Origin of the sequence: Nocardia aurantia, from assembly GCF_009604425.1 — a bacterium.
GTDB classification, from domain to species: Bacteria; Actinomycetota; Actinomycetes; order Mycobacteriales; family Mycobacteriaceae; genus Nocardia; species Nocardia aurantia.
On record NZ_WEGI01000018.1, the window covers coordinates 1 to 56,527 of the forward strand.

59 protein-coding genes (1 of these 59 cut by a window edge) are annotated in these 56,527 nt (G+C 69.0%); 19 read left to right on the forward strand and 40 right to left on the reverse strand.

The features are described from left to right. Positions 1–4,829: non-ribosomal peptide synthetase (locus NRB56_RS34180; RefSeq protein ID WP_153348509.1), on the forward strand; the 4,829-nt coding region annotated here is incomplete at its 5' end. Positions 4,830–4,885: 56 nt separating this feature from the next. Here the strand turns inward: NRB56_RS34180 and NRB56_RS34185 are convergent. The 6 genes from NRB56_RS34185 to NRB56_RS34210 form a co-directional block, all read right to left on the reverse strand. Continuing rightward, positions 4,886–5,395: a hypothetical protein gene (locus tag NRB56_RS34185; RefSeq protein WP_227838578.1), complete on the reverse strand. Its 510-nt coding sequence runs from the start codon at positions 5,393–5,395 to the stop codon at positions 4,886–4,888. Then, positions 5,392–6,009 (reverse strand): TetR/AcrR family transcriptional regulator, encoded by a 618-nt coding sequence (locus NRB56_RS34190; protein WP_319943945.1) that lies wholly within the window; start codon positions 6,007–6,009, stop codon positions 5,392–5,394. The genes NRB56_RS34185 and NRB56_RS34190 overlap by 4 nt, the downstream gene beginning before the upstream one ends. Positions 6,010–6,120: 111 nt before the next feature. Beyond that, a complete protein-coding gene (locus tag NRB56_RS34195) occupies positions 6,121–6,876 on the reverse strand; it encodes an SDR family oxidoreductase (RefSeq protein ID WP_153348511.1) in 756 nt (251 codons plus the stop codon). Then, positions 6,873–7,223 carry a DUF4286 family protein gene (locus NRB56_RS34200; RefSeq protein WP_153348512.1) on the reverse strand — a complete coding sequence of 117 codons (351 nt, stop codon included), beginning with the start codon at positions 7,221–7,223 and terminating at the stop codon, positions 6,873–6,875. The genes NRB56_RS34195 and NRB56_RS34200 overlap by 4 nt, the downstream gene beginning before the upstream one ends. A 4-nt stretch (positions 7,224–7,227) precedes the next feature. Then, positions 7,228–8,004 (reverse strand): SDR family NAD(P)-dependent oxidoreductase, encoded by a 777-nt coding sequence (locus NRB56_RS34205; protein WP_153348513.1) that lies wholly within the window; start codon positions 8,002–8,004, stop codon positions 7,228–7,230. Between the two features lie 28 nt (positions 8,005–8,032). Then, the gene (locus NRB56_RS34210) at positions 8,033–9,271 is read right to left on the reverse strand and encodes an amidohydrolase family protein (RefSeq protein WP_153348514.1); all 1,239 of its coding nucleotides are present in this window, start codon (positions 9,269–9,271) and stop codon (positions 8,033–8,035) included. Between the two features lie 154 nt (positions 9,272–9,425). On the opposite strand from NRB56_RS34210, the gene NRB56_RS34215 reads away from it, so the two are divergent. Further along, the gene (locus NRB56_RS34215) at positions 9,426–10,112 is read left to right on the forward strand and encodes a TetR/AcrR family transcriptional regulator (protein WP_153348515.1); all 687 of its coding nucleotides are present in this window, start codon (positions 9,426–9,428) and stop codon (positions 10,110–10,112) included. Between the two features lie 8 nt (positions 10,113–10,120). Here NRB56_RS34215 and NRB56_RS34220 read toward each other — a convergent pair whose 3' ends face one another. From NRB56_RS34220 to NRB56_RS38520, 3 genes are all read right to left on the reverse strand, one after another. Further along, complete coding sequence (locus NRB56_RS34220; protein ID WP_153348516.1) at positions 10,121–11,476, reverse strand: cytochrome P450; 1,356 nt, start codon at positions 11,474–11,476, stop codon at positions 10,121–10,123. A 48-nt stretch (positions 11,477–11,524) separates the two neighbouring features. Then, complete coding sequence (locus tag NRB56_RS34225) at positions 11,525–12,367, reverse strand: SDR family NAD(P)-dependent oxidoreductase (protein ID WP_153348517.1); 843 nt, start codon at positions 12,365–12,367, stop codon at positions 11,525–11,527. Between the two features lie 76 nt (positions 12,368–12,443). Then, positions 12,444–12,668: a hypothetical protein gene (locus tag NRB56_RS38520; RefSeq protein WP_194291105.1), complete on the reverse strand. Its 225-nt coding sequence runs from the start codon at positions 12,666–12,668 to the stop codon at positions 12,444–12,446. Between NRB56_RS38520 and NRB56_RS34230 the strand changes: the two genes are divergently transcribed. After that, the gene (locus NRB56_RS34230) at positions 12,658–14,202 is read left to right on the forward strand and encodes a FadR/GntR family transcriptional regulator (protein ID WP_319943946.1); all 1,545 of its coding nucleotides are present in this window, start codon (positions 12,658–12,660) and stop codon (positions 14,200–14,202) included. The two genes, NRB56_RS38520 and NRB56_RS34230, sit on opposite strands and share 11 nt — an antisense overlap. 12 nt (positions 14,203–14,214) lie before the next feature. On the opposite strand, the gene NRB56_RS34235 is transcribed toward NRB56_RS34230, so the two are convergent. Next, a complete protein-coding gene (locus NRB56_RS34235) occupies positions 14,215–15,033 on the reverse strand; it encodes an SDR family NAD(P)-dependent oxidoreductase (protein ID WP_153348518.1) in 819 nt (272 codons plus the stop codon). A 178-nt stretch (positions 15,034–15,211) separates the two neighbouring features. Between NRB56_RS34235 and NRB56_RS34240 the strand changes: the two genes are divergently transcribed. The 3 genes from NRB56_RS34240 to NRB56_RS34250 are packed head-to-tail and all read left to right on the forward strand — an operon-like array spanning position 15,212 to position 16,514. Further along, positions 15,212–15,550 (forward strand): ArsR/SmtB family transcription factor, encoded by a 339-nt coding sequence (locus NRB56_RS34240; RefSeq protein WP_153348519.1) that lies wholly within the window; start codon positions 15,212–15,214, stop codon positions 15,548–15,550. After that, positions 15,547–16,047, forward strand: coding sequence for a pyridoxamine 5'-phosphate oxidase family protein (locus tag NRB56_RS34245; protein WP_153348520.1), 501 nt, complete (start codon positions 15,547–15,549; stop codon positions 16,045–16,047). The genes NRB56_RS34240 and NRB56_RS34245 overlap by 4 nt, the downstream gene beginning before the upstream one ends. Before the next feature lie 23 nt (positions 16,048–16,070). Further along, positions 16,071–16,514 carry an SRPBCC family protein gene (locus tag NRB56_RS34250; RefSeq protein WP_319943947.1) on the forward strand — a complete coding sequence of 148 codons (444 nt, stop codon included), beginning with the start codon at positions 16,071–16,073 and terminating at the stop codon, positions 16,512–16,514. 2 nt (positions 16,515–16,516) lie between these two features. Here NRB56_RS34250 and NRB56_RS34255 read toward each other — a convergent pair whose 3' ends face one another. Next, positions 16,517–18,043 carry a fatty acyl-CoA synthetase gene (locus tag NRB56_RS34255; RefSeq protein ID WP_319943948.1) on the reverse strand — a complete coding sequence of 509 codons (1,527 nt, stop codon included), beginning with the start codon at positions 18,041–18,043 and terminating at the stop codon, positions 16,517–16,519. A gap of 152 nt (positions 18,044–18,195) precedes the next feature. After that, positions 18,196–19,149, reverse strand: coding sequence for a GlxA family transcriptional regulator (locus NRB56_RS34260; protein WP_153348521.1), 954 nt, complete (start codon positions 19,147–19,149; stop codon positions 18,196–18,198). 190 nt (positions 19,150–19,339) lie between these two features. Here NRB56_RS34260 and NRB56_RS34265 point away from each other — a divergent pair, with 190 nt between their 5' ends. Together NRB56_RS34265 and NRB56_RS34270 are read left to right on the forward strand one after the other, a co-directional pair. Then, on the forward strand, positions 19,340–20,008 hold the full coding sequence (locus tag NRB56_RS34265) for a DJ-1/PfpI family protein (RefSeq protein WP_319943949.1): 669 nt from the start codon (positions 19,340–19,342) through the stop codon (positions 20,006–20,008). 37 nt (positions 20,009–20,045) lie between these two features. Next, positions 20,046–20,510 carry a hypothetical protein gene (locus tag NRB56_RS34270; RefSeq protein WP_319943950.1) on the forward strand — a complete coding sequence of 155 codons (465 nt, stop codon included), beginning with the start codon at positions 20,046–20,048 and terminating at the stop codon, positions 20,508–20,510. 533 nt (positions 20,511–21,043) lie between these two features. On the opposite strand, the gene NRB56_RS34275 is transcribed toward NRB56_RS34270, so the two are convergent. Further along, the gene (locus tag NRB56_RS34275) at positions 21,044–21,592 is read right to left on the reverse strand and encodes a hypothetical protein (RefSeq protein WP_153348522.1); all 549 of its coding nucleotides are present in this window, start codon (positions 21,590–21,592) and stop codon (positions 21,044–21,046) included. A 172-nt stretch (positions 21,593–21,764) separates the two neighbouring features. After that, positions 21,765–21,950 (reverse strand): hypothetical protein, encoded by a 186-nt coding sequence (locus NRB56_RS34280; protein WP_153348523.1) that lies wholly within the window; start codon positions 21,948–21,950, stop codon positions 21,765–21,767. Between the two features lie 135 nt (positions 21,951–22,085). Between NRB56_RS34280 and NRB56_RS38525 the strand changes: the two genes are divergently transcribed. Genes NRB56_RS38525 through NRB56_RS34290 form a run of 3 tightly spaced genes read left to right on the forward strand, consistent with a single transcriptional unit; the run spans position 22,086 to position 23,822 of the window. Beyond that, positions 22,086–22,493 (forward strand): hypothetical protein, encoded by a 408-nt coding sequence (locus NRB56_RS38525; protein WP_227838571.1) that lies wholly within the window; start codon positions 22,086–22,088, stop codon positions 22,491–22,493. Further along, positions 22,474–22,992 carry a DUF6879 family protein gene (locus NRB56_RS34285; protein WP_153348524.1) on the forward strand — a complete coding sequence of 173 codons (519 nt, stop codon included), beginning with the start codon at positions 22,474–22,476 and terminating at the stop codon, positions 22,990–22,992. Before NRB56_RS38525 ends, NRB56_RS34285 begins: the two co-directional genes overlap by 20 nt. Beyond that, positions 22,989–23,822: a helix-turn-helix domain-containing protein gene (locus NRB56_RS34290; protein WP_319943951.1), complete on the forward strand. Its 834-nt coding sequence runs from the start codon at positions 22,989–22,991 to the stop codon at positions 23,820–23,822. Before NRB56_RS34285 ends, NRB56_RS34290 begins: the two co-directional genes overlap by 4 nt. 104 nt (positions 23,823–23,926) lie before the next feature. Here NRB56_RS34290 and NRB56_RS34295 read toward each other — a convergent pair whose 3' ends face one another. From NRB56_RS34295 to NRB56_RS34305, 3 genes are all read right to left on the reverse strand, one after another. Next, positions 23,927–25,375 (reverse strand): hypothetical protein, encoded by a 1,449-nt coding sequence (locus NRB56_RS34295; RefSeq protein ID WP_153348525.1) that lies wholly within the window; start codon positions 25,373–25,375, stop codon positions 23,927–23,929. Between the two features lie 14 nt (positions 25,376–25,389). After that, positions 25,390–25,986, reverse strand: coding sequence for a hypothetical protein (locus NRB56_RS34300; RefSeq protein WP_153348526.1), 597 nt, complete (start codon positions 25,984–25,986; stop codon positions 25,390–25,392). 223 nt (positions 25,987–26,209) lie between these two features. Beyond that, positions 26,210–26,671, reverse strand: a complete 462-nt coding sequence (locus NRB56_RS34305; protein ID WP_153348527.1) for a hypothetical protein — start codon at positions 26,669–26,671, stop codon at positions 26,210–26,212. Between the two features lie 103 nt (positions 26,672–26,774). Here NRB56_RS34305 and NRB56_RS34310 point away from each other — a divergent pair, with 103 nt between their 5' ends. Next, on the forward strand, positions 26,775–27,230 hold the full coding sequence (locus tag NRB56_RS34310; protein WP_153348528.1) for a pyridoxamine 5'-phosphate oxidase family protein: 456 nt from the start codon (positions 26,775–26,777) through the stop codon (positions 27,228–27,230). Positions 27,231–27,233: 3 nt separating this feature from the next. Here NRB56_RS34310 and NRB56_RS34315 read toward each other — a convergent pair whose 3' ends face one another. Then, positions 27,234–28,286, reverse strand: coding sequence for a hypothetical protein (locus NRB56_RS34315; RefSeq protein WP_153348529.1), 1,053 nt, complete (start codon positions 28,284–28,286; stop codon positions 27,234–27,236). Positions 28,287–28,359: 73 nt separating this feature from the next. On the opposite strand from NRB56_RS34315, the gene NRB56_RS40340 reads away from it, so the two are divergent. Beyond that, complete coding sequence (locus NRB56_RS40340; RefSeq protein WP_319943952.1) at positions 28,360–29,124, forward strand: group II truncated hemoglobin; 765 nt, start codon at positions 28,360–28,362, stop codon at positions 29,122–29,124. A 54-nt stretch (positions 29,125–29,178) separates the two neighbouring features. Here the strand turns inward: NRB56_RS40340 and NRB56_RS34325 are convergent, their stop codons facing one another. The 12 genes from NRB56_RS34325 to NRB56_RS39485 form a co-directional block, all read right to left on the reverse strand. Next, positions 29,179–29,682 (reverse strand): flavin reductase family protein, encoded by a 504-nt coding sequence (locus NRB56_RS34325; protein WP_153348530.1) that lies wholly within the window; start codon positions 29,680–29,682, stop codon positions 29,179–29,181. Beyond that, positions 29,682–30,182, reverse strand: a complete 501-nt coding sequence (locus NRB56_RS34330) for an NADPH-dependent FMN reductase (RefSeq protein WP_153348531.1) — start codon at positions 30,180–30,182, stop codon at positions 29,682–29,684. The genes NRB56_RS34325 and NRB56_RS34330 overlap by 1 nt, the downstream gene beginning before the upstream one ends. 22 nt (positions 30,183–30,204) lie before the next feature. After that, complete coding sequence (locus tag NRB56_RS34335; protein WP_153348532.1) at positions 30,205–31,245, reverse strand: ABC transporter permease; 1,041 nt, start codon at positions 31,243–31,245, stop codon at positions 30,205–30,207. Next, positions 31,245–32,771 carry a sugar ABC transporter ATP-binding protein gene (locus NRB56_RS34340; RefSeq protein ID WP_153348533.1) on the reverse strand — a complete coding sequence of 509 codons (1,527 nt, stop codon included), beginning with the start codon at positions 32,769–32,771 and terminating at the stop codon, positions 31,245–31,247. The genes NRB56_RS34335 and NRB56_RS34340 overlap by 1 nt, the downstream gene beginning before the upstream one ends. Beyond that, on the reverse strand, positions 32,768–33,943 hold the full coding sequence (locus NRB56_RS34345) for a sugar ABC transporter substrate-binding protein (RefSeq protein WP_153348534.1): 1,176 nt from the start codon (positions 33,941–33,943) through the stop codon (positions 32,768–32,770). Before NRB56_RS34345 ends, NRB56_RS34340 begins: the two co-directional genes overlap by 4 nt. A 166-nt stretch (positions 33,944–34,109) precedes the next feature. After that, positions 34,110–34,757 (reverse strand): isochorismatase family protein, encoded by a 648-nt coding sequence (locus tag NRB56_RS34350; protein ID WP_153348535.1) that lies wholly within the window; start codon positions 34,755–34,757, stop codon positions 34,110–34,112. An 11-nt stretch (positions 34,758–34,768) separates the two neighbouring features. Next, on the reverse strand, positions 34,769–36,253 hold the full coding sequence (locus NRB56_RS34355) for an MFS transporter (protein WP_153348536.1): 1,485 nt from the start codon (positions 36,251–36,253) through the stop codon (positions 34,769–34,771). After that, positions 36,250–38,103: an amidase gene (locus NRB56_RS34360; RefSeq protein ID WP_319943953.1), complete on the reverse strand. Its 1,854-nt coding sequence runs from the start codon at positions 38,101–38,103 to the stop codon at positions 36,250–36,252. Before NRB56_RS34360 ends, NRB56_RS34355 begins: the two co-directional genes overlap by 4 nt. Continuing rightward, the gene (locus NRB56_RS34365) at positions 38,100–39,125 is read right to left on the reverse strand and encodes a carbon-nitrogen hydrolase family protein (RefSeq protein ID WP_153348537.1); all 1,026 of its coding nucleotides are present in this window, start codon (positions 39,123–39,125) and stop codon (positions 38,100–38,102) included. Before NRB56_RS34365 ends, NRB56_RS34360 begins: the two co-directional genes overlap by 4 nt. An 81-nt stretch (positions 39,126–39,206) precedes the next feature. Beyond that, complete coding sequence (rutA, locus tag NRB56_RS34370; protein ID WP_153348538.1) at positions 39,207–40,289, reverse strand: pyrimidine utilization protein A; 1,083 nt, start codon at positions 40,287–40,289, stop codon at positions 39,207–39,209. Positions 40,290–40,408: 119 nt separating this feature from the next. Further along, positions 40,409–41,434, reverse strand: coding sequence for a LacI family DNA-binding transcriptional regulator (locus NRB56_RS34375; RefSeq protein WP_319943954.1), 1,026 nt, complete (start codon positions 41,432–41,434; stop codon positions 40,409–40,411). After that, positions 41,427–41,780, reverse strand: coding sequence for a Rossmann-fold NAD(P)-binding domain-containing protein (locus NRB56_RS39485; protein WP_227838572.1), 354 nt, complete (start codon positions 41,778–41,780; stop codon positions 41,427–41,429). The genes NRB56_RS34375 and NRB56_RS39485 overlap by 8 nt, the downstream gene beginning before the upstream one ends. Positions 41,781–41,942: 162 nt before the next feature. On the opposite strand from NRB56_RS39485, the gene NRB56_RS34385 reads away from it, so the two are divergent. Continuing rightward, a complete protein-coding gene (locus NRB56_RS34385; RefSeq protein WP_153348539.1) occupies positions 41,943–42,977 on the forward strand; it encodes an SMI1/KNR4 family protein in 1,035 nt (344 codons plus the stop codon). A gap of 42 nt (positions 42,978–43,019) precedes the next feature. Here NRB56_RS34385 and NRB56_RS34390 read toward each other — a convergent pair whose 3' ends face one another. The 4 genes from NRB56_RS34390 to NRB56_RS34405 form a co-directional block, all read right to left on the reverse strand. After that, complete coding sequence (locus tag NRB56_RS34390) at positions 43,020–43,805, reverse strand: SDR family NAD(P)-dependent oxidoreductase (RefSeq protein WP_153348540.1); 786 nt, start codon at positions 43,803–43,805, stop codon at positions 43,020–43,022. Beyond that, on the reverse strand, positions 43,802–44,713 hold the full coding sequence (locus NRB56_RS34395; RefSeq protein WP_319943955.1) for a fumarylacetoacetate hydrolase family protein: 912 nt from the start codon (positions 44,711–44,713) through the stop codon (positions 43,802–43,804). Before NRB56_RS34395 ends, NRB56_RS34390 begins: the two co-directional genes overlap by 4 nt. Further along, positions 44,710–45,582 carry a fumarylacetoacetate hydrolase family protein gene (locus tag NRB56_RS34400; RefSeq protein ID WP_153348542.1) on the reverse strand — a complete coding sequence of 291 codons (873 nt, stop codon included), beginning with the start codon at positions 45,580–45,582 and terminating at the stop codon, positions 44,710–44,712. Before NRB56_RS34400 ends, NRB56_RS34395 begins: the two co-directional genes overlap by 4 nt. Before the next feature lie 110 nt (positions 45,583–45,692). Beyond that, complete coding sequence (locus NRB56_RS34405; RefSeq protein ID WP_319943956.1) at positions 45,693–46,265, reverse strand: carboxymuconolactone decarboxylase family protein; 573 nt, start codon at positions 46,263–46,265, stop codon at positions 45,693–45,695. A 104-nt stretch (positions 46,266–46,369) separates the two neighbouring features. Here NRB56_RS34405 and NRB56_RS34410 point away from each other — a divergent pair, with 104 nt between their 5' ends. Then, on the forward strand, positions 46,370–47,188 hold the full coding sequence (locus tag NRB56_RS34410; RefSeq protein ID WP_153348544.1) for an IclR family transcriptional regulator: 819 nt from the start codon (positions 46,370–46,372) through the stop codon (positions 47,186–47,188). A gap of 145 nt (positions 47,189–47,333) precedes the next feature. Here NRB56_RS34410 and NRB56_RS34415 read toward each other — a convergent pair whose 3' ends face one another. From NRB56_RS34415 to NRB56_RS34430, 4 genes are all read right to left on the reverse strand, one after another. Beyond that, positions 47,334–48,089, reverse strand: a complete 756-nt coding sequence (locus tag NRB56_RS34415; protein WP_153348545.1) for an SDR family NAD(P)-dependent oxidoreductase — start codon at positions 48,087–48,089, stop codon at positions 47,334–47,336. Positions 48,090–48,177: 88 nt separating this feature from the next. After that, complete coding sequence (locus tag NRB56_RS34420) at positions 48,178–49,578, reverse strand: MFS transporter (RefSeq protein ID WP_153348546.1); 1,401 nt, start codon at positions 49,576–49,578, stop codon at positions 48,178–48,180. A gap of 138 nt (positions 49,579–49,716) precedes the next feature. Further along, entirely contained in the window at positions 49,717–50,556 is an 840-nt protein-coding gene (locus NRB56_RS34425; protein ID WP_194291096.1) for an alpha/beta hydrolase fold domain-containing protein, read from the reverse strand. A 5-nt stretch (positions 50,557–50,561) separates the two neighbouring features. Beyond that, positions 50,562–51,875, reverse strand: coding sequence for an amidohydrolase family protein (locus tag NRB56_RS34430; protein WP_319943957.1), 1,314 nt, complete (start codon positions 51,873–51,875; stop codon positions 50,562–50,564). 137 nt (positions 51,876–52,012) lie between these two features. Here NRB56_RS34430 and NRB56_RS34435 point away from each other — a divergent pair, with 137 nt between their 5' ends. After that, positions 52,013–52,906, forward strand: a complete 894-nt coding sequence (locus tag NRB56_RS34435; RefSeq protein WP_153348549.1) for a LysR family transcriptional regulator — start codon at positions 52,013–52,015, stop codon at positions 52,904–52,906. Positions 52,907–53,211: 305 nt separating this feature from the next. Beyond that, positions 53,212–53,565: a hypothetical protein gene (locus tag NRB56_RS34440; protein ID WP_153348550.1), complete on the forward strand. Its 354-nt coding sequence runs from the start codon at positions 53,212–53,214 to the stop codon at positions 53,563–53,565. A 34-nt stretch (positions 53,566–53,599) separates the two neighbouring features. Here NRB56_RS34440 and NRB56_RS34445 read toward each other — a convergent pair whose 3' ends face one another. Continuing rightward, on the reverse strand, positions 53,600–54,328 hold the full coding sequence (locus tag NRB56_RS34445; protein ID WP_153348551.1) for a TetR/AcrR family transcriptional regulator: 729 nt from the start codon (positions 54,326–54,328) through the stop codon (positions 53,600–53,602). A gap of 95 nt (positions 54,329–54,423) precedes the next feature. On the opposite strand from NRB56_RS34445, the gene NRB56_RS34450 reads away from it, so the two are divergent. Next, entirely contained in the window at positions 54,424–55,125 is a 702-nt protein-coding gene (locus tag NRB56_RS34450; protein ID WP_319943958.1) for an NAD(P)-dependent oxidoreductase, read from the forward strand. Positions 55,126–55,264: 139 nt separating this feature from the next. Here the strand turns inward: NRB56_RS34450 and NRB56_RS34455 are convergent, their stop codons facing one another. After that, positions 55,265–56,056 carry an SDR family NAD(P)-dependent oxidoreductase gene (locus tag NRB56_RS34455; RefSeq protein ID WP_153348552.1) on the reverse strand — a complete coding sequence of 264 codons (792 nt, stop codon included), beginning with the start codon at positions 56,054–56,056 and terminating at the stop codon, positions 55,265–55,267. A 127-nt stretch (positions 56,057–56,183) separates the two neighbouring features. Here NRB56_RS34455 and NRB56_RS34460 point away from each other — a divergent pair, with 127 nt between their 5' ends. Beyond that, on the forward strand, positions 56,184–56,527 hold the 5' portion of the coding sequence (locus NRB56_RS34460) for a winged helix-turn-helix transcriptional regulator (protein ID WP_153348553.1). Its footprint extends 112 nt past the window's final position; only the first 344 of its 456 coding nucleotides appear in the window; it begins with the start codon at positions 56,184–56,186; the stop codon falls past the right edge of the window.

Consider the following 56,527-nt stretch of genomic DNA (forward strand, 5'->3'; position numbering starts at 1 on the left):
TCCTCGGCGCCGACCGCGTCGGACTCGACGACGACTTCTTCGCCCTCGGCGGCAACTCCCTCATCGCCACCCAGGTCGCCGCCCGCCTGTCCGCGGCCCTGCACACCCGCGTCGGCGTCCGCGACCTCTTCGACGCACCCACCGTCGCCGCCCTCGCCGCCCGCACCGAAACCCGCACCGACACCGGCAACCGCATCCCCCTCGAACCACGACAGCGGCCCCCGCTGGTCCCGCTCTCGCCGGCGCAGCAACGCATGTGGTTCCTCAACCGGTTCGAGGCCGGCCCGGACGGCGCGCAATCCGGCTCGGCGGCAGCGGCGTACAACATCCACGCGGCGGTACGCCTGTCCGGCCTGCTGGACCGGCAGGCCCTCCAGATCGCGGTCGGCGACGTCCTCGACCGGCACGAGTCGCTGCGGACCCGGTTCCCCGCGATCGCCGCCTGGACCCTGGATCCCGCACTGGGCCCGGCCTTTCAGGAGATCCTGCCCACCGTCCGGGTGCTGCCCGATCTCACCCCGGTCGCGGTCACGGAACACGATCTGTCACAGCGACTCTCGGAACTGGTCGGCGTCGCGTTCGATGTGACCGCCGAAGCCCCGTTCCGCGCCGGGCTGTTCGAGATCAGCCCTACCGAACACGTCCTCGCCCTCGTGGTGCACCATATCTGCGCCGACGGGTTCTCGATGGGCCCGCTGACCCGGGACGTGATGGCCGCGTACGGCGCCCGCGTCGACGGCGGCGAACCGGCCTGGCAGCCCCTGCCGGTGCAGTACGCCGACTACGCGCTGTGGCAGCGCGAGCTGCTCGGCGACGAGGCCGACCCGGATTCGGTCATCGCACAACAGATCTCGTTCTGGCGCGACACCCTGCGCGGGCTGCCCGAGCAACTGGACCTGCCCGCCGACCGGCCGCGGCCCGCCGTGCGCAGCTTCGCCGGTGACACGGTGGACCTCACCATCCCGGCGGAAACCCATCGGGCACTGGCGGATCTGGCCCGGACGCGAGGCGCCACGCTGTTCATGGTCGTGCACGCGGCGCTGGCGGTGCTGCTGGCGCGGCTGTCCGGCACCGACGACATTGCGATCGGCACCCCGGTCGCCGGTCGCGGGGAACGCGAACTCGACGACCTGGTCGGCATGTTCGTCAACACCCTGGTGTTCCGGACCCGCCTCACCGCCGACGAGCCGTTCACGCGGCTGCTGGCCCGGCAGCGCGAGACCGACCTGCGGGCGCTCGCGCACGCGGACCTTCCGTTCGAGCGGCTGGTGGAGGTGCTCGACCCGGTCCGTTCCACGGCCCGGCATCCGTTGTTCCAGGTCGGGCTGGCCTTCCAGAACCTGAGCCGCACCGGCCTGGAGCTGCCCGGCCTCACCGTCGCCGGCCTGGCGGTCGACAGCGGGCTCTCGCAGTTCGATCTGAATCTGACCCTCGCCGACAGTTACGGCCCGGCGGATGTCCCCGAGGGCATCACCGGATCGTTCACCTACGCCACCGATCTGTTCGATCGGGCAACGGTGCAGGGCTTCGCGCAACGGTTCCTGCATCTGCTCGACGGCATCGCCGCCGCGCCGGACACCGCCGTCGGCGACCTCGAACTGCTGCTCGGCACCGCAGAGCGGGAGCGGATCCTGCGGCGCTGGAACGACACCCGGTATCCGCTGGTCCCGCGCACGCTGCTGGACGACTACCGGCACGCGGTGGCCGCGTATCCGGAGCGGATCGCGGTGATCTTCGAGGACACGATCCTGACCTACCGGGAATTCGACGTCCGGGTGAATCGCCTGGCGCGGCTGCTGATCTCGCGCGGCATCGGCCCGGAGTCGCTGGTGGCGCTGGCGATTCGCCGATCGCCGGAGCTGGTGATCGGCATGTACGCGATCGTGGCCGCGGGTGGCGCCTGGGTGCCACTGGACCCCGACCATCCGGCGGAACGCATCGGGCACGTCCTGGACACCGCCCGCCCGGCCTGCCTGCTCACCACCACCCGGGACGGTTTCGGCACCGACCGGGACGTACCGGCGATCGCGATCGACACGGCCGACCTGTCCGGCTTCGCCCCGGAACCGGTGGCGGCGACGGAACTCCGGGCGCCGTTGCGCCCGCAGCACCCGGCGTACGCCATCTTCACCTCCGGCTCGACGGGACGGCCGAAGGGTGTCGTGGTGTCGCACGGCGCGATCCACAATCAGATCGCCTGGCTGCTGGACCATTACCGGCTCGGCGCCGACGACGTGTACCTGCAGAAGACCGCGACCACCTTCGATGTCTCGCTGTGGGGCTGGTTCGCTCCGCTGCGGGTCGGCGCCACCCTGGTGGTCGCCACTCCCGAGGGCCATCGGGATCCGGCCTATCTCGCGGAAACCATTGCGGCGCATCGGGTGACGGTCACCGATTTCGTACCGTCGATGCTGACCGTGTTCGCCGGGCACGCCCCGGCCGCCGCGTTGTCGACGCTGCGGCACATCTTCGTGATCGGCGAGGCGTTGCCGCCGCAGACCGTGACGGCGATGCGCGCGGTGTCACCGGCCCGGATCCACAACCTGTACGGCCCGACCGAGGCCGCGGTGTCGATCACCTCCTGGCCCGCCACCGGCGCGGACCGGACCAGCGTGCCGATCGGCGCGCCGCAATGGAATTCGCAAGTGTACGTGCTGGATTCGCGACTGCGACCGGTGCCGCCGGGCGTGGTGGGCGACCTGTATCTGGCCGGTGACCAGCTCGCCCGCGGCTATGTGGCGCGGCCGGACCTGACCGCGGACCGGTTCGTCGCCGACCCGTTCGACGCCCCCGGCGCCCGGATGTATCGCACCGGCGACCTGGTGCTGTGGCGGCGGCGCGAGGGCCGGGCGGTGCTGGATTACGTGGGCCGCAGCGACTTCCAGGTGAAGTTCCGTGGTCAGCGCATCGAACTCGGTGACATCGAGTCGGCGTTGCTGACGCACCCGCGGGTCGCACAGGCGGTGGCCGTGGTGCAGCCGTCGGATCTCGGCGACCGCCTGGTCGCCTATGTGGTGCCGGCGCCGAACACGCCGCTGGACACCGCCGAGGTGCTGGGCACGCTCGCCCGCTCCCTGCCCGCGTACATGGTGCCCGCCGCGGTGGTCGAACTGGCGGAACTGCCGCTGAACAGCTCCGGCAAACTGGATCGGCGGGCGCTGCCGCAGCCGGCGTTCACCCGGCAGCGGTTCCGGGTGCCCGTGACACCGGTCGAGCAGATCCTCGCCGAGGTGTTCGCGGAGATCCTCGGCCTCGAACCGGCCGGTGGCGGAATCGGTTTGGACGACGACTTCTTCGAGCTCGGGGGCAACAGCATCCTGTCGGTGCAACTGGTCTCCCGCGCGGCCGCCGCCGGTATCCGGATCGGCGTCCGCGAGGTGTTCGAGTACCGCACCCTCGCCGCGCTGGCCGCGAACGTGGTCCTCGACGACCGGCCGGCGCCGCTGTTGCCCGCCGGTCCGCTGCTGCCGATCGATCCCGCCGACCGGGCGACCTGGAGGCAACGTCACCCGAACCTGTCCGAGGTGTGGCCGGTGACCCCGGCACAAGCGGATCTGTTGCACCGCAACCGATCCGGTGGCACCGGTCCGGTGCGGCAGGCGATCCTGACGCTGCACGCCGTCGACGCCGGCCGGCTGCACGCCGCGGCCGGGGCGCTGCTGGACCGCTACGCGAACCTGCGGGTGGTGTTCGCCACCGACATCGCGGGCAGGCCGGTGCAATTGGTCCTCGATCGGGTCGACGTGCCGTGGCAGACGATCGATCCCACCGCGCCGACCCATCTGGCCCAACTGCTGGCCGACGAGCGGACCGCCGCCTTCTCCCCCGCCGCGCCACCCATCCGGTTCACGCTGTACCGCCTGCCGGAGAACGAGTGGACCCTGACCGTCACCGTGCACGACCTGCTGGCCGACGACTGGTCGATGCCGCTGCTGCTGCGCGACCTCATGGTGCTGTACGCGGCGCACGGTGATCCGACGGCCCTGCCGCCGCTGCCGTCGTTCCGCGACCATCTCGCGCTGCTGACGACCGCGGACCACGAGTCGGCGAAACATGCCTGGGCACAAGCGATGTCGGGCCGTCCGCACCGCACCCGCCTCGTGCCGCCGGGCGCGCGGCGCGAGGCGGCGGCGGGCACGAGGCACCTGGCCATCGAACTCGGCGCCGGACACGCGCGCCGGCTGACGGCCGTCGCCGCCGAACTCGGTGTCACGACCGGCACGCTGCTGGAGGCCGCCTGGGGCATCGTGCTCGCCCGCGGCACCGGCAGCAACGATGTGGTCTTCGGCCGCACGATGCCCGGCCGTCCCGACGAGCTTCCCGGCAGCGAATCGATGGTGGGCGCGTTCGCCGAAACCGTGCCCGCGCGGATTCGGGTGGACGACCGGGCGACGGTATCCGATCTGCTCGGCGCCCTGGACCGGGAGCGGAGAGAGCTGGCGCGGTGGCGATCCCCGGGCCTCGCCGGAATCCGGGCCGCGGCCGGCGCCGAGATCGAATTCGATTCGCTGCTGGTGGTCGAGTCGTATCCGGTCGAGGCGAGCGCCGTCCTCGGCGCGGAGGTCGACGGCATGTCGGTCACCGGCGTCGAGATCCGCCGCGGTCCGGCCCGTCCGCTCACGGTCACCATCGCTGTCGACCGGATGATCACCTTCCGTTTCGACTACGACCCCGACGCGTTCGCGGCCGCCGACGTGGAAGCGCTGGCGGCACAACTGGTCCGGACGGTGGCGGCCGTCCTGCGCGATCCCCGCGGCACGGTCGCCGACCTCGACACCGCCGGCTCCGCGGCGACCCCGCCGTCCGGCCGCGGCGACTCGGAAGGCTGACCGGGCACGCGAAAAGCCCGGCATCCCACGGATGCCGGGCTCGCGCACGGGCCGGGTCAGCCGATGGGGACGAGGTCGCGCACGCTCGCCAGTTGCGTCAGCGGGACGCCGCCGCGGAAGACTTCGGTGCCGCCGAGGGCGGGCGCGCTGATGGCGGCGGCCGTGAGGGCCTGCGCCTTGAAGGCGCGGGCGGCCACGCTCAGCCGGTGCTGGACCGAGCCGATCCGGGCGTCGAGTTCGACCGGGCAATTGTCGCCCCACACCAGGACCTCCGCGGTCCCGTGCTCGAGCGCGTCGAGCACGCCGCGGCGCACCCGGGCATCGGCCTCGAACAGGTCGCCGGACACCGCGATCGCGTGCGGCATCGGCCCGTGTCCCTGGGAGCCGAGCGACCGCTCGAGTTCCAGCACGTTGGCGCCGAGGATCTGCAGCGGCCGCACGTCCTCGGCGCCGGAGATCAGTACGGTGACGTCCCAGCCCGCCATCACCCGATCGAACATCCAACCCCCGACGTTCCGCACGGCGTCGGTCATGCTCGGAGCCACCACCGCCAGCCGATATCTCAGATCGTGCTTGCGGGCGTGAGCTCGCGCTCGAGCGAGCGGACGTACTCCTTGAACACTGTGTTCAGCGGAATCGAGGGGTCGAGCAGCCATGAGGTTTCCATCCCGTTGAGAAAAGCGACTACTTCCACGGCCTTGACGGCCGGATCGATGTCGGTGCGGAACCGACCGGAACGCTGGCCGCGCCGAATCCCCTCCGAGACGGAGGTGAGGGCGGCGCGATAGCGGACCAGCAGGCGATCGTGCAGCGGGGCGTCCGGCTCCAGGTTTTCTATGAGCAGTACGGCAAACATGCCGACCAGGTCCGGGGAACGCCTGAACCGATCGGCGACCTTCACGAGATTCTCGATGATGTCGCCTTCTTGGTCCGCGTGCAGTTCGTCGTCGGTGTCGCGGGCTTCGAGCACAGCTTGCAGCAGCTGCTCCTTGGACTCGAAGTGGTGCAGCAGCCCCGCCGGCGTGACGCCGGCCTCGCGCGCGATCTGGGCGAGTGTGGTACTCCGCCACCCATTACGCGAGAGCAGTCGCTGGGCGACGGCGAGAATCTGCAGCTTTCGTTCCTCACCCTTCGCGAGAAGAGTGTCGTACGGGCGTGCAGAAGGCCGCTGTCCGGACACCGAACTCCTTTGTTCGAATCAACCTACTGAACACACAGTAGGTTGGTTTCCCGCCTGTGACAAGGGTCTCATCGGAAAATCTCGGGCTACCTCCCACCTGCGACGATACGGCTAAGTACGGGCAATCCAGCCGCCGTCGATGTTGAGCGTGTGGCCCGTGACCCAGTCGCTGGCGGCCGAGGCGAGATAGACCAGCCCCCCGACCAGATCCTCCGGATCGCCGAACGGAATCGGGATGGCCGCGCCGATCGCCGCACGCACCTCCGGCGGCACGGTGCGCAGGCCGGCGTCGGTGTTCACCCAGCCCGGCGCGATGGCGTTGACCCGGATACCGTGCGGCGCAAGCTCTTTCGCCAGCGACATGGTCATGCTCACCAGCCCGAGCTTGGTGAGGCCGTAGTGCGCCGAGGGCAGGAACGCGCCGCCGGAGGACTGGTTGACGATCTTGCCGTATCCGCGTTCGCGCATGTGCGGAACGACCGCGCGGGTGCACAGCAGCGGCCCGGTCAGGTTCACCGCCAGCGTGCGATGCCAGACGTCCAGCGGCACGGTGACGAGGCTCTGACCCATGATCTCGGCCATCAGCGCGGCATTGTTGACCAGGATGTCGGCCGAGCCGAACTCGTCGACCGCGGCGGCCGCCATCGCGGCCACGCTGTCCTCGTCGGTGACGTCGACGGCGACCGCCGCGGCCACCAGCCCATCCCGGGTGAGTTCGGCGGCGGCCGCCCGCGCGGCCTCGACGGCGATGTCGGCGAGCACGACGGCCGCCCCCGCCTCGGCGAGCCCGCGGGCGTAGGCGCGGCCGATGCCGCCGCCCGCGCCGGTCACGATCGCGACCTTTCCGGTGAGCACCCCGGCGCTCATGATTCGTGCCGTACGAGCGGACCGTGCGGCGCCCAGAAGGACATCGCGACGCCGGACAGGTCCAGCGAGTCGTGCATGGTCATGGTTCCGGTGGCCACCTGCGCGCGTACCTTCGCCATCACCACGTCCGGATCGTCGTCCATCTCGTACACGACCAGGTAGCGGTGCGCGGGAGCGCCTGCGAGACGGGACATCTCGGTGTCGAGCACGGTATAGCGCCGCGCCGAGACCATCCCCGGCGTGGCCACGACCTCAGGGACGTGCACGGTGTCGTACCACTCGTCGAAGTCGTCGTCGCGGCCCGCGACCGGATTCGAGAAGACCAGATAGAGAGTGTGATTCGGCATCGTGCTACCTTCCGGCCGGTGCCGCGAACCGGGCGGCGGTCGTGTCGATCCAGGCGTCGTAATCGGTCAGCTTGGCCCGCAACTCGTCCCGGCCCATCGGGGAGTCGAGGATCAGGAAGGCCTCGGTGCCGATCGCGTCGACCAGCAGATCGGCCACCTGTTCCGGGGTGAGCGCGCGGGCCAGGGCCGGGTGATCGGCCGGGAAGCCCTCGGACAGCAGCATCGGGGTCAGCATGGGGCCGGGGCAGAAACACGACACTTTGATCCCCTGTGGGCGATACGTGACAGCCAGCCACTCCGCGAGCGCCAGAGCGGCGTGCTTGCTCACCGAATAGGTGGCGTTGCGGGCGTCGGTGGTCATCGCGACCACCGAGGCGGTCGACAGCAGGTAGCCGTCGCCGCGCGCCACCATGGCGGGGGCCACCTCCCGGGCCGCGTGCAGATGCGCCATGACGTGCACGCGAAATGCCTGCTCCCAGTCCGCATCCGGCTTCAGGTCACCGGGCCGCGCCGGCCCGGTGATACCCGCGTTGCTGAACCACACGTCGATCTCGCCGTGGCTGCGCCGCGCCAGTTCGGCGACCGCGCGCACGGTGTCGGGCGAGCCGATGTCGCCGGCCAGGCCGACGGCGCCGATCTCGGCCGTCACGGCCTCGACCTTGGCGGCGTCGAGGTCGGTCACCACGACCTTCGCGCCCGCGGCGGTGAACCGACGTGCGCAGGCGGCCCCGATACCGCTGCCGGATCCGGTCACGACGACCACTTTGCCGTCGAGTTTCATTGCAGTACTTCCCTTCTCGTGTTCTCGGTCAGACGCCGGCCGGCCGCAGGTGGGCGGTCGGGCGGATCCCGACGTCCCAGCCGGCCGCCCGGCGGCGCAACGCCGCGACCGTCGCCTGCTCCCGCGGGATGTGAGCGAACGGGTCGTAACGGAAGTGCCGCATGGCATTCGCGTGGGTGATCTTGTCGATCTCCTCACGGGTGAGCCCGGACAGGCTCGGCCACACTGCTTCCGGAGACCGCGGCCAGGTGCTGTCCGAATGCGGGTAGTCGCATTCCCAGGTCAGATTGTCGATGTTCAAGTGCCGGCGATTCTCCAGACCCACCGAGTCCTCGATGAAGCACAGCAGCACGTGCTCGCGGAAGATCTCCGACGGCAGCCGGCCGCCCAGATCCATGCCGGACCAGTGCCGGGTCTTGGCGTAGATCTGGTCGATCCGCTCCTGGAAGTACGGCACCCAGCCGACGCCGCCCTCGGACAGCGCCACCCGCAGGTCCGGGAACTTGCGGAACACGCTGGACCACACCAGATCCGAGGCCGCCTCGATGAGGCCGATCGGCGACAGCGAGTAGATCACCTCGATCGGCGCGTCCGGTGAGGTGATCGGCACCGTCGAGGAGGAGCCGAGGTGCAGGCACACCACGGTGCCCTCCTCGGAACAGGCTCGCCAGAACGGATCCCAGTGATCGGTGTACAGGCTGGGCAGTCCGAGCGCGTGCGGGTTGGAGCTGAAAGTGACCGCGTGACAACCCTTCCGAGCGGCCCGGCGGACCTCGTCGGCGGCCAGCCGCGGATCCCACAGGATCGGGATCGCCAGCGGGATGAACCGGCCGGGGTAGGTTCCGGCCCATTCGTCGAGGTGCCAGTCGTTGTAGGCCCGCACCATCGCCGCCGACTGGTCGCGCGGCCCGTTCTCCAGGAACAGCTGCCCACAGAACCGCACGAACGACGGGAAGCACAGCGCGCCCAGCATGCCGTTGGCGTCCATGTCCTTGACCCGGGCGTGGATGTCGTAGCACCCGGGCCGGATCTCCTCGACGCAGACCGGTTCGCGGCCGTACTCGGACATCGGGCGCCCGGCCACCGCGTTGAGCGCGGTATTGGGGATTTCGACGCCCTCGTACACCCAGGCCATGGTCCCGTTCGCCCGGCGGATGAATCGTGGCGCCGCCGCCGCGTATTCGGCGGGTAACCGTCCCTCGAAGACTCCGGGCGGCTCGATCACATGATCGTCGACGCTCACCAGGATCAACTCGTCCACATTCATGCCCACTCCTCGGCCGCCATCCGACTGAGTCAGAGTTAAGCATCATGGCTTAATGATGACAAGAGATGCAGTTGCAGGCGGTATATGTCAGCATGTTAGTTAAGTTGGTCACCTTATACACGAACGGCGCGACCGGGCTGCATAGGATTCGGGCATGCCAGCACGCCAGAAGTGGAGTTCGGAGGAGGCGCAACCGGGCAACCGGGACCGCGCCAATTCCAAGGGCGCCGCGACCCGGCTACTGATCCTGGAGACGGCCGAGCAGTTGTTCGCCGAGCGCGGGATCGAGGCCGTGCCGTTGCGGGATATCGCCGTGGCCGCGGGACAACGCAACAACGTTGCCGTGCAATACCATTTCGGCGATCGGGAGAATCTGCTGCGGGCGATCGTCGCGCATCGCGCCGTGCGCAGCGAGCAGATCCGCACCGAGTCGCTCGCGGACCTGCTCGCCGCCGATCGGCCGCCACAACCACGAGATCTGGTGCGGGCCTTCGTCGTCTCGCTGGCCGGGCATCTGGAGGAGGGCAACCACTACCTGGCGTTCCTGTCGCGGCACATCATCGAGCGGGTCGGCTACACCGGGCTCGAGGGGGTGGCCGGCACCAGCATCGTCAGCACGTTCCTCGCGCTGCTCGGCAGGCTGCTGCCGGACCACCCGGCCGCGGTACTGGAGGAGCGGTGGATGACCGTCATGTCCACGACGGTGCACACGCTCTCGCGGTATCAGATCGCGCAGCGTGGTGAGCGACTGACCGGGTCACTACCGGATCTGCTGGAGGATCTGGTGAACTTCCTCACCGCGGGCCTGACGGCGCCGGTCGCCGGGCCCGCGGTGAGGTGAGGCGGAGCTCAGACCTCGGCCGCGTCCTTGCGGACGGTGACGGGTTCGGCGAGCCGCTGCTCGTCGCAGATCAGCTGCAACTTCTCCAGGGTTTCGTCCAGGCCCGCGCCGAGGCGGGGTCCGGGGGTGAAGGTGGCGGGCAGTTTCCGCATGCCCTGGATGATGCCGATGGTCTCGTAGTGCACCGCGCCCTCGGGATCGCAGCGGTAGTCCGGCATCCGGTCGAGCACCGCGACCAGCATGCGCTTGAAGATGGTGCGCGCCACGTTGGATCCGATGCAGCGGTGCACGCCGAGACCGAAACTGTAGTGCCGGTTGCCCTTCCGATCGAGGTCGATCTCGTTCGGGTTCTCGAACACCGACGGGTCACGGTTGGCCATCGCCCACGACAGCCACAGCCGCTCGCCCTCCTTGAACTGCCGGCCGCCCACCTCGCAGTCCTCGGCGATCGTCCGGCCGTCGCCGGGCGCCGGGGTGTAGAAGCGCAGGAACTCCTCGGTCGCCGAGTCGAGCAGCAGATCCCGCTCCCGGCTGAGGGTTTCGCGTTCCTCCGGATGTTCACCGAGCCATTCCAGCGAGTGCGCGGTGAGCGCGGTGGTGGTGTCGAAACCACCGCCGATGATCAGCGCGAGCATGCCCAGGGCGTCCTGGTCGGAGATCGGCTCGCCGAGGAGGGTGGCCCGCGCCACGGCGTCGATCATGCCCGGCCGCGGATTCGCCTTGATCTCCAGATAATTCGCGAGCAGATCGTCACGCATGCGCATGCCCATCTCGACCACCCGTGCCATGTCCGGCGAGGTCGGGGGCGTGTAGACCGACGCGTGCGCGGGCTCGTTGTAGATGGTCCACTTGCGCAACGGGATACCCAGCATCGCCAGAGTCAGCACGGCCGGAACGACATTCGCCAGATCGTCGACGAAGTCGATGCGCCCGGACTCGATGTGCTCGTCGATGGCGGCGCGAATCACCTCGTCGATCACCGGGATCCAGCGCTTGACCGCCGCCGGGGACAGATGCGGATTGAGCACCGCACGCAGATCCTTCTGTTCCGGCGGATCCATCTCCAGGATGCCGGAGCGGATCATGCCCGGCCGGTTCGGCGCCGGGATCGAGATCCCCTGGTAGCCCTTGCGCTCGTGCTGGGGGTCGTGATCGTTGGACAGATGCGGGCAGCGCGACAGTTCGAAGACCTCGCGATTGCCCGCGGCCACCCAGTGCCCGCCGTAGGTGTCGGTCCAGGCGACCGGACACCGATCCTGCATCTCCTGGGTGATCTCGGCGAACTTCCCCCGGTATTGCGGGGCGTGCCGGTCGAAGTGGTAGTTCGGCTGCCGGTGCGCTCCGGCGGCTGCGTCCGCGGTCATGGTGTCGTACCTCGTATTCGACTGTGGGTGAAGATAATTCGGCGACGATCAGCCGTCGACGAAGCCGCTGGTGGCGTACTCGTCGAACACGCCGGTGAACATGGCCGTCGGGGTGAGCGGGCGGGCCGTGACGGTGGGCATGATCCCCTCGCGATGAGCGAGGTGGGTCATGCTCTCCAGTTGTCCCGAATAGCCCACCGGCTGGGCCAGCATCCACGTGATGCCCTCGGCGGCGACCTCCGAAGGCTCCCAGGCGGTGTGGTCGACGCTCGGCAGGTTGGCGAGGGTGCCCTCGGACGCGACCGGCGCGTCGATGCGGAAACAGTTGACCGCCACGCGATCCCCGGCGAGCTGACGGGCCAGGTCGACGGTCATCCGCTCCAGCGCCACCTTCGCCATGCCGTAGGACATCAGGCCGGGCACCGGCTTCAGCGCCGCCAGCGACGAGACGTTGAGGATCCGGCCCTCGCCGGCCGCGCGCAGATGGGCGGCCGCCTGCCGGGCCGCGATCATCGGGGCGTCGACGTCGATGGCGAAGACCAGGTCGTGCCGGTGCTGCGGAATGTCCAGGTCGCCGACGAAGGTGACGGCCGCGTTGTTGACCAGCACATCGAGCCGGCCCAGCGCCGCGACGGTGTGATCGACCATGGCCGCCACCTGTTCCCGGTCCGACAGGTCGACCGGGATCGCGACCGCGGTGCCACCCGCGTCGCGGATCCGCTCGACGACATCGTCGAGGGTGCCCGGAGTCCGGCGCGGCTGATCGCGGGTCGAGCGGGCGGCGCACGCCACCGCGTAACCCCGCGCCGCCAGCGCCACGGCCGTCGCGGCGCCCACCCCGCGGCTGGCGCCGGTCACCAGCGCCACCTTCCCGTTCCCGGCGGCGCTCATCGGCGCCCGCCCGCGGGACTCGCGGCAGATCCGTTGCGGCGGAATGCCTGTGGTACGGCGGTTCTGAGGGGTGATGTCACGGAATATCCTTCGCGGTGGTGTCGCGGACCGGCTCGGAGGGGGGCGTGACGCCGGACGGGGCGCCCGGCCGGGCATCGGCCATGTGTCCCCGGTCACCTATGGTAATCAGGTTCTCATTTTTGGCAAGTGCAATATAGTTGACCAGGTTGCCGGAAGAAGCGCTGGCTGACAGCGGGACCGACGATCGGATAGCAGAAAGGGGTGTCTCGGTGTCGCCCACGGAGTACGCCGCGCCCGGCCCGGGGACGCCTCGCGCACGGCCCGCCCGCAAGACGGCGCATGTGCTCGCCGCGGGTCTGCGGCGGCAGATTCTGAACGGCGCACTCGAGGTCGGTCACCGGCTGCCGCCCGAGACGGAACTGTCCGTCACGCTGGACGTCTCGCGGGAGACGCTGCGGGAGGCGTTGCGCATCCTGGAATCCCAGTCGCTGGTGGAGATGCGGCGCGGGCGCGGCGGCGGCGCGGTCGTGCGACGGCCCGATCCGGTCGCCGCCGGCCGCTACGTGGCACTGCTGCTGCAGGTGCGCGGCACCACCGCGGCGGATCTGCGAACGACCCGGGACGCCCTGGAACCCGCTGCGGCGCAACGGTTCGCCGAGACATGTGGCGAAGAGGGCCTGAACTACCTGACCACCCTGCACGAGGCCGAGCGCGCCGCGACCGGCGATCCGCTGGCGTTCGCCACCGCCTCGGCGGTGTTCGATCAGGCCGTGGTCGAACTCTCGGGCAACCGCTGCCTGGGCGTGCTCACGGGTGTGCTGCGCGAGATCTACAAGGGTCAGGTCTACGCCGCGCTCGAATCCGCCGGCCCGGCCGCGCTCGTCCCGGCGACCCGGCGGATCCTGGCCGCGCACAACGACTTCCTGGACGCCGCGCGCCGGCGCGACGGCGCCCGGGCCCGGCGCGCCTACGACGGCCATCTCGCACGCGTCCATCGGCTGGTCGCCGCGGGCCGCCGCGACCGGCGCGCGGTCGACATCACCCCGTGGTGGCGGGCGCAGGCGGTCCGGGCGGTCGACGACCGATCGCAGCGGGCCGCCACCACCGTCGCCACCGAGATCCGGTCGCGCATCGCCGACGGCCGGCTCGGCGCCGGCTCCCGGCTGCCGCGGGTGGCCGACCTCACCGCCGAATTCGGTGTCTCGCGGCCGACTCTGCGCGAGGGCCTGCGCATTCTCGAGACCGAACAACTGCTCGACCTCCGCGCCGGCGAGCGGGACGGCGCGACGATCCGGCATCCGACCGCCCTGGTCGCCGCGCAACTGACCGGCACCGTACTGGAGTCCCGCCACGTCACCCTCGCCGACTTCTCCCGAGCCCTGCGGATGATCGAGCCGGTGATGATGCGGGCCGCCGCCGGACCCGAGCCCGCCGCCCTGGCCGTCCTGCGCGAGCTGGAATGTGAACTCGCCCAGCACATCTCCGAGACGGAGTCGTTCGTGCGCACCTGGCGCCGGGCGGTGTTCGTGATCCTCACCGGGCTGCGCAATCCCGCGCTCGCCGTCGTCGCCGAGATGCTGCAATGGGTCCGGACCGGCACCGAGGACGCCGTCGCGTCCGGTGCGGCGAGCCTGCCGTGGAGCACGACCACGAATCGCAAGGCGCACGCCATGTTCACCGAACTGATCGGCGCGCTGGCCGAGCACGACGGGCCGAAGGCCGAGGCCGTGTGGTCCGAATGTCTCGACACCTACAGCCCTTTCATCGAATCCTCCGATCTCGGCCGGCGACTAGTCGTCGATCTCGTCGAATAACGCTGCCGGCCTTCAGGTCAGCGCCACTCCTCCGTCGACCTGCAGCACGTGCCCGGTCACGAAGGCCGCCTGCTCGGAGGCGAGATACACGGCGGCGGCGCCGATCTCGGCCGGCCGGGCGACCTGCCGCGCCAGCGCGGTGTTGCGGCGGAACACCGCGCGCTCCTCGGCCCGGCTGGCCTCCGCATCGGTGAAAAGCCCGGTGCCGGGCCGGAATCGGCTACCCGCGCTGGTCTCGGCGGCGAAATCCTCCGGCACGGTGCCGTACGGGGCGATCGCGTTCACGGTGACTCCGCTGCGCCCCACCTCCAGCGCCAGCACCCGGGTGAACGCGTGCACCGCGCCCTTCGCCGCGGAGTACACCGCCATGAACGGATCCCCGATCAGCGCCGACATCGATCCGATGTTGACGATCCGCCCGGCCTCCGCCGCGAGCATGTGCGGCAGCACCGCGTGGGTGCAGAGCAGGGTGCTGGTGAGATTGACGTCCAGATCGGCGCGCCACTGCTCGGGCGTCGTCGACACGAACGGCGCCACCACGGCATTGCCGCCGACATTGTTGACCAGCACGTCGATCTGGCCGAACCGGGCCACCACCGCGTCGACCAGCGCGGTCACCTCCGCCGCGACGGTCACGTCCGCCCGCCGCCAGAACACGTCGGCCGCACCGCGCTCCCGCGCCAGGTCGGCCACCCGCGCGCCGGCCTCTTCGTCCCGGCCGACCGGCACCACCCGCGCGCCCTCGGCGGCGAAGGCCAGGGCCGTCGCCCGCCCGATGTTCGCGGTCGCGCCCGTCACGACGACCACCTTGTCCTGCAACCCTGTGTCCATGGATTCCGTCCGCTCCTGCGGCGACGCCGCGTAACCACGATCTTCCCGGCAAGAATACTATTCTTACTATCGAGAAGAGTGGTCTGCCACCGGCACGAGCTCCGCGTCTTGACAAAACCCCTTCCGCGCCACAGTATTTAACCTGACAGTTAAATAACCGAATGGTGTAATAGTGCCCATGTCCGACGATCAACTCGACCGTGTCTTCGCCGCGCTCGCCGACACCACCCGGCGTGCCATCCTCGCCCGGCTCGCGGACGGCGAGGCAACGGTCGGCCAATTGGCCGAACCGTTCGCGATGAGCCTGCCTGCCGTCTCGAAGCATCTGAAGGTGCTGGAGCGAGCGGGCCTGATCACGCGCGGCCGCGACGCCCAGTGGCGGCCGTGCCGGCTCGACGCCGCCCCGCTCGCCGCGGCCACCGGCTGGCTGGAGCGGTATCGCGTGTTCTGGGACGGCCGCTTCGATCGCCTCGACGAGCATCTGCACCGCTTACAGCGCAAGGAATCGGACTCATGACCGAGACGGCCCTCCCCCAGGGCGACCTGGGACTACTCGATACCGATATCGCGCGGCGGCTGCTGGCCGCGGCCATCCCCGCCCGGCTGGCCTTCACCGCCGCCGACGGCACCCCGCGCGTGGTCCCCATCAACTTCTGGTGGAACGGCACCGAAGTGGTGCTGACCGGATTCGCGCCCTCGAACAAGAATCGAGCCCTGCGGGCGCGCCCCGACGCCGCTCTCACGATCGATACCGATGCCGCCCCGCCGGAGGTGCTGCTGCTGCGCGGCCGCGCCGAGATCACCGAATCCGACGGCCTGCTACCGGAATACGCGGCGGCGATGCGCAAGGGCGGCGACCCGTCGGTGGAGGAGTATCTCGACCGGCTGGCCGGCGTCGCGCCCCGGATGGAACGCATCGCCATCCGGCCCACCTGGGCAGCGGTGATGGATTTCCGCACCCGTTTCCCCACCGGCGCGCCGGAGTGGATGACCGGCCCGCAGCAGTCCGCCTGACCCTCGCGAAAGGATCCACAGTCGTGAACGACCGCGAATTCACCCTCGTCCGAGTCTTCGACGCACCACGCGATCTGGTGTTCCGTGCCTGGCTCGAACCCGACCAGCTCGCCGAATGGGCGGGGCCGGAAGGTTTCACCACCAAGCCGGGCAGCATCGTCGCCGAACCCGTCGTCGGCGGCCGCTACGAATCGGTCATGGTGTCCGATGCCGACGGCGCCGAATATCGCAGCGCCGGCGTCTTCCGCGAGATCGTGGCACCCGAACGCCTGGTCTTCACCTGGGGCGACCCCACCGGCGACGGCGGCGCCGACCACGAGTCCGTCATCACGGTCGCCTTCGCCGAGGCCGGCGACGGTAAGACCACCATGACCTTCCATCTGCTGGCCCCCGGCCCGCTGTCACCCGGGGACGGGGCCGCCACGGGCTGGGGACAGAGCCTGGACCGGCTGGCCGGGGTGCTCTGACGTTACGCGGCCGGGTCGCGCAGTTCGCGCTTCAGCAGCTTGCCGCTCTGATTGCGCGGCAGCGCGCCGGCGAAGCGAATGTGCTTGGGCACCTTGAACGGTGCGATCAGCGGCCGGAGGTGGTCGATCAATTCCCCGGCGGTGGCGGTGTGCCCGTCGCGCAGCACCACGACCGCGGTGATCGCCTCCATCCACCGGTCGTCCGGGACGCCGATCACCGCCACCTCGGCCACCGCGGGATGGGTGTAGAGGGCGTCCTCGACCTCGCGGGAGGCGACCAGGATGCCGCCGGTGTTGATCACGTCCTTGATCCGGTCGACGACGGTGACGAAGCCCTCGGCATCGCGGGTGACCAGATCGCCGGAGTGGAACCAGCCGCCGCGGAACGCCTCCGCCGTCGCCGCCGGATCGTCCCAGTAACCCAGGCACAGCTGTGGCGATCGATAGAGGATCTCGCCGGGTTCGCCGGCGCCGACGTCGTTCCCGTCGACGTCCACCACCCGCGTCTCCACGAAGAACACCGGCCGGCCGCACGAGGCGGGTCGCCGCTCGTGTTCCTCCGGCCGCAGCACCGTGGCCAGCGGGCCGATCTCCGACTGCCCGAAACAGTTGTAGAACCCCAGATCCGGGAACCGTTCCCGCAGCCGTTCGAGCACGGTGACCGGCATGATCGAGGCGCCGTACTGCGCCTTGCGCAGCGAGGACAGGTCGCGGGTGTCCAGATCCGGGTGCTGGGACAACGGCACCCACACCGTCGGCGCGAGGAACAGCGACCCGATCCGGTCCCGCTCGACCCGGCGCAGCACCTCCGCGACGTCCGGGGCCGCCAGCAACCGCACCGTCGCCCCCACCGACAGGTACGGCAGCGCGAACACGTGCATGCCGGCCGAGTGGTACAGCGGCATCGCGACGAGCGGATCGTCGGCGGCGGTGAAATCCAGTGCGATCACCGAGGAGACGTACTCGTACACCAGCGCCTGGTGGGTCATCATGGCGCCCTTGGGTTTCGAGGTGGTGCCCGAGGTGTACAGCAGCTGCGCCAGATCGGTGGGCGCGGCCTGCGCGTCGAGCGCGGGAACCGCACCGGCGGAAGCGATCCCGAGCAGCGACCCGGCGGCGTCGCGCAACGGCAGGACGTGCTCGAGCGCGGTGAGCTCCCCGCGGACCGCCGCGAGCGTCCCCGCCAGCGCCGGATCCACCAGCGCCGCACGCGCACCCGACTGCCCGATCAGGTAACTCAACTCCGCGCCGGTGAGCGCGTAGTTGATCGGCACGTGCACGAGCCCCGCCCGCGCGCAGGCGAGGAATCCGATGACGTACGCGTCGGAGTTGGTGCCGTACGCGGCCACCCGATCGCCCGGCCGCAATCCCAGCCCCAGCAACCACCCGGCGGCCCGCGAGACCGCGTCGTCCAGCTCCCGATACCCGTGCGTCCGGCCCTCGAACTCCAGCGCCGCGCGATCACCGAACCGCGCCGCGGATCGGCGCAACACACCGTCAACGGTGTTTCCCGAAACTCTTTCTGCCACAACACTTTCCTTCTCATCCGGCGCGACCGGCCCGACCGGCGGGCCGTACCGGCCCACCCGCGCACCGGATGCCCGCCCCAGCGTATCGATTCCGTGGCCCCGGTCCGCCCGGTTCGCCCGAGTCGGCCGGGCCGCACCGGGTCTCGCGCCGGTCAGTCGACACTCAGCGATCGGAAGGACGAGCGGTAGGACTGCGGGCCGGTGCCGACGATCCGCTTGAACCGATCGCGGAAGGCGGTCGGCGAGCCGAAGCCGACCTGACCGGCGATCCGGTCGATCGGATGGTCGGTGGTCTCGAGCAGGTGCTGGGCCCGGCGGATCCGGCTGCGCAGCAACCATTGCAGCGGAGTGGTACCGGTCTGCTCGCGGAACCGGCGATTGAGGGTACGGGTACTCATGTTCGCCTGGGCCGCAATATCTTCCAGGGTGATTTCGCGAGTCGCGTTGTCCTCCATCCAGCGCAGCACGGGCTCCAGGACCGAACCCCGCGGCGTGGGCGGCCGGTCGTGGACGATGAACTGCGCCTGTCCCCCTTCACGTTCCAGCGGCACGACCGACAGCCGGGCGGCATCGGCCGCCACGGCCGACCCGTGATCGCGCCGAATCATGTACAGGCACAAGTCCAGTCCGGCGGCGGCGCCTGCCGAGGTGAGGAACTGTCCGTTGTCCACGTAGAGCACGTCCGGGTCGACGTCGACGGCCGGATGCAGCGCGGCGAGCAGATCCGTCCCCAGCCAGTGGGTGGTCGCCCGCAGCCCGTCGAGCAACCCGGTCGCGGCGAGGACGAAGGCGCCGGAGCAGATCGAGGCCATCCGCGTACCGGCGGCGGCCGCCTCCCGCAGCGCGGCGAGCACCTCGCCCGGAATCTCGGCGGTCGGATCCGCGCAGCCCGGCAGGATCACGGTGTCCGCGTCACGCAACGCCTCCAGGCCCCACGGTGGCCGCAACGTGAACGCCCCGGCATCGACGGTCGGGGTCGCACCGCAGATCCGCACCCGGTAGGCGGGGTGACCATCGGGCAGCCGGGTACGGGCGAACACCTCGATCGGCGTGGACAGATCGAAGGGGATGACCCGGTCCAGCGCGAGGACGGCCACAGTGTGCATGGCAAGAATCTAGTATTACGCGGACTTCTCGCCAAGTGCCCGAACGCACGGTTCGGCTCACACGCCCGGTCACGGCATTGGCGAGAACCCGTCGAAAGGTGGCGATCCAGCCGATTCCGGGGAGCGTTCGCGGGCATTAGCGTCGGCGTCGCAGCCGAAGAGATCACCGCACCGAGAGAGGACCGCCACTGTGCTCGCGCAGATCGTGTTGTTCGACGGGTTCGACCCGCTGGATGTCGTCGCCCCCTACGAGGTACTCGCCGCCGGAGGTGTGACGGCCGGCGGCGCACTGACGGTGGAGTTGGTCTCCGCCGAGGGACCACGGCCGGTACCGAGCGGAATGGGCCTGCTGTCACTCACCGCGACAGCGACTTTGGACCCGACGCGGGCCGACATGATCGTCGTGCCCGGCGCCGCGGGCAGCCTGCCCACCGGTACCGGAGAGCTGCCACCGGACAGCATCCCGGCGATCCTGGCCCGTACCCTCGGCACACCGTTGCCGGCTCTACTCGGACAGGCCCTGGCCCGGCCCGGGACGACCGTGGCCACGGTCTGCGGCGGTTCGATGGTGCTCGCGATGGCCGGGCTGATCACCGGCCGCCCGGCCACCACCCACCGGCTCGGCCTGGACGGGCTGGCCGCCACCGGCGTCACCGTGATAGATGCCCGCGTGGTCGACGACGGCGATCTGGTCACCGCGTCGAGTGTCACCTCCGGGCTCGACCTCGGCCTGTATCTGCTGGAGCGAGAACTCGGCCCGCGGGTCGCGCACGCCGTGGAGCAGCTGTTCGGTCACGAGCGGCGCGGAACCGCGTGGCGCGCAGCCGATTTCACCACCACAGCGGGAGTCTCGGCGTGACGCCCGCTGGACGGCGCGCATTCCCCGGGGCCGCGCGGTGACCAAATTCCTGCTCGCCGTTCACGTTCTGGCCGTCATCCTCGCGATCGGCCCGGTGACCGTCGCCGCCAGCATGTTTCCCGCCACCGCGCGCCGCGTGGCCGCCGACCCCGCGCGCGACCCGGCCGTACTCGATGTGCTGCACCGGATCTCTCGCGTCTACGCCATGATCGGCATCGCGGTCCCGGTGTTCGGCATCGCCACCGCAAGCTCCCTAGGCGTACTGACCAGCGCCTGGCTGATCGTCTCGATCGTGCTGACCACGGCCGCCGCCGCACTACTGGCCCTGCTGATCCTCCCCCGTCAGCAACACATCCTGGCCACACTGCCCGAACTCGAAGTCCCCGTCGCCGAATGGCGCGCCCCCGCACAATTGGCCATGTTCACCGGCCTGTTCAACCTACTGTGGGCCGCCGTCACCGTACTGATGATCGTCCGTCCCGGCTCGACAACCGGGGCATGAACGATCAATCCCGTTCGCGCACTGCGCATCGCGACCACAGCGGAGCCGCTCACGCAGTGCCCGCTGGTGATCGACCCGGCCACGGCGCACCCGCCTTCGATCGCCACCGCGATCGGTCCGGTACACGGCTGCGCCTATCTGTTCGTCATAGTCCTCACCCTGCGTACGACCCGGACCCGGGCACCCGAGCAACCGCTCTGCGGGTGTTCCTCCGCGCGTCGGCCGACTACACGGCGGGTCGGGTCCGGCAAGCGATACTCGTTCTTCCCCAAGGACGTTGGCCCCATGAAGTCCTGGTTCACCAAGGGGGCGAAGGAACGCGAAGCGGCAAAGGCGGCGGCCGAGGCGGAACCGGCCACACTCCCGCCGAGTGACCGCACCGGCACCAACGGCCCCGCATCTCCGGATATGGGGTCGTTTTGAAGTCGGCCCGTGGGCGGCTTGCGAGTTCGTCCCATGTCCACAACCGCCCCGAAACGACGAGAGCCGCCCAGAATCGAATCTGAACGGCTCTGTTTGTGGGTGTGGTGGGGTCACCGGCCCCCGGATTGGTTCCGAGCCCGTTCGGCCGTCGTGACGCACGTCTGGACCTTCGTGCCGTAATCGTCACCGGCGCTGGCGCTCAACATTTTTCGGCCATCGGGCAACGTCGTCCGCCTGCGCGCATCGCCGGACAGCGAATACACCACCGCACCCCGAGCGACCCACACGTCGGCGCTGGATGCCTTCGTGGTGCCTTGCATGATGTTCGCGCCGACGTACGTCAGCACCCCACCCGGCGCAGTGACCGCGTACACATCGGCCAGCGAGTACGACGGGTCCGGGAACGCCGCTGAGATCGTCGCCACCGTGTCGGCCGGGGCCGGTTGGCACCCCGCCGGGATCGGTGCCGCAGTCGACGGCTGAGGGGCGGGTGTGGTCGTCACGGCGGGCGGGTGCGCCGATGTCGGCAACCGGGTGGCTGTCGGCAATGTCGAGGTCGGAGTGTCGGCACACCCGGCCACCGCCAAGGCGGCAATGGCTACGAGTACGAATTCGCGAATCATGCTTTCCTTCTGTTCGTTACGGGACGTCGCGGCCATTCCGGGCCGGGCGAGGCCGGCCGAGCGGTCGGGAGCTTGAGCGTCGTGGCGGCGGGTGTGGTGAAGTACTCGAAACTGTGCCGTCCGACCGGGCGGGGAACGGTGCGATGCCGACGACGGCCCAGCAAGTAACCGAGCGCGAAAGACACGAGAACCGTTGTCACGAAAAGCATCACGCCCATAGCGACTCGCAGGGCAGTGGGGGCAGGTCATCGCGGACTTCGTCGTCTACCAGCACGGGAACGCCGAGCCACTCCCCGATGTCGTGCGCGTATTGGATCGCTGCTTGCTTCGGGGCGCAGTAGTCGAACACGAGCGGCCCGAACTCGATGCGCACATGGCACTGATCGTCTGACACGCCAAAACCTTTCGATTGGCTCTGGACCGGGTGGAGGACATGGCACCCCACCCGGTCCATTGCAGACGACGGTATGAACGCGGGCACGAAAATCTGTACTAGATTTCTCCAAATTTCTCGCTGGTACGCTTTCTGTTGACCAGTTTCTACTGGTGGCCCACGATCGATCGCATGGAAGAAATTGTGCGAAACACACCGATAGATGACAGCCCGTTGCGCTTAACGTTCCTCGGCAGGAACACTCAAAACGGCGGGAGCCCAACACTCTTCGGCACGAACCGGGGTACGTACGTCGTGCAGGGCTGGCGAGTGAGCGGCCACGACGACCGAGTGGAGATCCCGCATCGGCTCCTTGCCCACACCCACCCGGGCACGTGCGTCGGCGCACCGCTGGAGGACACCGGCCGGGGCACGTTCGTCCTGGCGGGTGCACCGGTCACCGATGCCGGGGCGCTGGCAGAGATGGACACCCCGGACCACGAGACCAGCATCGAAGTTCCTATGGGACAGGAGGTTTGGGTACATGCAACTACTGCAAGGTGAGGAAATCGAGGACCTGCTGCGGTCGTGCGAAAGCGGCGCTTACCACCTCGAAGTGCTCGACACGTACGAGACACCCGAGGAAGCGGAACCATTCCGCAAGTTCCTGGCCGGTGAGCCGGACGACTACGAGTGGGGCGCGGATTGGTGGGCCCTGATTCACGACGTCACCGCGACCGGCCGGGCCGTGCGTCGTGCCCGTATCGTCACCGAGCCGCACGTGGACTACACCCGGTGGGGTCTGGTCGTCGCAGACCAGAACATGGCTGTGGGCGAGGAGATCCGGTACCTGCCCCGGCATCTGATCGATCCGGCCGAACTGACCACGGACGACTTCTGGCTCATCGATGATCGGACGCTCGCGTTCACCATCTTCGAGCCGTCCGGCCGATACGTCGGTTGGGGCATCAGTCACGACCCGGTGATAGTCGATCACGCTCGGGTGGTGTGGAACCGTGTGTGGGACAAGGCCGTTCCTCACGCTGAATACATCCGGACGTGACCACTACCGCGAAAGAGGCGCGCGAGGCGTTCGGCGAGCGCCTGCGCAACCTTCGTAAGGATGCGGGGCTGACCGGTAGGCAACTGTCCGAGCTTGCCGGTTGGCCGCCATCGAAGGTCTCGAAGATCGAGTACGGCAGGCAGATGCCGACAGAGGACGACGTGCGCGTGTGGTGTATCCACACCCGCACCGCCAACCAGGTACCCGACCTCATCGCGAACCTGCGCAACGTCGAAACGGCTTACGTCGAATGGCGGCGGATGCGATTGCCGCACAGGCAGAAACAGTCGATCGCATCGGAGGCGAAGACCAACCTCATGCGGTGGTACGAACCCGTCCTCGTCCCCGGCCTGTTGCAGACCCCGCCGTACGCCGAAGCGATCCTCCGCACGGTGCTCGATTTCTGCGACGAACCGGAGACCGACATCGACGCGAGCCTGTCCGCCCGCCTCGAACGCCAACAGGTGTTGTACCGGGGCAACCATCGGTTCTATTTCATCCTCGCCGAACAGGTTCTCCACACCCGCGTCGGCACCGCGGACTTGATGATCGAGCAGATGGACCGGTTGCTCACCGCGATGTCGCTCCCTCGCGTCGTGCTGGGCATCGTGCCGACGGCGCACCGGTACACGGCCCCCACGAACAACTTCATCATGTTCGATGGCCGCATGGTGCAGGTCGAAACCGTCACGGCCGAACTGACTATCACGCAACCCAGCGAGATCACGTTGTACGAGAAGGCATTTCACCGCCTCAAGGACCAAGCCGTCCACGGCCAGGATGCCCGCGCGATGATCACGGCCGCGATGAACGGCTCAGCGGCCCCGTAACGGGCTGGGTATGGTCCGGACGCCACGGACGCCATCCGGCCCGAATAGCCGTCACGGGCGAAATAGCCCCCTCTCCGGTGCCGAACCGTCCGCACTGGCCGTGGTCAGTTCGAATCGTCGTTTGAATTGTGGGTCACGCGCCCAGAATCTTCGATACTAGGTATCTCGAATGGACCGAGAACGGTCGCTAACACGTCCTGCTGCGCGGTGGTGAGATCAGCCGTCATCGACCAGGCTATCCAGATCAGCCTGGAGACTTCCACCCGGGCAGTCGGACCCCCAAATGCAGCATTGCCTAAAAAGTCAACCGTAACCGGCTTGGATCCAGATGCCAGTGCCATTGCCCGATTAGCCACAGCATCAGGTCCAAGTAATCTGTCGAACGACATAACCGATTCGTCACCAGCGATATCGGCATTCTCTGCCGACCCATAAGTGACTGTCCGACCGTCACCGACCAACTCAACAGAAGTAACTGGGGTGCCTGATCGCTTAGACCGGCTAAGCAACTGTCGCGGCGACGGCCTTACACCGGAATCTTCGGCTCGCTTCCGCGGGAGTTGGTCAACTCTTTGCCCGACCCAAGCCTGTCGCCCAAGTCCACGGAGTGAAAGATTTCCATCCTCGACTTGCCAGATAAAAGGGTCACTGACCTGATCAGCGCGAACGGTATTCTCAACACGACAGGCTCGAGTCACAAGATGGGACAGCGCCGCCGATATTATAAACTGCAAAGCAGGCTGCTCTCCAACCAAATTCAGGCTAGAAAATGATTCCATCGAGACACTTCGCCCAACCCGAATCCAGAATGCTTCAAGCGCCTGTGGCACAGTGCCAAGCAATGATGCCAACCTCTCCGATGAGAGGCGAAGGCCGATATTTCGATTCTCCCCCGGAAAGTCGACCGGCGTGCCACCCGATGCAATCCACATAGTCTCCATGATTGACGTCATCTCGGTCGCCACACCATGGTCCAGAACCTCGCTTATCACGCTCAGGGCCATTGCTGTCGATGCACGATCAGCTTCAAGTGCTCCAGCAAACCCACGACTGATAATTGCAGCAGTGTTATCAGCGGTCTCCTCCCTCAGAAGGCCCCGACCACCCCGCAGAATTGATGACGGGAGCAGCGTAGCGCCTGGGGCAGATGACTGCACTATTAGCCGCTCGAATGCTCCAACTTCTGTCACCAATGTCTCGGACGCATGCGCTGTTTCGGAAAGTTCGCCAAATCCCGAGCCGTCTACAGCTACGTTTTGACCCACCAGTTCGGATAGATACACAAACATGGGGTGAGTGGATGCATGCTCCTTAACATCCATTTCAATCTTGATGGGATTTTGGGTCGGCCGAAGGTAGACTTTTCTCGTTGCACTCGTTCCGCGCGATGGCCACTCCAAAACGAGATCGGGAACGTAGGAATGATTGAAATATTCAGTCCTCACGACAGCCACGGTCGGATCAGCCTCAACCAGGGCATCGCTGATTATTTCCTTAACTCGACGAACCGACTCGTCGCCATCCTCGATCAAGAAGGCACTGTTCAGCTTCACGGTTGCTTCCGAAGTCACCTTTTCGCCCTCTCCAGTGTCTCGTATTCAGCAATTACAGAAAGGTGCCTATCACTCATCGACAGGTGATCTACCTGCTTGTCCGACAGAACAAGTATCCATATTCGTTGTGCAACTTCTTTGACTATATTTCCACTCAAATCAGCGGCCTGAGCCTCCTCTTGAGTAGTGAAGTTGTATTTCCAATTCTCACGTACACAGGATTCAAGCTTTTCTGGCTTATCCAATTTCGACCAATCTGTCGAATTGAACGGCGCCCATGTAATCCACATAAAATTATCACAACGCTCCGGCCGCTGGTCATACGCCCGGAAACATTTAGCTAAGAACTGCCTGAATAGCGCCGGCTGATCTTGAGCATCTTTATACTTCTTCACCTCTGCAAAGAAGTCTTGGCTGTCTACCTCACCGCCAACCAGACTTCCACCGATGTCAAAGGAGAACGTGCCCCCGGGCCGATCGAAAGTTAGCTTCCTCACCGCAATAGGATCGGGCTGCTCCCATCTTACTTGAGCTCGGGTTGTGCGCTCCAGCCATCGTTTCGCAAGCCACGTACCATCCGCCCCCTTCGCATGCTCGGTTTCCCCTGCCATGCTCGAAGAGTACAGCTTGCGCAGATCCTTTGTGCCCCCTTCGGATTCGCAGTCGTAAGTTGTGCACCCACCGGGGCTCCGGCTGACCACACCCTGCACATGCACGATCCGACGTGCGGCAGACGGCCGGAATTTCATGCGGGATGACAGACGCATCAACCATCAAGGTCGCGGCGCACCGAAAATAATGCTGGAGCCACCGTGCGATACCTCGTTGAATCGGCTAGTCCGGAGCCCACAGGATGCCCTCCATCGCCCGGCCGGCGATGAACCACCACGCAGTGGCGATCAGGGCTGTTCCGATCACGGCGAGCGGGATTCGCCAGGCGGGCAACGAGATCGGCTCGGGACGGTCGTCCGGGATGTTGCGCAGGCGGTTTCCGTACCAGCGCAGCCATACCTGTGCGGAACGTATTGCGTCCCTGGGGAACAGGCCGTAGACCAAGCCGAAGCCGCGGACCGCGCCGACCCCGATGCCGCCGGTCCACAGCACACCGAGGGCGACCTGTCCGATGGCCGCCAGGCCGATCGCCAACTGTCCCACCACGAATACGCCGCGGGCGAGTTGCCCCACCGCGACTACTCCGGTCGAGACCTGGCCCAGCGCGAAGAATCCCGTCGCGATCTGGCCGATCGCGATGAAGCCCGTCGCATGCTGACCCACGCCGAAGACACCGACAGCCATCGGTCCTACGGCGAACACACCGACCGAGCCCGGACCGGCAGCAAACACCTGCATGGCCGGAAGCCTACGGCCAATCGGGGCGCGGGATGCGATCATGGGGCGCATGACTACCTGGCACGAGGTGGAAGCGGCGGAACCGGAGTTCGCGCGGCGGGTGCGCGCACTGTTCGACGCGCACCGGCACAAGACCATCGCCACGATTCGCGCCGACGGCTCGCCGCGGATCTCCGGTATCGAGGCCTCGTTCACCGACGGCAAGCTGGTGTTCGGCTCGATGCCGAAGGCGCGCAAGTCCGCCGATCTCGTGCGGGACCCGCGTTTCGCGCTGCACAGCGCCACGGTCGACCCGATCGAGGGTGAGGAGGCGAAGTGGCCGGGCGAGGCCAAGATCGCCGGGCGCGCGATCGCGGCCGGTCCGATCGTGGACGGCCCGGAGGGCGACAGCTTCCACACCGACATCACCGAGGTCGTCCACACTCATCTCGATCCCGAAGCCACGCGGCTGGTCGTCGAATGGTGGACGCCCGCACAGGGTTTGCGCCGCGTGGACCGCGAATAGCGCTCAGCGGTCCGTCCGGTCCAGCCGTTGCCAGTTCGGTCCGGGCGCCGCGGAATTCGGGTCGTAGGACGGGTCTTCGGACAGGATGTAGTCGCCCTGCCCGTCGCTCCAGACACTCTCGTACCCGTACGGCAACTCGACCGGCATCGGCTGCGACGGATCGTCGTACCGGGACAGCCCCATGGTCGCCAGGTATTGATCGTCGTAGATCCGGTCGTACACCGCGCCGCGCTGTTCGTAGCCACCGATCACGATGTCGTCCATCGAATTCGACAGATCCTGACCCATGTGGACGAGCTGCTCCCCCATCGCCACCTGTGCCCGATGCCCGGCCTGCTGGGCGGCGAACCACGTCTGCTGTTGCTGTAGCGCGTTGTCCGAAGCCTGCCGGAACAGGCGCTCCAGGGCCTGGATCCAGGTCGGCTCCACCCGGAACGTGCGCCGGGCGGTATCCAGATACTCGGCGTACTCGTCCCATCGGTCGACCGGTCCGCCGACCGACAACGCGGGAAACGTGAACCAGTACCGCACCTGCCGGATCCCCCACAGCGTGGGCATCGGGGTGGGCTCCGCGACCCGCGACACCAGCGACACGATCTCGCGAAAGGCCCTCCCCCGCATGGTGTATTCGACCGTCGCCCGGATGCTGTCGTCCCCCGGCTGCACCCGCCGCGACAACTGCGACGGCCACGGCGGCGCCGGCTCGTGCTCCACGGCGACAACCCGCAGATTCCCGATCCCCGGCCGAACCCGGGGAATCAGCATGGTCAGCAACACATCCGCCGCCGGGCGCGGCCGCAGGATCGGCGCACCGTACTCCATCGAGCCCTCTGGCATCCGGCCGTCGTCGACCCAGCTGTAGGCCGCGTTCGGCAACAACGCCAGCCACGCAGCGCCGTCCGGCGACTGCGCCACCGCCGCCGGTGTCACCGGATTGAGCAGCGACTGGTTCCATGTCAATCCCGACTGCGCCCGCCACCCTTGCGGGACAAGGAAAGTGAAGGCCGGACACTGCGTCGCCGGATCGTGACAGCGATGCACGCCGAGCCGGATCATCTTCCCAGTGTATGGCGGCAGGCCTTGCCACCACCGGAAATTCGAACCTGCAACAGTGATTACAGTGTTACACGTGATTATCGAATACCTCCGCTACCGGATCGACGGACCGGCCGCCGCCGAATTCGAGGCCGCCTACGGCCGCGCCGCCCACGCGCTGGCGCGGGCTCCGCAGTGCGTCGACTACGAATTGTCGCGCTGTGTCGACGAACCCGAGAGCTACGTCCTGCGCATCACCTGGACTTCGGCCGCGGATCATCTGCGGGGCTTCCGGGAGGGCGAACATTTCGCCGAGTTCTTCGCCGAGATCGAGCCCTACGTCGCGCGGATCGAGGAGATGCGGCACTACGAGCGCACCCCGGTCCGGGGCGCCGGTGGCTCGGTACCCACCATGTATGAATGGCTGGGCGGCACAACGGCATTGGAGCGTCTCACCACGACCTTCTACGGCCACGTCCTGGCCGACGACCTGATCGGCCCGCTGTTCGCCGGCATGGACCCGGGGCATCCGCGCTACGTGGCGATGTGGCTCGCCGAGGTGTTCGGCGGGCCGTCGCGCTATACCGACGAACGCGGCGGCTACCACCACATGCTGATCCATCATCTCGGCAAGGCCATCACCGAGCCGCAGCGGCGGCGCTGGGTGTCGCTGCTGCTGGATTCGGCCGACGAGGTCGGGCTGCCCGCCGATCCGGAGTTCCGCGCCGCGTTCGTCGGCTACCTCGAATGGGGCACCCGCATCGCCCTGACCAACTCCCAGCCCGGCGCGAATCCGCCTCAGCAGGCTCCGGTCCCGCACTGGGGCTGGGGCGTAGCGCCGCCGTACCCGTCGTCCTGACCACCGAGTCACCCGGTCGCGGCGGCGGGCGCCTCGGCTACGGTCCGATCCCCGTCATGCGACGAGCGTGCGGAACAGGCTGCGGTGGAACACGATCGGTTCCACCGCAGCGGGCCCCGATTCGTCCGCGCAGTGGAGTTCGTTGATCACCAGCACCACGATCGCATGATCGCCCGCCGGAATCTGCTGCGATACCGAGACATCCATCCGCACCGCGGTATCGGAGACGAACAACGCTCCACCGGAGCGGGTTTCGGTGGTGACACCGGCGAACCGGTCACCGGTGCGGGCGGCGAGGGTGCGGGCGGCGCCGGCATGGCCGGCGCTGAGCACGCTGATGCCCAGACGGGGCAGGGCCGCCAGGCGCGGCCAGGTCGTGGAGGTGTTCTGCACACAGAAGGCCACCAGCGGCGGATCCAGCGACACCGGTACGAACGTGCTGGCGGCCATGCCGATTCGTTCGGTGCCGAGGTCCGCGCAGATCGCCACCACGCCGGACGGAATGTCGGCGAAGGCACGGCGCAGCGCGCCGCCGTCCAAGGATGCCGGATCGCTCATCACGCCTCCTGCCGGACGGTCGCGCGCAGCACCGGACCCCAGCGCCGGGCGTAGTCGGCGATGCGGGTATCGCTGGTGTAGGTGGAGTCGAGCAGGTACAGCCCGGGAGCCGGTGTGATCGCGCCCAATTCGACCAGCACCGGTTTGAGCAGCAGATCCGGCGCCAGCGCGTGCGCCGGACCGGCGCCGAGCATCAGCGGCACCGCGGTGACGTCGCGCAGCCCCTCACCGGTCGCGAACTGGTCCAGGAACAGCTTCAGCAGGCCGGTGTACGTGGCCTTGAACGTCGGGCTGGCGAAGACCACCAACTCCGACTCGGCGACGGTGGCGACGGCGGCCCGGACCGTCTCGTCGCCCCATTCCAGCAGGCCCGCACCCAATGTCACCACGTCCAGGACGTGATCGGGTGCGGCGCCGGACAATTCCCGGGCCAGCAGGGTCGCGGCCGCGAGTGTGCGGGAGCCGGGTTTGGGATTGCCTGCGACAACGGTGGTCCGCATGAGATTTCCTTTCGTCGGGTGCTCAGCGCACGGGTCGGCCGGTGGTGCGGCGGCGGACCCAGCCGGACAGCGCCACCGCCACGACCAGGGCGCCGCCGTAGAACAATTGCTGGACGAAGCTGGCGACCCCGAGCATCTGGAGCCCGACGACGCCGGCTACCAGGAAATACACCGCCACCAGCGTGCCGAAGGCATTGAATCGGCCGGGCACGATGGCGGTGGCGCCGAGGAAGGCCGCGGCGAAGGCGGGCAACATGAACGACTGCCCGGAGGACGGGTCGGCGCCACTGAGCATGCCCGCGTAGACGATTCCGGCCAGACCGGCGGTGCAGGCGGAGGTGATCAGCGCGCCGCCGCGGATGCGGTCGACGTGCAGACCGCTGAGCCGGGCCACCTGCGGCCCCCGGCCGACGAACAGCAGGCGGCGGCCGATCGGGGTGTAGGCGAACACCACCGCGATGATCACAACCAGCGCCAGCGCGTAGTAGAACTGCAGTGACACTCCCAGCACCCGGGTGCCGACCGTCGCCTGCACCAGCGCGCGGTCCACACCCGTCACCGACGTGGAGTCCGAAATCCATTGCACGACACCGAGGACGAACGTGCCACTGCCGAGAGTGGCGATGAACGAGTCGATCTGGAGACGGACCACCAGAAACGCGTTGCCGGCGCCGACGGCCAGCGCCGCGAGCAACGCCACCACGATCGAGGACAGCAGCGGCCAGCCGTGCTGGACATTCAGCACCGCCACCAGCATCGCGGCCAGCGACATCGATGACACCGCCGAGAGGTCGAACTCGCCCGCGGTCAACGGCACGATGAGGCCGAGCGCCAGGATGAGCAGCACGGCCTGGGAACCCAGGATGTTCTGCAGATTGCCGGTGGTGGCGTAGACCTGCGGCCGCAGCACGCTGAACACGACCACCACCGCGATCAAAGCCAGTACCAGCGCGTACTTCTCCAGCAGCGGACCCAGTTCCCTGCGCAACCGCGCTGTTCCGGCCGCACGGGCCGGCTCGTCGGCGACGGCGTCGAGGGCGGCGCCGTCCATCGATACGGACATCAGGCTCCCACTTTCTGCCGGACCGGGCCCAGAACGGTGTCGGAGATGTGCTGTTTGCTCAATCGTTCCCCGGTGAGCTCGGCGTGCACCCGGCCGCGCGAGAACACCAGCACGCGGTCGCACAGGACCGACAGCTGCTCGTAATCGGAACTGGCGACGACGATTCCGGCACCGCGGGCCGCCGCCTCCCGGAGCGTCCCGTAGATGCGCGCCCGGGCGCCGACGTCGACGCCCTGGGTCGGCTCGGCCAGCAGGATCAATCGTGGATCCAGCTGTAACCATTTGCCCAGCAACGCCTTCTGCTGATTGCCACCGGACAGCGCGCCGTAGCCGGCCTTCGGATCGCGGGGGCGGACGTCGTAGCGCTCGGCGAGCGCGGTGGCGGCCGCCCGCAGTGCGCGGGGGTTGATCAGGCCGGCGCCGAGGACCGGCAGGGTGACGTTCTCACCGACGGTCAGTTCGGGTGCGCTGCCCGCCGTCTTGCGATCCGGTGGCACGTAGACCATCCGGTGCGACAGCGCGCCTGCCGGGGTCAGGGCGGGCAGGTCGAGGACCCGGCCGTCGAGGGTCAGCCGGCCGGCGCGGGCCGGGCGGTCGCCGTACAGCGCGGGCAGTACGTCGTCGTAGCCGGATCCGGAAATGCCCGCGAGACCGACGATTTCGCCGGGCCGGACCGTGAAGCCGGCCTCCTCGACGGTCGCCGTCTCCAGTCCGGTGACCACGGCCAGCGGCGCGGAATCACCGAAATCGGTTCGCTCCCGGCCGCTTCCGACATCGGCGTCGGACCCGACGATCAGCTCGATCAGCGTCGCCGTGGTGAGTTCCCGGGTGCGGTGGGTGCCCTGGGACACGCCGCCGCGCAGTACCGTGACCCGGTCCGTGTGCTCGAGCACCTCGTCGAGATCGTGTGAGACGAACAGCACCGCCGCCCGGCGGTCCGCGACGATCTCGCGGACCACCGAGAACAGCAGGTCGGTGCCCTCCCGGGGAAGGAAGACGGTCGGTTCGTCGAGCACCAGCAGCGTCCGGCGGTCACCGAGTTCCTCGACGGCCCGCAGGATCGCGACGATGGCCCGGTCGGTGTCGCTCAGTGCCGAGATCGGCGCGTCGGGGTCCACCCGCAGCCCGAATCGGTCGAACAGCGCTCGGGCCGTGGCTCTTTCGCGACCCCACCGGATCCACGGCCGGGATCCGGCGACCATCGGGCCGACCCGCAGATTCTCCAGCACCGACAGATCCGGGACCAGCGCCAGATCCTGGTGGACGAAACTGATGCCGAGCTCCCGGAAACCGCCGGGCGGCACCGGCAACGGCACATCGCGTCCGCGAATCTGCAGTGCCGCACCGGGATCCGGAGCATGGAAACCCGCGAGCACCTTGATCAGGGTCGATTTGCCGGAGCCGTTCTCGCCGAGCAGGCCGTGCACCTCACCGGCGTGCACGGTCAAGCCGACATCCTTCAGCACGGTGTTGCCGCCGAAGGTCTTGGACAGCCCGACGATGTTGACGATCGGATCCGGGCTCATCGCGAATCACCCCACAGCGCTTGATATCCCGAGACGTAGGCGGTGCCGTAGCCCTTGTCCGGCTGCGGCGGGGTGCCCGTATCCCGGATGTTGGCGGCCGTGATCAGTTTCAGCGGGGTCTGCTCCGCGCCCCCGGGCACCGGGGGCAGGCCGAGCAGCAGCCGGCCCGCCTGATCCATGGTGGCCCAGGCGAGCCACGGAATGGACTCACCGACATTCATGGTGACGATGCCGTCGTCCTGCTGGATCTTCAGCACCGCCGGAGTGCCGTTCACCGACGAGATCTCGACCTGACCGGTCTTGCCCGCGGCCTTGATACCGGACTGGGCGTACAGCGACATCGAGTCGTAGATCGGCAGAATGAACTTGATGTTCGGCTGCGCGGACAGCGCCGACTGGACCTCGGAGGCGATCTTGGTGGCCCAGTCGGTGACCGGCACGTTCACCACCTTGTAATCGCACTTCGGGCAGTACCGCCCCAGTTCGTCGGTCATGGCGGCGACCTCGGCCTTGGCCGGCGGCACCTCGTTGGAGGTGATGATGAGTGCGGTACCGGAACCCTTGGTGCGGTCGATCATCCAGTCCACGGTCAGCCGATTCGCCTCGGCGAGTGGCGCATCGGTGGTGGCGTCGATCAGGCCCTGCAGATCCGCGGGGATCGGGTCGCCGCGCAGCACGGTGTGGGTGAGCAGCACGGGAATCCCGGCGGCATCGGCCTTCTGCAGGGCCGGCTTGATCAGTGCGCCGTCGATGCCCTGGGACAGCACGATGAGATTCGCCTTCTGATTGACGGCCTGCTCCACACCGGCGGCCCACTGGGCCGGCTTGCCCTGATTGGTGTACTCGACCCAGGTGGCGCCGTACCGTTCGGCGATCTTGCGTGATTCGTCGTCGACGGCGACGTTGTACGGATTCTCGCTGTTGGTCGGGATGACGAAGATGGTCTTGCCGGCGATGTTCTTCATCGGGAACGCCGGCGCCGTGAGGGTGAACTTCGGATCGGCCTCGTATTTCGCCAATTGACTTTTGGCGTAATCGATTCCGGCGGACACATCGGCATCGGAGGCGTTCTTGCCGCCGGCGGCGGAACCACCACCGCACGCGGCCAGGCCGAAGGCGGCGGTGACGGCCAGCGCGGCGACGGCGGCGCGGCCGGAGAGGGGGATGCGCAAGGGATTCTCCTGGGAACAGAGAAGGAAGGAGGAAAGCGTCGGCGCTTCGGTGCGAACCGGCCAATGACTTCGAATGTATCGGAGGCCGTGTTGCGGCGATGCTGTTGCCGGTAAATTCTGCGGCGCAGCCGGTTTCGGCGTGGTTACCCGACCGGCAACCGCCGGGCTACGCGCCCGGCAGCGCGCCCAGATAGGTCGCCACCCGTGCCAACGGCCACACCTCCGCCATCTTCTGCTGGATGTCGAACAGGTTCGCGGAGTTGATCGCCGCGTCCCGATCCCCCACCGCCTCCTCGACCACGATCGGGACGAATCCGTGCTGCATCGCGTCCAGGGCGGTGGCGCGCACACAGCCGCTGGTGGACAGTCCCCCGATCACGACGGTGTCCACGCCGAGCGAGGTCAGATACGTGTGCAGCGTGGTGCCGAAGAACGCACTCGGATACTTCTTGGTGAGCAGCAGTTCATCGTCGTTCGGCGCGAGTCCGTCGATCACCTCGGCGAACGGGCTGCCGGCACAGAACGCGACGAGGGTACCGGCCTTGCGGAAGAACACACCCGCGTCGGCACCGTCCGCGCGCAACCGCACCTCGGTGACGACGACGGGGATTCCCGCGGCCCGCGCGTGGCCCAGCAGTACCCGCATCGCCGCCACGTTCTCCTCCACGCCCGCGTAGAGCGGGCATTCGGGATCGATGTAGGCGCGGGCGGGGTCGACCAGTACCAGCGCCGGCCGGGTGCCGGGCTCGAGTTCCCGGCCGAATCCCGCCCGCGCGTAATCCGCTGCCTGCGTGGCACGGTCGGCGATGGACATGTGAATCTCCTTCAGGACGAGAGGGTTTCCAGTGGGCGATCGGCCGGGTCGGGAACCGCGGGCCCGCGCGGGAACGCCAGGCACACCACCACGCCGACGGCCACCACGGCCGTGAGCACCAGCCCCGCGACCCGGAGATTTCCGGCGAAGCGCGCCGATTCGGCCGGACCGAGCGCGCCGAGCGTGCCGCTGTAGGCCGCGCGGCGGGCGCCGTCGCCGAGACCCGCGGTCACGACCGTCAGCACCAGCGCCGTGCTCAGCAGGTAGCCGACATTCTGCAACGCGGAGCGCAATCCGTTCGCGATTCCGCGCCGGGCCGCGGGCGCGGCGAGCATGAGGGCGCTGGTGCTGGGCGTCATGAACAGGCCCACCCCGCAACCGAGCAGGAACAGGAACGGCGCGGTGGACGCCGGGGCGGCCCCGGTGTCCGACAGCGTCACGGTGAGGCCGAGCAACCCGAACGCGCACAGTGACATACCGGTCGCGGTCAGCGCCCGCGGACTGTAGCGCGGCACCAGCGAGCCGGCCGCCGCGGCCGCGACCACGGTGCCGACCGCCACCGGGACCACCAGCACACCGGCGGCGGCGGCGGATATCCCGCTCACCACCTGTCCGTAGAGCGAAACCAGCAGTGTCACAGCGTAGGTGGCGACAGCGTTGATCACCACCGCGACGAAAACCAGTGCGATGCCGCGGTTCCGGAACAATCGCAGATCCACCAGGGGATGCCGCCGGCGCGCCTGCACGGCCACGAACGCCGCGGCCGACACCGCCGCGGCGACCACGAACAACCACGGCAGCCACGGCAGGCCCGGCACCCTCGTCGCCGCCGGGGTCAGCGCCAGCACCACCGCGGTCAGGACCGCCGCCGACAACACCGATCCGGCCAGATCGAAGGTCTCACTGCCCCTTCGGCCGTGCCGGGCGGGGATCACCAGCACCGACGAGACCAGGGCCAGCAGCCCGATCGGCAGGCACACCAGAAACAGTCCGCGCCAGCCCAATACCGACGTCGCGGCGCCGCCGACCACCGGCCCGGCCACCTGTGCGACCGCGGCGACGGTCGCATTCCATCCGAGCGCGCGGCCCAGGTCGTGCGGGGCGAAGACATCGGTGAGCAAGGCGGTGTTGTTCGTGACGACCGCGGCCGCGCCGACGCCCTGCAACATCCGGAACACGATGAGCCACCCCGCCGACGGGGCCAGGGCGCACAACCCGGTGGCGGCGGTGAAGGCCGCCAGGCCACCCAGATACAACGGCCGCCGCCCGACGAGATCGGCGAGCCGGCCGAACACCAGGATCAACGCGGTGGTGATCAGCATGTAGCCCAGCAGAATCCAGGTCGACTGCGCCGCGGACGCGTTCAGCTCCCGGGTCACGGTCGGCAGGGCGACGGTCAGGCCGCTGATCCCGAGGAACACCGCCACCACCCCGACACTGGTTGCCGCGAACACTCGCCACGGCCGCGCATGATATTCCGCCGCAACGCTGTTCATGCGGGCCGGCGCTCGTGGAAATCGGTGTTCCGCTGCCACACTTCCGCCAGCCGCAGGCAGAGGTCCTCACCCCACGGCCGGCCGACCACCTGCACCCCCACGGGCAGTCCGTCGACGAAACCCGCCGGCATCATGACGGCCGGCAGCCCGAGATAGTCGAACAGTCCGGTGTTGCGTCCGACGATGGCCTGCAACGGATGTCGCTCACCGTCCATCTCGACGGTGGCGTCCGCCAGCCGGGCGGCGGTGGCGCCGACCCCGGGCGTGAGCAGCACGTCCACGCCGGCCCGATCGAACGCGGCCAGCACATCGCGCAGCGCAGCGGCCCGCCACCGCAGAGCTCGCAGATAGTCCACCGCCGACGGCACCAGGCCACGGGCGATCCGCACCTGAGTTCCGATGTCGTACAGCGCGAATCGGTCGAGCGCCGCTTCCTGGTTGGAGGCGAGCTCACAGGTGAGCACGATCGTGACGGCGTCGTGCAGCCGCGCCGCGTCGGCGATCGCCACGGGCACCGATTCCGCGCCCGCCTCCCGCAACACCCGCTCGGCCCGCCGCCTGGCGTCCAGCACTCTCGCGTCACACAGCTCGATGAACCACCGGTCCGGCACGCCGATCCGGATCCCCGCCAGCGGCCGCCGCCCGGACGAGCACGATGCCCGCGTCGAAACGTTCACCGCCACAGGGGTTTCGCCGATCACCGTGCGTTCCAACGGCATCCGTCCCGCACCGGGCCCCGCGCCCGGGGCAGCGGGGTGGGCGCCGAGCGCATTCCGGACGGTGTCGGCGATGTGCTCCGGTGCGGCGGCGGGGTCGTGACCGTCCGGTCCGGCGAGCACGCGCAGAACCAGACGCAGATCGGCCGCCGACCGCGCCATCGGGCCGACATGATCGAGGGTCCACGACAACGACGCCACACCGGTGCGGGGTACCAGGCCGTAGGTGGGTTTGATACCCGTCAGATTGCAGGCGGCGCTGGGCACCCGGATCGACCCGCCGGTATCGGTTCCCAGTGCGAGCGGCACCAGGCGGGCGGCCAGCGCGGCGGCCGAACCGGTGGACGAACCGCCGGTCCAGCGCTCCCGATCCCAGGGGTTGGTGACCGCACCGTAGCGTGCGTTGTGCGGTGCCCCGCAGGCGAATTCGGTGGTCGCGGTGATCAGCGCCGGAATCGCACCGGCGGCACGCAGCCGGGCGACGACGGTCGCGTCCGCGGTCGCGACGCGGTTCCCGGTGACCCGGGAGCCGGCGGTCACCGGTGCGCCTGCGACATCGATGATGTCCTTGACCGCGAAGAAGATTCCTTCGAGCGGCCGGGCCGTACCCGACGCCCAGCGCCGGTCGGATTCGGCGGCCGCCCCCTCGAGGTCCGGCACCACGGCGACTACCGCGCTACCGGTCGCCCCGGAATCGCCGCGGGGCTCCCCCGGCCCCGCACCGTCGGCCACCCCACCACCGGTTCCCCGTTCGCCGCGCGGGGACGGCATCGCGCCGCCGGTGGTGGCGGGGTCGGCCCAGCGCGCCCGCAGTGCGGTGAGCACAGCGCTCGGTGTCGTCGCGCCGGTGGCGTAGGCGCGCAGGAGTTCTCCCACGCCCAGTTCGTGCACCGCCGATCCGATTCCGGGTTCCGGCTCGATCGGTGCGATCTGCTGTCGCGGAACCGGATTCGCGGCGAGGACGGCGAGGAAGTGGGCCGGTTCGACCGGCTCCGCGGTCGGCGAGGGGGGCAGCGGATCACGCCGGGACGCCGCGAGCAGCGGCGCCATATCCGCGCGGGCCCGGTCGAGGACATCCTCGACGCTGGTGACCGCGGCCGCGGTCAGGTCCGGATAATCCGTCGCGGCACTCACTTCCGCGCCACCGCAGATCCGGCCTGCGAGACCTCGCGGGCCGCGGAGGTGGACCCGATCGGATCCGGCGGCGCCGGCGCGCCCGGGACCGGCCGGGGCACGCCGGTCGGCCGGACGACGCCGGAGCTCAGATCGGCCAGCAGGCGCAGGACGTCGGGCCGGCGGTCGCGGGCCAGGGGGAAGGCCGCCCGCACCGCCGGCACCGCGTCGAGATCCAGTCGCACCCGCAGGATCTCGTCCGCGACGTGCGCGGGCGCCTCGGCGACGATCGCGCCGTCCGGGGCGATGACGCAGGATCGGCCGAAGTAGTCGACGGTGACACCGTCGAGGGTCTCCGGGCCCGCACGGTTCGCGGCCACGATCCAGACCTGCGATTCCATTGCCCTGGTTCGCAATTCGGCCAGGAACAGATCCTCCCGGCTGCCCAGCGAGGAGACGATGGCGAGCACCACCTCCGCGCCGAGTCCGCGAGCCACCGCCCAGTATTCGGGGAAGGTGCGGTCGTAGCAGACGACGCAGCCGAACCGGGTGCCCAGCAGGTCGGTGGTGACAGGAGTCTGTCCGGGCGCGAAGTGGTACTTCTCGTCGATGTCGATACCGCTGACCTTGTTGGCGGGCAGCGAAAGCTTGCGGTATGCCGGAACGGTTCCCCCGTCCGGCGTGCGCCAGTCCGCGACCCGGCCGGACCGGTCGATCAGCACCACCGCGTTGTGCGTGCGGTCGTCGGGGGCGCGCTCGAACATTCCGAAGGCGATCGCGCAGCCGAGTTCGGCTGCCAGCGTGGCGAATACGGTGGTCGCCGGGCCGGGGATCGGCTCGGCCCAGCCGGTGCGGCCGATGTCGTGGCCGGTGCAGAAGTACGGGGTGGTGATCAACTCGGGCAGCACCACCAGATCGGGGACGCCGGCGCCGCCGGTGGCCGCCGCACGGATCAGCCCGGCCAGCCCGGTGATGTTCGCGGTGATGTCCTCGGTCAGCTCACCGGCCTGGACGACGGCGACATCGAGGGTGCGAGTGGGCATGACGAAACCTCCGGATATCGGGCACGGGCGAGGGGGCGGACCGTCCGGGGGTGCCGCGGTCGCGCGCACCCCCGGCCGCGGTCAGGCGGCGGCGTGAATGTCGTTGCGGCTCTTCATCAACGGCTGGATCCTGGTGCCGAAGTTCTCCACTCCGGCAACGAAATCGTCGAAGGTGAGCATGATTCCCTTGATGCCCGCCACCTCGGCGACCTCGTCGAGCATCCGGGCGATGGTCTCGTACGAGCCGACCAGGGTGCCCATGTTGAAGTTCACGGCGCCCTCGGGCAGGGAAATGGTCTTGGCCGTGGAGGATTCGTCGGCGGCGGCGTCCGCGTCGGACTGATCGGCCATGTAGCCGAGCGCCGCGAGATCGGCGTTGTCGTGGTAGTCCTGCCATTTCGCCCGCGCCGCGTCGTCGGTCTCGTCGGCGATCACCATGAACAGGGCCAGCGCCCCGACATCGCGACCGGACTTGGCGGCGGATTCGACCAGGGTGGCGGTGGCCTCGGAAATGGCTGTGGGAGTGTTGATCCCGGTGCCCATGATGAAGTTGAAGTCGGCCATCTCGGCGGCGAACTTCATACCCGTCTTCGACTGCCCGGCCGCCACGACCGGGACCGCGCCACCGGTCGGACGCGGCGACAGCACGCAGTCCTCCATCGTGTAGTGCTCGCCCCGGAAGTCGCTGACCCCGTCGGCCCACAACTGCCGCATGACGGTGACGTATTCGGTGGCCTGCGCGTACCGGTAGCCGAAGTATTCCTCGCCCGGCCACAGTCCCATCTGCGAGTACTCGTTGGGCGCCCAGCCCGTCACGATGTTGACGCCGAATCGGCCCGGCGCGATCGAGTCGACGGTGGCGGCCATGCGGGCGACGATCGCCGGCGGCAGCGCGAGGATCGGCGTGGAGGCGAACAGCTTGATCTTCTCGGTGACCGCGGCCAACCCGGCCATCAGGGTGAACGACTCCAGGTTGTGGTCCCAGAATTCGGTCTCGCCACCGAAGCCCCGCATCTTGATCATCGACAGCGCGAAGTCGAGTCCATATTTCTCGGCCTTCTGCACGATCGTCTTGTTGAGCTCGAAGGACGGCATGTACTGCGGCGCGCTCTTGGAGATGAGCCAGCCGTTGTTGCCGATGGGAATGAATACACCGATGTCCATGTGCGACTCCTGGGACCGAGGTAGCGACGGGCGGGCGTCCTCGCCGCGCCATGACTTCGAATGTATTGGGGAGCTGTTGCCGGATCGAGGCCCCGCGGTTACAGACTCATTGCCCCGTTTCAGGCACCGGCGAGCGCCGCGGCGCTACCCCGCGGCACCCACTCCACCGGGAAGGCCCGGTGCACCGGCGCCCCCGCGGCGCCGTCGATCCGGGCCAGCAGCAATTCGGCGGCGGCCACGGCCATGTCCTCCAACGGCTGGCGGACCGTGCTCAGATCGAACATCGACCAGCTGGACGCGTCGAGGTCGTTGTAGCCGACCACCGATACGTCCTCCGGCACCCGCCGGCCCAGTCGCGCGGCCGCGTCCAGCGTGCCGTAGGCGACGAAATCCGTGATGCAGAACAGCGCGGTCGGCGGCTGCTCGCGGCGCAGCAGGCGGGCGCCGCCCTCGAATCCGCTCGCCGCATCGACCCCACCGCGGTACAGCAGTTCTTCTCGCAGCGGAAATCCCTTCTGCGACAACGCTTCCCGGAATCCGGCCTCACGCAGTTTCACGCTCGAATTGTCCAGCGGACCGGAGATCAGCCCGATCCGGCGATGCCCCATGGCCAGCAACCGTTCCGCCACCAGCCGGCCACCGCCGATGTTGTCCGAGGTCACCCGGTCCACCCGGCGAGCCTGGCCGCCGTCGACGTCGCGGTTGAGGATCACCAACGGGATCTTCCAGTCGATCATCTCGGACACGATGGGCGAATCCAGCCGGGCGGAGATGAACACCACGCCGCCGACCAGACCGCCGCGCAGCGCCTGGATGTCTCGCTCCAGGTTGCCCTCGGCGCGATCGTTCATCAGCAGCACCCGATAGTCGTGCTCCGCGAACCTCTCCTGCAGCGTGTTCACCAGCGCGGGATACGACGGATTACGCAGATCACCACTGACCACCGCGATCGACGAGGAACGCCGTGTGATCAGGTTACGCGCGGTCAGATGCGGGACGTAACCCATCTCGGCGGCCAGCGCCCGGATGCGATCCCTGGTCTCCTCGATCACCCGCGGGTCGCCCCGCATCGCCCGGGACACCGTCGACTGCGACACACCGGCACGGCGAGCGACGTCGTAGCTGGTGATCGCCTTGTTACCCACGCAGTGATTCTAGTGCCAACCGGACCACCGGCACGGACGGCGAAAGCCGTTGGGCCGGTGACCCGCCACCGGCGTCGATCATCGGCGGCGCGATCGCCCGGGTGCGGAGATACGGCGCCGTCACGTTGACCGCGTAGACCCGATCGAACAGAGTGGTGATGACCTCGGCCGCGCCCGGGGTGCTGCGGGCCTGGCTCATCAGCGCCCCGAGCGGGCAGTTCATCCCCTGCGCCCGATACCGCGCGACCGCCAGCGTCACCTCCCCGGGATCGCCGCTGCGCAGATGCGTCGCGGCCCCCGCCACGATCCGCTGCCGCGTCGCATACCCCTTCGCCGTGAATGCCACCGAATCGACGTTAGCGAAGGGCGCCGCGACCCGGACAACGGCCCAGGTATTCCGAGGGTGACCGGCGCGTTCCGTGGAGCAGAGAATTGCCGAAGCGTTCCCAGCGCCGGTAATGAGCGTGATCCTTTGTAGGATAACGCAATTCAACAGGGAAGGGTGCACATGCATGCGTCGATTCCGGGGCTGACCTCGGTGCTGCGACCGTCGCCGTTGCCGACCGTGGCGGCGCCGCCGTGGGCCGATATCGAGCAGGCGATCGGCACCCGGCTACCCGGCGACTACCGGGAATTCATCGAACTCTACGGGAACGGCTCGATCAATCATGAACTCTCGGTGTGGTATCCGGCCCTGCGGCGCACCGATGCCCGGGTCGTATTGACCGCATTGGTGGACGACACCCTTCCGGAACCCGGCTCGGTCGGCGAGTTCGTGGATGCGCGACCGGGCGAGCCGGAATTGTGCGCCTTTCCCGAGCCCGGTGGTCTGCTCCAGTGGGGTAGCACCAATGGCGCGGACATGTTCTTCTGGGAGACCGCGGGCGATGATCCGGATCAGTGGCCGGTCATCGCCTTTCATCACTTCGACTGCACGTTCCACCGTTACGACGGTGGTATGGCGGATTTCCTCACCGCGGTTGCCGACGGTACCCACGAACATGCTCGAGCGTTCATCGGCCGGCCGCCCGGTGGAGCCAGGTGGAACATGCACGGCGATTGGGGAATTCGATACGGCCGGCCGCCGCACGCGACTTTCGATTGGTCCGAGGACGGTATCCGGTTCGGCACCGGCTCCCTGATGCCACTACGCCCGACGCCGGATACCGGGGGTGGCGATCAGGACGTCTACGGGCGGACCGGTGAAGTGGTACCGCTGATCTCGCTCGACGACGATGGCACGACGATTCGGCTCGGCGGTGGGGGTCTGGCACCCGGCATGTCGTATCGCCTGTTCGCATTCCTCGGCGTCGACCCCGCCGCCGAGCCCCTGGGGCTCGAATTCCTCCGGGACGGAGCCCCGCTGGCGGTCGAGTCCGTCCCGGCGGACACGACGGGGGCGCGGGTGATCGATGCCGAGGTTCTGATTCCGGCGAACGCACCCGCTACCGCGATCCAACTCCGCATTCTCGGTGATCTGGCCGATCTGATCGTGTCCGGCCGGCAGTTCTCTCTGTGGATCAGAGGAACTCTCGGCGACTGACGGCGAGCATGATTCCGACCGTGACGGGTCGAGCCGGGGAGGCTAGGCGCCGAGCATGTTGAAGCCGCCGTCGGCGTTGAAGTAGGCGCCGGTCATGTGGGCCGCGTCGTCGGTGGCGAGGAACAGCGCGGTGCCGGCCAGTTCGGCGGGAGCGGGGATGTGCTTCAGCGGGGTCTTCGACAACAGTTCCTCGCGGCGGCCGTTGCGCCAGTCGTCGCGGGCCAGGGTCGCCTCGGTCTCGATGAATCCGGGGGCGAAGGTGTTGACCCGGACGGTCGGGGCGAAGGCCTGGGCGTAGGACTTGGTGATGCCGAGGACGCCGTACTTGCCGGCGGCGTACTGGGGTGCGCGGGCGCTGCCGCGCACGATGACGGTGGAGCCGATGTTGATGATCGCGCCGTGGCCCTGCTCCAGCATGCGGGAACCGAATTCGTGCACGCACAGCAGCGTGCCCTTGATGTCGACGGCCAGTACCCGGTCGATCGACTCCTCGGTGATGTCGCGCCACGACATCTGCTCGGTGGCGACGTCTCCGACGTTGTTGACGAGCACGTCCAGACCGCCGAATCGGGCGAACACCTCCTCGGCCATCGCGATGATGTCGGCGTGCCGGCCGATGTCGGCCTGCACGGTGAACGCCTCGCCGCCGATCTCCTCGATGCGCGCCACGGTGGCCTTCGCGCCGGCGGCGGAGCTGCGGTAGTGCACCGCGACCCGGGCGCCCTCCTGGGCGGCGCGGAACGCGATCTCCGCGCCGAAGCCGGTGCCGGCGCCGGTGACCAGCACCGTCCTTCCGGCGAACCGCTGCGGAATCCGACTGTCGGTCATGCGAATCCGACTCCCTCTGTCTCGATACTGGTGGTGGTGGATGCCTCGGCGGTAGCAAGCGCGGACCGCGAGAAGTTCTGGCGCAGTTCGCCGATGCCTTCGATGCGGCTGACGAGTTCGTCGCCGGGCCGCAGATACCGGGGTGGGTTGCGGCGATTGCCGACACCGGCCGGCGTGCCGGTGAAGATCAGGTCGCCGGGCAGCAACGGCACGATCGCGGAGATCCGAGCGATCAGTTCCGGGACCGCGAAGATCATCGAGGCGGTCCGATCATGTTGCATCACATCGCCGTTGAGCAGACCGGTGATCTCCAGATCGTCCGGATCGGCGAATTCGTCCGGGGTGACCAGCACCGGCCCGGTCGGCCCGAAGCCCGGGAACGACTTGCCGAGGCCGAATTGTGCCGGGGTGCCGCGGGATTGGACGACGCGCTCGGAGATGTCCTGTCCCACGGTGAGTCCCGCGACGGCCGGCCACGCGCGCTCGGCCGGGACACGGTGCGCCGGCGCCCCCATCACGGCGACGAGCTCCACCTCCCAGTCGACCTTGCCCGGGGGCAGTTCGATCGTGCCGGTCGGGCCGGTGACGCAGGTCGGGAACTTGGTGAACACCAACGGATCCGACGGCGGCGTGAAGCCCGCCTCGGCCGCGTGCGGCGGATAGTTGAGTGCCACCGCGAACACCTGGCGCGGCCGCGGCGCCGGGGCGGTGAGCTCCGCCGGATCCGGGACGAAGGACTGCTCGGCGGTGGCCGTGTCGCGGCCGACGGCCCAGTCCCGCAACGCATCCCACTGCTCCAGCAGCGCCATCGGATCCGACGGGAACCGGTCGCGCGAGGCACGCTGGATGTCCACGGCCCGGTCGCCGTCGATCAGGACCGCCCGGCCGGTGACCGCGGCGAACCTCACCAGTCCACCTTCTGCGGCACCGGGGTGCCGTGGCCCTCGGTCCAGCCGATGATGGGGGTGCGCAGCACGCCGAGCCGCTCGACCTGGGCCTCGATCACATCGCCGGGCTTCAGGTACATGTCCGGGTCGCCGCTGAAACCCGCGACGCCCTGGATGGTGCCGGTGGTGATCAGATCACCCGCGCTGTAGCCCTGCGGAGAGTGGTAGGCGACCAGGTGCGGGATCGACACCGACATCCGGTTGGTGTTCGACTTCTGCCGCACCACGCCGTTGACCCGCAACTCCATATCGAGGTTCTGCGCGTCCGGGATCTCGTCGGCGGTCACGATGTACGGGCCGACCGGGCAGAAGGTGTCGATCGCCTTGCAGAAGGAGAACACGCCGGATTCCATTTCCCGGCGCTGGATGTCACGCGCGGTGATGTCGTTGAACACCACGTAGCCGGCGACGTGGTCCGGCGCGTCGTCGACGCCGAAGAATTTGCCCGGCTTACCGATCACCACCGCGATCTCGAGCTCGTAGTCGAGTTCGCTGGTCAGATGTTCCGGGTAGATCACCGGCTCGTCCGGGCCGACGATCGCGTCGACGTTCTGGAAGAACACGATGCCCTTGTGCATCGGATGCGACCAGTCGACCTTCTTCGACTCGTCCTCGTGCTCCCGGAAATTGCCGGAGGTGTGGAAGAACTTCTTCGGCACGATCGGCGCGCGCAGCCGCACCTCGTCGAGCGCCAGCCGTTCCCCGGACTCGGCCACCCGGCCGGCGAGTTCGAAATATTCGCGGGTGCTGCCCACCTCGAGCGGAAGGACCAGCCGCTCCTCCAGTTCCAGCCGACCCACGCGGCCGTCGTCGAAGGTGATGAGTTTCATGAGGATGCCTTCTTTGTGTCGCTATCGGACGAAGCCGCCCGACTTTCATTGAATGAAAGTAGAATTCGCTAGATGAATGTTGCTGAGTATCGTCGCGCGCCCCGGAGCTGTCAAGCGGCCGGGCCCTCACCGGCGAACACGCGCAGTTGCAGTGCCAGCAACCCGTAGTAGCCCACGATCGTGGTCAGTTCGAACAGCCCGCGCTCGGTCAGCGCGGCCACCGCGGCGTCGTAGCCGGCGGTATCGAGGCGGCCCCTACGGACCAGCTCGCGGGTGGTATCCAGCGCGATCCGTTCGACCGGGTCGGTGACGGCGGGCTCGTCCGCGGCTCGCACGGCGGCCAGTTCGGCGTCGGTGAGCCCGCACACGCGGCCCACCGCCTCGTGCGCGGCGCGCTCGAAATCGCTGTCCCAGTGCGCGGCGACGACCAGGATGGCGAGTTCCCGTATCCGGTCGGTGAGCACCGAGTGGTAGCGGACCGCCGCGCCGACCGATTGCAACGCCATCCCGGCGGGCGGGCTGAGCAGCATCGCGTTGAACGGCCCGCGCAGCCGGCCGTCGGCGTCGGTCAACGGGAACGCTTGCGGCCCGGCCGCTCTGGGGCCACCGGCGATGGCCCGATAGACGACGGCCTGATCCTCGGTCAGGTCCCCGGGCAGCAGCCCGGCCAGCCGTGCGGTCACATCCGGCTCCTCTCCTTGCGGGGGAACGCCCGCGCATCGGCGCACGTCCCGGGTCTGCGTAATATCAGCTTCCATACAGTGAAAGTCTCGAGAATGAGGTGTCCATGGCACGCGGAACCGCCGCGGACCCGGCCCAGGCCGAGCCCGCCGAATCCGGCAAGCGCACCTACCAGGTCGAAGCGCTGGCCAAGGGGCTGCGGATCCTGTCGCTGTTCGACGAGAAGCGCACCTCGATGAAACTCACCGAAATGGCCACGGAGACCGGCATTCCGCTGCCGACCGCGTTCCGGATGGCCGCGACGCTGGTCACCGAGGGCTTCCTCGAACAGCTCGCCGACGGCGACTATCGCCCGGCGCCGAAGGTGCTCACCCTCGGCTTCGCGTCGCTGCGCGGCCTGGATCTGGTGCAGCTGGCCGACGGCCCGCTGCGGCGGCTGTCGGCGGCCACGGGCCAGACGGTCAATCTCGGCACGCTCGCGGGCGACCGGGTGCTGTACCTGATCCGTATCCGCAACAACGACCTGGTCACGGCCAACATCCAGGTCGGCTCGCAACTGTCGGCGGTGAGCACCTCGATCGGCAAACTGCTGCTCGGCTCGCTCGACGAGACCGAATTGCTGCGGCGGGTGACCGAGGATTCGTTCGCCGGTTCGGCGGGCCCGAACGCGATCCGCTCGCTCGACGAGCTGATCCCGGCCCTGGTGGAGATCCACGAGCGCGGCTGGGCGATCCAGGACGAGGAACTCGCCTACGGCCTCCGCTCGGTGGCCGCGCCGATCCACGACGAGACGGGCGCGGTGGTCGCGGGCGTCAACGTCGCGGTCCCGGCCCGGGAGTTCCCGGTCCGGCGACTGCGACAGGAACTGCTGCCGCGCCTGCTCGACGCCTGCGCCGAGGTCTCCCGGCTGCTCGGCGGTCGCTGACCCGGCCCGAACCCGAGCGCCTACGCCGGTCCCGACACCGATGGCCCGGACACTGATCGCGGTGGCCGCCGACAGGGGACGGTCGGCGGACACCGCGGCCAGGCCCACTGGGGCCGGGGCGAGTGTGGTTGACAGCATGGCGATCTCAGACGAGGGTGCGGCCGCCGTCGACATACAACACCTGCCCGGTGACGAAGGCGGCGCGCGGGGAGGCCAGGAAGAGGACCGAGCCCACCACGTCCTCCGGCACACCCAGTCGCCCGGCCGGTACGAGGTCCGTCATGCCTTCGCGCACACCGGGTTTCGCGAGGTAGTCGCGGGTCAGTTCGGTTTCGGTGTACCCGGGGGCCACCGCGTTGACGGTGATCCCGGTGGCGGCCGTCTCCCGGGCCATCACCTTGACCAGCTGATCGAGGCCGCCCTTCGAGGCCGCGTACGGACCGTGGTTGGGGTGCGCCAGCTGCGAGGACACCGACGAGAAGAACACCATGCTGCCGCCGCCGGCCGACCGCATCAGCCGGGCCGCGGCCCGGCCCGCCCAGAACGCCGTGGACAGATTCAGCGTGAGGATCCGCTCCCACACCTCGTCGGGCATCTCCTCGATCGGCCGCCGATCGTTGGCGCCGACCGCGTGGACGAGGGTGTCCAGGCCGCCGAGCTGCCCGGCCGCCGCGTGCACGGCCGCATCGCAGGCCGCCGACGTGGTCAGATCGGCCGGCAGCGGCCGCACCTCGGCCGCCGCCAGTTCCGGCTCGTCCACCAGCGCCTTCAACTTCACCTGGTCGACATCGGCGACCACCACCCGGGCGCCGACCTCGGCCAGCCCCCGCACACACGCGGCACCGAGCCCGCCCGCGCCCATCACCAACACCCGCGCGCCGTCGAGTCCGAGCCATCCCATCACGTCACCGTACTTTCACTTGATAAAAGTTACTTTCCCTGACTGAGCCTAGCCGCGTACCCGTCACCGGCGGGCACGCGGCGGGCGATCAGTGCGAAAGCGCTTCCAGCGGAAGCTGTCTGGTCTCCACACCCCAGCGCAGTGTCACCGCGCCCCCGACGATCAGTACCGCCAGAAACAGTCCGAACACCGCGGCCGCACCGCCGCCGGCGTCGAGGATCCAGCCGATGACCGTCGGGGCGATCACCACCGCGAGGCAGCGCCACGCGCTGGCCGACAGCACGCCCCAGGACCGCATCCGGGTCGGGTAGATCTCGGCGGTGTAGGCGTAGACCAGCGGATCGATCCCGCCGACCGCGGCCAGCATCAGCCCGCCGGTCAGCAGCAGCGCGGGCACCGAGTTCAGATGTCCGGTGGCGGCGAGCAGTACGGCGAGTATCGCGCCGATCGCCGACACCAGATAGCCGGTCAGGAACCAGCGGCGCCGGCCCACCCGGTCCACGGTCAGACCGACGGCCACGATCATCGCGATGACCACCCCGTTGACCCCGGCACTGGCGAGACTCGCCGTCGATTGGGAGACGTGCGCGAGTTTCACGTAGAGGCTCGGCATCCACACCGTGCCGCCGAGCAGCGTGAAGTAGACGCTGAACCACAACACCCACGCGGTCACCGAACGCCCCCGGTAACCGCGGGAGACCAACTCGCCCAATCGCGTCGGCGCTGCGTCGGCCGACACCGGGACCGCATCGGAATCGGCACCCGGTTCGATCCGCGCCGCCCGTTCCATCGCGGCGATCGTGCGTTCCGCCTCGTCGAGCCGGCCGCGGCGGATCAGCGCGCGCGGCGATTCCGGCAGCACCCGCCAGGACAGGGCGGCGATCAGCACCGGGACGGCGCCGACCGCGAACAGCACCCGCCAGGCGGTTTCGTGCGAGACGGTCGCCAGCAGCACCGCCGACGCCAGCGACGTCGCCAGATTGCCCAGCGGCGACGCCAGTTTGTAGAGCACCGTGACCAGGCCGCGCTGCGAGCCCGCGACGAATTCGCCGAGCATCGCCGACGCCGCGGGCGCCTCGACACCGAGGCCGAAGCCCTGGATCAGCCGGATCGCCGCCAGACTGCCGGTACTCCAGCTGAAAGCGGAGATCAGCGCGAAGGTGCCCATCACCAGCAGCGAGGTCAGGAACACCCCGCGCCGGCCCAGCCGGTCGGCGACCAGCCCGAAGCCGATCGCACCCACGCCCTGCCCGATGAAACCGGCGCTCACCAGCATTCCGGCCTGCCCGGGACCGAGGTGGAACGTCGACGAGATCGCCGCCAGCACCGTCCCGATCGACACGATGTCGAAGGCGTCGAAGAAGGTGCCCGCGGCCAGCGGGCCTACGACCCGGGCATGGAACCGCGAGACGGGTATTCGTTCCATCCGGGCGATCAACCGGTCCGCCGTTGCGGCGGTCCGGAATGCGGATTCGTTCGACACGACCATGGGTCACCGATCCCGTAACACGTTGACTTTCACATAATGAAAGTCGATTTCTCGACTGAAGCGTGTGAAGCACATCACGGTGACCGGCCCCCGTCAAGGGCGGGACCATCGAGGTCACGAGACCGGTTGCGCCGCAGGTCATTCCGGCTCCGGCGCGGCCGCGCCGGTCACGGACCGGCAGAATCGGAGGGCGTCGCCCACCAATCTCGGCACGTCCGGGGCGTCGTCCCAGAAATGCCCGGCGCCGGCGACCAGGTCCAATCGCACCGGCGCCCCCACCTCCCGCAGCGCGGCGGCGAGCCGGATGCTCTGCGCGACCGGCACGTGCCGGTCGGCGGTGCCGTGCGCGAGCAGGATCGGCGGCGCGCCGGGATGCACATGGGCCAGGGGGCTCGCCGCGCGCGCCCGTTCCGGCTCGGCGGCGACCGGGGCGCCGAGGAAACGGTCCTCCCGCGAGGTGTCCGGCTCGTGCCCGGCGCCGTGCAGCGCACGCAGGTCGTCCGGCAGGCCCGGCAGGTCGGTGGGCGGGAACCAGGCCACCACACCGCGAACGCCGAGCGGGTCCGACCGCCGCAGCGCGGCCAGCAGCGCGAGGTGGGCCCCGGCACTCTCGCCCCACAGCACGATCGCCGCCGGGTCGAGCCGCAGCCGCCGGTGCTCGGCGCGCAACCAGTGCACGGCCGCGCACAGATCGTCGACGGCCGCCGGACAGGGCGCCTCCCCGCTGAGCCGGTAGTCCACCGCCGCGACCGCGAATCCGCTTGCGGCGACGGCGGAATGGAAGGCCGGGCCGTCGCCGCCGAGCACCGGCAGCGCGTGGGTGCGGGATCCGCGCTGCCAGCCGCCGCCGTGCACGGACACGATCACCGGACGGTCGGACGGAACATGCTGCGGCAGATACAGATCCAGTTCCAGCGGCCGGAATCCCACGACCTCGCGGTAGACAGCGCCGGCCACCCGCCCGACCTCCGCGCCCACCCCGGTCACCGCGCGGCGCCCGCCGGCTCGGACCGCAATCGCGGTGCGCGATGGGCGAATTCGCCGTCCTGCAGCACGGCGAGCAGGTTTTCCGGATCCTGCAACAGGGATACGTCCCGGCACGGATCGCCCCGGACCACGAGCAGATCCGCGAGGTATCCGCCCGTCAGCAGCCCCACCGGGCGCCGCATCAGCAGTCCGCCGAGGTAGGTGGCCGCGCGCAGCGCCTCGGCCGGGGTGTAGCCGAACAGGTCGACGAACAGTTGCAGATCCCGTGCGTTGCGGCCGATGGGGTTGTTGGGGAATCCGTAGTCACCACCGGGCAGCACCCGCAGGCCGCGGCGGCGCAACTCCTGGTACAGCTCCTGCTGGGCGGCCAGCGCCGCCACCGACCCCATCGCCTCGGCACGGTCCGCGTCGATGCCGAACTCGGCGCCCTCGTGCACGTTCGCCCACATGATGCCGACCGCGGGCGACAGGAAGATCTCGTCCTTGTGCTCCTCGAGCAGATCCACGGCCGCCTCGTCGGCGTAGGTGCAGTGGTAGATCGACCGGAAGCCGTGCCGCACAGCCAATTCCACCGCTTGCGAGGACTGCGCGTGACAATTGAGCAGCACCCCGGATTCCCGGGCCTGCTCCCCCGCCGCCGCGGCCTCCGCCGCGCTGTACTGGGTGACCCGGGATCCGCCGGACACGAAGACGTCGTCGTTGCTGAGCAACAGTTTCACGCTGTCGAAGCCGAGGGCGGCCTGCTCGCGGACGAACGCCCGGACCGCCTCGGGCCCGGTGGCCACCGGCCGCGGACCGTCCGGGCCCAGCCGCACCGGATTGTTGTCCCGTTCGAAGGAGGCGGCCCGCAGCCGCGGCCCGCGCGAGACGCCCTGTTCCAGTTCCGTTTTCAGCTGCACCTCGGTGGGCACCGGGGTCAGCGAGCCGGCCGAGTAGGCGCTGGTGAAGCCGGCCCGCAGCAGGATGCCGGCGTTGCGGCGGGCGATGGCCAGCAGTTCGTCCGGCGGGGGCAGCTCCCGGAAGAAGCTGACGTCCAGCGGGGGGTTGAACCGGGTGTCGAGATGACCGACGGCGGACGGAAAGGTCAGGTGCGCATGCGATTCCACCAGTCCGGGCATGACCGTGGCACCGGTGCAGTCCACCACCGTGTCGCCGTCCTCGGCGACGGTGCCGCCGCCGACGCGGACGCTCTCGATCGTGGCGCCGCGCACCACGACGTCGCCCGGCACCGGCGGCGCACCCGACCCGTCGAAGACCAGTCCATTGCGGAAGAGTAGCCGGGCAGCGGCGATCGGCGCCTTCACGTTCACTGTTCGATCCTCACTATCGCTCATCGAAAGCTGATTTCCACTATTCGTGACCCGCACCACAAACTCCAGTAGGATTCGACCCGTTATCGTGAGGCGGAACCGAACAATGCTGTTAGGTTGCTCCGGGAGAAGGGCCGATGGATCTGTCGCTGCACGCGCTGCGTTACTTCGTGGCCGTCGCCGAGGAACTGCATTTCGGCCGCGCCGCACAGCGGCTGCGGCTGACCGCGCCGACGGTCAGCGAACAGATCTCCAGACTCGAGACGAAACTCGGTGTCGGCCTGTTCCGGCGCACGTCCCGGCGGGTGGAGCTCACCCCGGACGGCCTCGAACTGCTCGCGTTGGCGCGGACGATGCTGGCCGACCACGACCGGATCCTCGCCTGGGCCGAGGACAAGCGGCGGCGGCAGGAGCCGGTGCTGCGCGTCGGCTTCGTCGGCGCCAATTCCGTCATCACCGAGATCATCGGCAGCGCCGCCCGGGAACTGCCCGGCATCCGCCTGGAGACCCGGCAGCTGAGTTTCACCGGCGGTATCACCGCCCTGCTGGACGGCGAGGTCGACGCTGCCTTCGTCCCGGGACCGGTGCCGCCGCTACCGGGACGGCTGCGCTGCCTCGTGGTCGACCGGGACCGGCGGGTACTGGTGCTGCCCGCGGGACACCCACTGGCACAGCGGGACAGCGTCGGCATCGCCGAACTGGGCGGCGAAACCTTCATCGCCGCCGCGGGTCCGGCCGAGGTCGTGAACTGGTGGGTGGTGGATCCACGGCCGGACGGGTCCGCACCGCGGCGCGGCCCGGTGGCCCACTCGCTCGAGGAGATGCTCGAGTTGTGCGCGGCCGGGCTGGGGGTCAATCTCGCGCCGGAATCCGTGGCCGTCTACAACAATCGGCCCGATCTGCGTTACGTGCCGGTGCCGGACATCCCGCCCGCCGACGTCGTGCTGTGCACTCCGGTCGAGCCGGGGCACCCCCTGACCACGGCCTTCGTCCGGATCGCCCACCGGCACGCCCGCGACACCACAACCTGATCGGCGCATCGATGTGAACGCCCACAACGCGATTCGGTGACAATTCACCCGGAAGGGCTTACCCGCGAGCGGAACTGGTGGATCATCCACTCGTCCGCGTTGTCACGATGGGGTTCCGGTCATGATCCGAAGGTTCGTACTGCTCGCTGCCACGGCTGTGGTCACCGTGCTCTCCGCTGCGGTTCTCTCGGCGCCCGCCGGCGCGACGACCGTCAACTGCGCTTATTCGGGACCCATCGTCGGAAACCCCGGCATGCAGTACGTCTGCTATGTGGTCCACGACGACGGTTCGAGGGAGACGTTCTATGCCCCAGGCCCCCGAGCAATCACCTGATCCGGTCGTCCATGTGACACAGCAGCCGCGGTTCGTGTCGCAGCCGGACGGGCGGGTGCGCGCCTACTATCCCGGCGAGGACTGGTTCGTCGTCGGCGCCGACCGGGCGGACGCGGTCGACAAGCTGGCCGGCGAGGTGGACCTCCGGATGCAGAATCCGGATTACGTGGCGGACCATTTCGCCATGACGCAACGACATCTGGCCGGCGAGCGGACACCCGGATTCGAGGCCAGCGAGATCACCCGCGGCGAGTACGAGCGGCGCGTCGCGGTGGCGCCCGACCGGTTGCGCGAGCTCCCCGTGACCGAGCACGGCGACGAGTAGGCGCGGAAATCCGGCCGCGAGCGCCGGCGCGCCTTCAGGACCGCGAATCCGCGGCGCTCGGCGGGAGACCCAGTGCGCGGAGCAGGTGGCCGATCTCGTTGCGGTACAACTTCTCCGGGTTGGTCGTCTGAGTCCGCAAGTGGCCCAGCACCTCCAGTGACACCAGGCCGTGCAGGTGGCCCCAGATGCGCAGGGCGATGGCCACCGCGGCGGGCGGCAGCCCCGGAAACTCCTGCCGCACTTCGGCAACGAGCTTCGGCTCGAAGTCCGGCCACTCGAATCCCTGGTCGGCGTGGGCGGTTTCGGCATGCGGCCATGCGCCGGCAGCGAGCCCGACGAGACCGAGGCAGGCCCGGCGCTCGGCGTCCGGGGCCGCGCCGCCCTCGGGAGAGCGATAGCCGGGAACCGGATCGCCGTAGATCAGCCGGAATCCCTCCCGGTTCGCCAGGGACCAGTCTCGGAACGCGCACGCCCAGGCCATGATCCGGTCCGCCGCGGCCGCCGGTGGGTGGCGGTCGCGGGCGGACTCGAGCACGTCCGCGAGATCGCCGTAGACATCCCGGATCAGCGTGGTGACCAGGTCGTCGCGGGTCGGGAAGTAGCTGTAGACCGCGTTCGCGGTCATGCCCATCTCCCGCGCGATCGCCCGCAGCGTGATCGCGGCCGGGCCGCCCTCGGCCATCAGCCGCAGGGCCACTTCCTTGATCTCCGCCGTCGTCTCGGAGCGACGGCGTTCGCGCCTGGTCGGCGCCGGGACAGCCATGTGCGCACTCTACCTCGGCGTGCGATTCACGAACGGTGTACATTTACTGCACGGCATATAGTTTTCATACGCCGTTACCAACCTTCGGAGGAACCGTGTTCATCGGCATCATCGGCGCGACCGGAAACGTCGGCCGCCACCTGGTCGGCGAGGCCCTGGCCCGCGACCATCACGTCACAGCGTTCACCCGCGACCTCGCCCGCGCCGGCACCGATCACGAGCGGCTGACCTGGCACGAACTCGACGCGTTCGACAGCGCGGCGGTCGCCGCCCGGCTGCCGGGCCTGGACGTGCTGATCAGCTGTTATCAGCCGGGCAACGCCGCCACCGATTTCGCGGGAACGGTGGCGCAGTCCATCGCCGATCCCACCGCGTATTCGACCGTGGCGCGGGCGCTGCTCACCGCCCTCGGGACGCGCCCGCGCACGCGGCTGCTCGTCCTCGGGGGCGCGGGCAGCCTGGAATACGCGCCGGGGAAGGTCGTCGCCGACGACGAGGACCGGCTGCACGCGGCCCTCGACGGGCTCGGACTGCCCCGCGGATACGCCGCCGCGGTGCGCGGTCATCGTGACGCGCTGAACGTGTACCGGACGTCGAATCGGCTGTGGACCTATCTGAGCCCGGCCGAGGAGATCGGCCCCGGCGAACGCACGGGACGGTATCGGGTCGGCGGCGACCAGCCCGTGGTCGACGAGGCGGGCCGCAGCCGGATCTCGTTCGCGGACACCGCCGTCGCCCTGCTCGACGAGATCGAGCACCCGCGATTCGTGCAGCGGCGCTTCACCATCGGCTACTGATCCCGGAACGGCGCGGCGACCGCGCGCCCTCGAGGGTCGGTTTGCGGGCCGAGGCGGCCGCCGCCCACCGGATGCCGGACATCCGGGGACCGCGCGGCCGCATCGTGCCGAATTCCGAACCCGCGGCGGCTCCGATCGATCAGTCGACGACCAGGCCGCCGGTGAGATTGACGATCGCCCCCGTCATCGCGTTCGCCCGGTCCGAGGCGAGAAAGGTTGCCACGTCGGCGATCTCGGCGACGGAGGGCAGTTCCTTGCGCACGGTGAGGTCCGCCATCCGGTCCCGGAACGCCTCCCGGCTGATGCCGTTCGCGTCGGCGTGCAGGCCGTACACCTCCGCGAGCTGCGGTGTTTCCGGCATCCCGGCGGCGTTCAGGCACACGACCCGCACGCCACGCGGACCGACCTCGGCGGCGAGCCCGCGGGACAGCGATTCGATCGCCGCCCAGGCCGGCGCCATGCCACCCATGCGCGGCACCGCCGTGCGGGACGGGCTCGCGGTGATCGTCAGTATCACCCCCGAGCCCTGCGTGGTCATCCGGCGGGCGGCGGCCCGGGTGGTGACGAAAGTGGCTCTGGGATAGGCGATCATCGGCCGCTCGAAGTCGGCGACCGGCAGGTCCACGATCGCGGTGCCCTGAATCCCGGTCTGCGGCAGACTGATCGCGGTGAACGAGATGTCCAGCGAGCCCGCCGTCGCGACCACCGCGTCCGCGTGCGCCTCGACCGCCGCCTCGTCCAGCGCGTCCACCGTGGCCGTCTCCGCGAGACCGCCTGCGGTGGTGATGTTTCCGGCGACCTCCCGCAGGGGCTCCGCGGTTCGGCCGGCGAGGAACACCCGCGCTCCCGCCATCGCGAAGGACCGCGCGACCCGGCTCCCGATGTATCCCCCAGCCCCGTAGACCACCGCGTTCTTGTTCCTGAGCAGCATTGCCGACTCCTGATCCGACGTATCCGATCGCCGGGCGCGAATACGCCCGATCCGGTTGCGTGATGCAACCAGAGCACCGTAGCGCCAACTGGTTTCTTCATGCAACCGTTTGCCGTACACTGAGGTGATGCTCGGCCGAACCTATGAGACCCAGGACTGTTCCGCGGCGCGCGCGCTCGAGATCGTCGGTGAGCGCTGGAGTCTGATGATCATCCGGCATGCGCTGTTCCGGGACGTGACCCGATTCGGGGACTTTCAGCGCAGTCTCGGTGTCGCCCGCAACGTGCTCGCCGCGCGCCTCGACCAATTCGTCGCCGACGGCGTGATGGTCCGGCAGCCGCTCGCCGAGGGCTCCGCCCATCAGGAATATCTCCTGACCGAGAAGGGCCGGGCACTCCGGCCCGTCATCATCGCGCTGACCCACTGGGGCGACCAGTGGGCCGCCCCGGACGGGCCGCCCGTCACCCTCCG

Coding starts and splice junctions, on each gene's coding strand:
- NRB56_RS34195 (WP_153348511.1), bottom strand. CDS start 6,876: ATGAGCGCCGGGGTGCTCACCGGAAAGGTCGCGATCGTGACCGGCGCG.
- NRB56_RS34200 (WP_153348512.1), bottom strand. CDS start 7,223: ATGCCGAATCACACTCTCTATCTGGTCTTCTCGAATCCGGTCGCGGGC.
- NRB56_RS34205 (WP_153348513.1), bottom strand. CDS start 8,004: ATGAAACTCGACGGCAAAGTGGTCGTCGTGACCGGATCCGGCAGCGGT.
- NRB56_RS34210 (WP_153348514.1), bottom strand. CDS start 9,271: ATGAATGTGGACGAGTTGATCCTGGTGAGCGTCGACGATCATGTGATC.
- NRB56_RS34215 (WP_153348515.1), top strand. CDS start 9,426: ATGCCAGCACGCCAGAAGTGGAGTTCGGAGGAGGCGCAACCGGGCAAC.
- NRB56_RS34220 (WP_153348516.1), bottom strand. CDS start 11,476: ATGACCGCGGACGCAGCCGCCGGAGCGCACCGGCAGCCGAACTACCAC.
- NRB56_RS34225 (WP_153348517.1), bottom strand. CDS start 12,367: ATGAGCGCCGCCGGGAACGGGAAGGTGGCGCTGGTGACCGGCGCCAGC.
- NRB56_RS34235 (WP_153348518.1), bottom strand. CDS start 15,033: ATGGACACAGGGTTGCAGGACAAGGTGGTCGTCGTGACGGGCGCGACC.
- NRB56_RS34240 (WP_153348519.1), top strand. CDS start 15,212: ATGTCCGACGATCAACTCGACCGTGTCTTCGCCGCGCTCGCCGACACC.
- NRB56_RS34245 (WP_153348520.1), top strand. CDS start 15,547: ATGACCGAGACGGCCCTCCCCCAGGGCGACCTGGGACTACTCGATACC.
- NRB56_RS34260 (WP_153348521.1), bottom strand. CDS start 19,149: ATGCACACTGTGGCCGTCCTCGCGCTGGACCGGGTCATCCCCTTCGAT.
- NRB56_RS34275 (WP_153348522.1), bottom strand. CDS start 21,592: ATGGCCGCGACGTCCCGTAACGAACAGAAGGAAAGCATGATTCGCGAA.
- NRB56_RS34285 (WP_153348524.1), top strand. CDS start 22,474: ATGCAACTACTGCAAGGTGAGGAAATCGAGGACCTGCTGCGGTCGTGC.
- NRB56_RS34300 (WP_153348526.1), bottom strand. CDS start 25,986: ATGGCAGGGGAAACCGAGCATGCGAAGGGGGCGGATGGTACGTGGCTT.
- NRB56_RS34305 (WP_153348527.1), bottom strand. CDS start 26,671: ATGGCTGTCGGTGTCTTCGGCGTGGGTCAGCATGCGACGGGCTTCATC.
- NRB56_RS34310 (WP_153348528.1), top strand. CDS start 26,775: ATGACTACCTGGCACGAGGTGGAAGCGGCGGAACCGGAGTTCGCGCGG.
- NRB56_RS34315 (WP_153348529.1), bottom strand. CDS start 28,286: ATGATCCGGCTCGGCGTGCATCGCTGTCACGATCCGGCGACGCAGTGT.
- NRB56_RS34325 (WP_153348530.1), bottom strand. CDS start 29,682: ATGAGCGATCCGGCATCCTTGGACGGCGGCGCGCTGCGCCGTGCCTTC.
- NRB56_RS34330 (WP_153348531.1), bottom strand. CDS start 30,182: ATGCGGACCACCGTTGTCGCAGGCAATCCCAAACCCGGCTCCCGCACA.
- NRB56_RS34335 (WP_153348532.1), bottom strand. CDS start 31,245: ATGTCCGTATCGATGGACGGCGCCGCCCTCGACGCCGTCGCCGACGAG.
- NRB56_RS34340 (WP_153348533.1), bottom strand. CDS start 32,771: ATGAGCCCGGATCCGATCGTCAACATCGTCGGGCTGTCCAAGACCTTC.
- NRB56_RS34350 (WP_153348535.1), bottom strand. CDS start 34,757: ATGTCCATCGCCGACCGTGCCACGCAGGCAGCGGATTACGCGCGGGCG.
- NRB56_RS34355 (WP_153348536.1), bottom strand. CDS start 36,253: ATGAACAGCGTTGCGGCGGAATATCATGCGCGGCCGTGGCGAGTGTTC.
- NRB56_RS34365 (WP_153348537.1), bottom strand. CDS start 39,125: ATGCCCACTCGCACCCTCGATGTCGCCGTCGTCCAGGCCGGTGAGCTG.
- rutA (WP_153348538.1), bottom strand. CDS start 40,289: ATGGACATCGGTGTATTCATTCCCATCGGCAACAACGGCTGGCTCATC.
- NRB56_RS34385 (WP_153348539.1), top strand. CDS start 41,943: ATGCATGCGTCGATTCCGGGGCTGACCTCGGTGCTGCGACCGTCGCCG.
- NRB56_RS34390 (WP_153348540.1), bottom strand. CDS start 43,805: ATGACCGACAGTCGGATTCCGCAGCGGTTCGCCGGAAGGACGGTGCTG.
- NRB56_RS34400 (WP_153348542.1), bottom strand. CDS start 45,582: ATGAAACTCATCACCTTCGACGACGGCCGCGTGGGTCGGCTGGAACTG.
- NRB56_RS34410 (WP_153348544.1), top strand. CDS start 46,370: ATGGCACGCGGAACCGCCGCGGACCCGGCCCAGGCCGAGCCCGCCGAA.
- NRB56_RS34415 (WP_153348545.1), bottom strand. CDS start 48,089: ATGGGATGGCTCGGACTCGACGGCGCGCGGGTGTTGGTGATGGGCGCG.
- NRB56_RS34420 (WP_153348546.1), bottom strand. CDS start 49,578: ATGGTCGTGTCGAACGAATCCGCATTCCGGACCGCCGCAACGGCGGAC.
- NRB56_RS34435 (WP_153348549.1), top strand. CDS start 52,013: ATGGATCTGTCGCTGCACGCGCTGCGTTACTTCGTGGCCGTCGCCGAG.
- NRB56_RS34440 (WP_153348550.1), top strand. CDS start 53,212: ATGCCCCAGGCCCCCGAGCAATCACCTGATCCGGTCGTCCATGTGACA.
- NRB56_RS34445 (WP_153348551.1), bottom strand. CDS start 54,328: ATGGCTGTCCCGGCGCCGACCAGGCGCGAACGCCGTCGCTCCGAGACG.
- NRB56_RS34455 (WP_153348552.1), bottom strand. CDS start 56,056: ATGCTGCTCAGGAACAAGAACGCGGTGGTCTACGGGGCTGGGGGATAC.